Genomic DNA, 57,540 nt, shown 5'->3' with positions numbered 1-57,540 from the left:
AGAGCAGGGGCACACGTTTACTGCTCTTGGCGATGATGATCTTGAGACACTGCGCGGCATCAGCAGTAACTTAGTTGAAACGTGGTCCGAGCAAGTCAGTGAGCGCGGTGTAGACGCTGAATCAGCCCTAAAATATTTCCACCAACAGCTCGGAGAAGCTGCGACGCAGGAAAGTGTGGCATCCCAGGTACCACAATCATAATTACTCTTCGCCAAGTGGAGGGCGACGATGCAGACCCTGACGATTCGCTGGTCAAATGTCGGTAGGGTCATGCAGCTTGGGTTAGAGGGGGTGGCGGGAGCTACCCTCTTTGCCTTGATGCTGCTGACTACTGCTGATGTAGCAGGCCGTTATTTTTTTAATCTTCCTATCCTGGGAACTGTCGAGTTGACTCAGCAAATGCTGGCCGCTGTTGTGTTTCTTTCGCTGCCAGTAGCTTGCTGGCGTGAAGAACACGTTAGTGTTGATCTCCTTGATGCAATCTACCCGGCTCGCTGGATATGGCTGCGCCAGATGATCGTCAATCTAGTCATCACTATGACTTTATGGGTGATCGCTGGTCGGGTTTGGGCTTTAGGCGTTCGTGCTTTCGAGTGGGGTGATGTCACTGAGTTCCTGCGGATACCGAATGGTTACCTCATCTATTTAATCTCCATTATGCTTTTCCTATCTGCTCTACTCACATTGTGTCGTGCACTGAGTTATCTGCTGGAGGGCATGGGCGTAATCAAGTGTGGTGGTCCCGTGAGTCAGGGAGAAAAGAATGATTGAAGCACTGTATGGGTTTGCCGCCCTATTAGTATTGGTCTTCCTGCGTGTGCCGTTAGCATTTGCTATGGGGATTGTGGGTTTTGTCGGTTTTTATTACCTGACTGGCAACTGGAATGCGGCCGAAGCTATGGCGTCACGCCGGGTGGTAGACACTGCGATGGACTACGGTTTATCGGTAATCCCGCTGTTTATCTTGATGGGTAACTTAGTGTCACACGCGGGACTATCGGATGCACTATTCCGAGCGTCCAATGGTTTTCTTGGTCATCGCAAGGGTGGGCAGGCTATGGCGACCATCGTTGCTTGTGGTGGCTTTAGTGCTATCTGTGGGTCGAGTTTGGCTACTTGTGCCACGATGGGGCGTGTGGCCATGCCACAGATGCGCAAGTATGGTTATAAGGATTCACTGGCTGCGGCATCTATTGCTGCGGGCGGTACCCTGGGGATACTTATTCCTCCCAGCGTGATGCTGGTGATCTACGGTATCATTACCGAAACCAGCATCCGTGAGCTATTTGCAGCCGGCTTCATTCCCGGCATGCTGGGTATAGTGATGTATCTTGGTGCGGTTAAGTGGGTTCTATGGCGTGACCCCAGTGCTGGTCCAGCGGCCGAAAAAGTACCTTGGAGTGAGCGCTTTTCTGCCTTAAAAAATGTGGGTAGTACCCTAGCGCTGTTCATTTTGGTTATCGGCGGCATCTATTTAGGTATATTCACCCCAACTGAAGCGGCAGGTATTGGCGCAATGGGTGCCTTTGTCATTGCGCTGCTCAAGCGTGCCTTGACTCCGGCCATGCTCATGAATGTTCTTATGGACACTGTGCGTACTACAGCGATGCTGTTTGCGGTAGTGTTAACGGCATTAATCTTTGCTAATTTTATCAACCGAGCGGGGCTGCCCAATGATCTTCTAGGGTTGGTCAATGGGCTAAGCGTGGCACCCTTCGTGGTTATTCTCGTCATCCTGGCAATTTACGTCCTGCTAGGGTGTGTATTCGAAAGCATGTCGATGATGTTGCTTACCGTGCCGGTGTTCTTTCCGGTAGTGGCGGGGCTAGGTTATGACCTAGTGTGGTTTGGCATACTGGTAGTAATCGTGATTGAGATTAGTTTGATTACACCGCCAGTGGGGATGAATGTATTTGTGCTTAGGGCGGTACTGCCTGATGTTAGTACCGGCACAATTTTCCGGGGTGTAACGCCTTTCTGGGTGGCTGGCACGCTACGTGCTGTGCTCGTGCTGATATTCCCAGGCATCGTGCTGTTTTTGCCGCAACTGCTTTATTAGTCTTTAGTAATTAGGGTCTGAATTAATGCCCCTCTCAGGGGGCATTTCAGCTGCTTCATCTTTCTTGTACGATCGTTTCTTAACTCGAAGGAGCTATTATTTTTCTACTGAGTTGTGAGAACACCACGCTTAATTTGATCTTCCTCGATGGATTCAAAAAGGGCTTTAAAGTTACCCTCACCAAAGCCGTCATCACCTTTACGCTGAATAAATTCAAAGAAAATCGGCCCGATAACCGTTTTTGAAAAGATCTGTAAAAGAATCCGAGTCTCACCTCCTCCAATAACGCCTTCGCCATCAATTAGGATGCCGCGGTTTTGGAGCTTATCTAATGGCTCTTGGTGTCCTCTAACTCGCTTAGTCGATTTTTCATAATAAATATCAGGAGGGCCAGGCATAAAATTAAGCCCTTCCGCAGCAAGAGCATCGGTACTTGAATAGATGTCATCTGTTGCAATAGCAATATGTTGAATACCCTCACCTTTATATTCGCGTAGATACTCCTCAATTTGGCTGTGCTCATCCGCACTTTCATTAATAGGAATGCGGATCTTACCATCGGGTGAGGTAAGGGCACGGCTGGTTAAACCGGTCATTTTACCACTAATATCAAAATAGCGAATTTCGCGGAAGTTAAAAGTGTCATGATAAAATTTGTACCAAGTATCCATGTTGCCGCGTACAACATTGTGTGTCAGGTGATCAAGATAATAAAACCCAAAACCTTGTGGCTTCGGGTTTGCCTCTCCTAGCCACTCAAACTCTTTGGAGTAGCAACTTTCTTCTTCTCCGTAGGTATCTACGAAGTAGAGGAGGGACCCACCAATACCGATCACTGCTGGTACGGCAATTGACTTAACGCCAGTGTACTCTTCGGCACCCAGTTCTACGGCTCGTTTGAGGGCGTGTTGAGCATCGACCACCCGCCATGCCATCGCGGGCGCACAGGGCCCGTGTGCATCAATGAACGCTGATGCGTGCGAATTAGGCTCACTATTAAGGAGGTAGTTAATATCGCCCTGCCTGTAAACGGTGATCGACTTGCTGCGATGTTTGGCGACGGGGGTAAACCCCATTTGCCGAAACAGGGCGTCCAGTTTTTGTGGCTCGGGGTGGGCGAATTCGACAAACTCGAAACCATCGGTACCTGCTGGGTTTGCAGCACTGATTTGCGCTTTTGGCGCGCTATGCGGAAAGGGTCCCATCTCTGTCTCCTTTTTTGATGTTGTAAATTGACACTCATCAGTATATGTAAGAGGAGGCGAAATTGGGTTGCAAAGGTGTATGTGAAACGGCTGATAATGCACAAATCGTGCATGTTGAGGAGGGAGGATGCACGGAATAACACTTGATCGATACGATCTTGCAATTTTGGCGGTGCTGCAAAAAAACTCGGCACTTACTAACGCCGAGTTAGGAGAGCAGGTTAATTTATCCTCTTCGCAGTGTTCCCGGCGAAAGGCTCGGCTGGAAGCAGAAGGTGTTATAAAAGGCTATGCTGCTAAACTTAACGCTGAGTGTTTAGGATTTGGTTTAAGGGCTATTACTCGCGTTAACCTCAAGGCACACAGTGAAAGCATGGATGAGAGTTTCGTGGCTCTTTTGTCGAAGCACACCGTGGTGCGTGAGGCCTACTCGGTGTCAGGGGACGCTGACTATGTGCTACATATTACGACGAAGGGACTGTCAGAGTTTTCTGACTTTATTCATCACTATTTACTACCACATCCCAATGTTACCCAAGTGCGTTCAGAAATAATTCTAAGAAGTATGAAGGAAGAGCAGGGGTTGCCAATTGGTTAGCAAATAAAAGCACAATGAGCGGTCGCCTTCATTGGGTAAGCCGCTCTTTGTTCTTTTGCATAAGCTCGGTAGTGTAAATCGGTATATGCCTCAGTGATCGTAGTTTAAAGTGACACTTTTCGTTAGAGGAAAACACTGGCAGCTTAATACCATACCCGCTTCGATCTCGTAGTCCTCAAGGGCAAAATTGGCGTCCATTTCTACCTCACCTTCTTCGACCTTGGCTAGGCAAGTGGAACAAACGCCAGCCTTGCATGAGAAAGGGATATCGGCACCGTGTTCATTACCCGCGTCTAAAATGCTCTTGGTATTACGGGGCAAATCATACTCAATAGTACGGCCATCAATGATTACCTTAATATGTGAGGTTTCCGCTTCAACGTGCTCGACACCTTTTTCCTGCCGACGCTTGGCGCCTGCAGTCGGCAACCCGGTAGTGAAAAGCTCAAAATGCACCTTATCCTTTGGCAATCCATGCTTGGTAAGGACATCCCGAACTGTCTCTGTCATTTCCTGTGGGCCGCAAAGGAACGCGGCATCCAGCTTGGGTACCTCTACCCAGCGATCAAATAGAGCGTTACATTTATCAGCATCAATGCGTCCGTTATAAAGATCGATTTCTTGCTGTTCGCGGCTAAATACGTAAATGATATTGAGACGCTCTAGATAGCGATCCTTGAGGTCCTGCAAGCGTTCACGAAACAGCGTGCCGGTGGTTGAGCGGTTGCCATAGATGACTGTGAAACGGCTTTTCGGTTCGGTTTCTAACGTGGTAGAAACAATCGACATGATAGGGGTAACACCACTGCCTGCAGTCACCGCCAGATAATGTCCTTCGCGACTGGGGTCGAGAGGTACAAAGAACTTGCCCTGCGGCGGCATTACTTCCAGTGAGTCGCCAGGTTTCAATGCATGGTTGGCAAAAGTAGAAAAGCTACCGCCAGGCACTAGCTTGACGGCAACTCTTAACTCATGTTCATGGATGCCAGTGCAGATTGAGTAAGAGCGACGAGTCTCCTCGCCTTCTATTTCGCGACGAATCGTCAGGTATTGCCCTTGGGTGAAGCGAAAGGCGTCTAGCAAGTTGTCAGGTATGTTGAATGCAATGGAAACGGCATCATGGGTTTCCTGGCGAACATCTTTGACGGTCAAGGCGTGAAATCGGCTCATGGGAAATGGTCTCGTCAATCGTTATGTGCTTCACAGGCACTTGAAGTAGTCGAAGGGTTCTAGGCAGTCGCGACAGCGGTAGAGCGCCTTGCAAGCCGTGGAACCAAATTCACTGACGCGTTCGGTTGCTTCGCTGCCACATAAGGGACAAGGAACTATTGGGTCGGATTGTCCAATCAAGCTGCGTTTGCTCGCGCTTCCCACTGGTGGAGCGATGCCGTAGGCACGCAGTTTTTCGCGTCCAGCCTCGGTCAACCAATCGGTTGTCCAGGCGGGTGATAGGCGACGTTGGAGTAATGGGTCAGGATACCCAGCTGCCACCAGGGCTTCATGGATCTGCTTTTCAATGACTTCGGTGGCGGGGCAGCCAGAATAGGTTGGAGTGACGCTCACCTTTAATTGCCCATTGACCCAGGCGATATCGCGAACGATACCCAGCTCCACCACGCTAACGACCGGAACCTCGGGATCCAGCACTTCCTGTAATACGGCCAGGACTGCTTCGATATCGCCTTCGTCACCCGCTCGCGGCAGACCGCTGCGGTCGCTGCCGATCAGGTCACTAGAAGGCCAATCATCAAGCGGTTTCATTGGGGGGTTACCAGACAGTAGCATCAGGATACGTCCTTGGCAGATATTGCATCTCCGCCAATAAAAAACCCAAGTGCTCGGTGTGATGACCGACTTTACCGCCGGTATACATCCAAGCGTCGTAAGAGGGCCGCACCAAGGTGGCTTCCTCAAGGGTCTCCTCCACGGTCGCCTTCCAGCGGGTGACGAGGATGTCAGGGTCAGGCGCGATGCCGGCCCCAAACAGGGTCTGGTCAACATCGTCGAACTGCACCAGTTCGCCGGTAAAGCGCCATAGACTATCTAGGGCACGCTGCATACGAGCATGGCTTTCCTCGGTGCCGTCGCCCAGGCGAATGACCCATGCAGACGAGCGGCGCAGATGATACGTCGCTTCTTTGAGTGATTTGGCGGCCACTTCGGCGACGCGGGGGTCGCTGGACTGGGTCAGGCCATCAAGTACGTGAACGTGCCACGCATCGAACAGAAACTGACGGCCAATGATATCGGCGAAGTCGCCATTGGGCTGCTCGACGATCAAAAGGTTACGAAAATCCTGTGCATCACGTCGGAATGCCAAATGGTCGGCATCGATCTTGACCTGGCTGCCATTGCCTTCCAGTTCGGAGGCCATCAGTTCAGCAGCGTAGCCCAGCCAGTTGCGCGCTTGACCGAAGAGGTCGAGACCTACGTTCATTAACGCTAGCTCTTCTTCCAGCGCTGGGGCCTTGCCGCATAGTTGAGCGCTGCGCTGGCCGAGCACCAACGCGCTGTCACCAAGGCGAAGCAGGTAGGTGGTTAATGGTGCCTGTGTTTGTTGAGCTACGTTATGCATCACCATCTCCATTACATGTGGCCGACTTCTTTCGGCAATTTGTAGAAAGAGGCGTGGCGATAGACTTTGTCATTGGATGGATCGAACAGCGGTTCCTTCTCGTCGGGCGAAGAGGCGGTGATTTCACTGGCCGGGACGATCCAGATGCTCACCCCTTCATTACGGCGTGTGTAAAGCTCGCGGGCATTCTCAATTGCCATACGGCGGTCGGCGGCATGCACGCTGCCGACATGCTTATGATTTAAGCCGTGCTTGCTACGCACGAAAACCTCAAAGAGGGGCCAGTCAGCCATGGGAAAACCTCGGTAGTCAGAGGAGCCCCGCGCTGAGGAGCTCCATGTTTTTTTCAAAAAATCGTGTTTTCAAAAGTCGGCTTTTAAAAAGTTGGATCGTGCTTTTAACCAACCATCATTAAACTGAGTTGCCGACCGATTCAGGCGGCTCGGCGTTGACGCTTAGCTGCGTGAGCCACGGCGGCTTCACGTACCCAAGCACCGTTATCAATAGCGCTGCGACGTGCTTCGATGCGCTCGCGGTTGCAGGGGCCGTTACCCTTCACTACATCGAAGAATTCCTGCCAGTCGATTTCACCGAATTCGTAGTGGCCTGTCTCTTGGTTATATTTGAGATCGGGATCCGGCGCGGTGCATCCCAGTAGTTCAAGCTGGGGTACCGTCTGATCAAGAAAGCGCTGACGCAGCTCATCGTTACTGTGGCGCTTAATCTTCCAGGCCATCGATTGAGCGCTGTTAGGAGAGCTGTCGTCAGATGGCCCAAACATCATTAATGCTGGCCACCAGAAACGGTTAATGGAGTCCTGCACCATGGCTTTCTGCTCATCGGTACCTTCTTGCATCAAGGTCAGCAAAATTTCATAACCCTGGCGCTGATGAAAGCTCTCTTCCTTGCACACGCGAATCATTGCGCGGGAATAAGGGCCGTAAGAAGTTCTCTGGAGTGGCACTTGGTTGACGATAGCAGCGCCATCAACAAGCCAGCCAACTGTGCCCATATCAGCCCAGTTCAGTGTGGGGTAGTTAAAAATACTGGAATACTTGGCCCTTCCATCGTGGAGTTTGTCGATCTCTTCATCGCGATCGGCGCCGAGGGTTTCCATCGCGCTATAGAGATACAAGCCATGGCCTGCTTCATCCTGGATCTTGGCCATCAGTTGCAGCTTGCGCTTGAGGGTCGGCGCGCGCGTCAGCCAGTTGCCTTCCGGCAGCATACCGACAATCTCGGAGTGAGCGTGCTGGGATATCTGACGGATCAATGTTTTGCGATAGGCATCCGGCATCCAGTTCTTGGGTTCTATCTTGATTTCATCATTAATGCGCTCCTGGAACTCGCGCTCATCAGGGCTCATTTCATCAAGTGTCTTAAGTTTGCTGGTGCCAGTTTCAACGAGCTGCGCGTACATAGAGACCTCCGCGGCGTCGGTATGTCAGGAATGTGGCTTTATCTTATCCAAAGTATAACGACACAAAATATTTTATCAACATCTATTTTTTGTGTCACTTTTATACTTTGTGATAGGGATGAAGGCTTGAATAGGCCATTTATAAAGGAAGGTATTGAAATGAGAAATGATTCTGAATACTTTTGTTATCCAGGAGCTATTGGCTATTCAGGCATAAAAAAGCCCCCGAAGGGGCTTTGTCGCTGAACGCGTCTCATCAATTGTCTGAGGAATTGAATCAGCGCAGATCCTTGACACGTCTGGCCTTGCCCATCGAGCGCATGACACCTTCTACTTCACAAACTTCGATCCGAGTGCTGATGCCGATATAGGTCTTGATGGCATGCTGGAGCTGTTTCGCAGCCTGATCGCAGGCCACGGGGTCGCGGGCGATGTCATGATGACTTGCCTCGACACGCACCAACACCATATCCATGTTGCCTTGACGGCTGACTTCGATCTCGTAATGTGGAGAGAGTGACTCGATCTTAAGCAGTTGCTCTTCGATCTGGGTGGGGAATACATTGACGCCGCGGATGATCAGCATGTCGTCGCTACGACCAGTAATCTTGTCAATACGCCGCATAGGACGCGCAGTGCCTGGTAGTAAGCGAGTAAGGTCGCGGGTGCGGTAGCGAATAACCGGTAGGCCCTCTTTGGTCAGGGTTGTGAACACCAGTTCGCCGTATTCGCCGTCGGGTAGAACGTCGCCACTTATTGGGTCAACAATTTCGGGATAGAAGTGATCTTCCCAGATGGTTGGACCGTCTTTCGTTTCCAGGCATTCCATACCTACACCGGGCCCCATGACTTCCGACAAGCCATAGATATCCAATGCATCGATACCCAAGCGCTTCTCAAGGGCGGTACGCATACTGTCGGTCCAGGGTTCGGCACCGAAGATGCCGGTACGCAAGGGTAGCGTGTGCGGGTCGATGCCTTGGCGTTCCATTTCGTCAGCAATGTTGAGCATATAAGAGGGGGTGACCATGATGATGTCCGGCTCAAAATCACGGATCAACTGAACCTGCTTCTCAGTCTGACCACCAGACATGGGGATTACCGCGCAGCCCAGGCGCTCGGCACCGTAATGCGCGCCCAATCCACCGGTGAACAGGCCGTAGCCATAGGCCACATGAACTTTGTCGTTGCGGCTGCCGCCAGCGGCACGTATCGAGCGCGCCATTACATCGGACCACACATCAATATCTTTTTGGGTGTAGCCCACTACTGTCGGTTGCCCGGTGGTGCCACTGGAGGCATGGATTCGAACAATCTCGCTCATCGGTGTAGCGAACATGCCATAGGGGTAATTATCGCGAAGGTCGGCCTTTGTAGTAAAAGGCAGCTTCGCAAGGTCAGTCAGCGTCTGGATGTCGTCGGGATGCACTCCAGCCTTGTCGAAGGATTGGCGGTAGAAGGGCACGTTTTCGTAGGCGTGCTTCAGGCTCCACTTCAGGCGCTTGACCTGAGTGGTGCGCAGCTCGTCGACGCTGGCAGTTTCCATGGGATCGAGAGTCGCGGTGTCGATACGCGTTGCGGACTGATTCATCAGGGGGCTCCGGTCAAGCAAGTTATTATTGGGCTGACGTCTATATGTGACATGCTCTAAGCAATGGGCTTATAAGCGCTCAATGATCAGAGCAATGCCCTGGCCGACGCCGATGCACATGGTGCATAGCGCAAAGCGTCCTTGCCGGCGTTCAAGTTCATGTAAGGCTGTGGTGACCAGTCGAGCGCCACTCATGCCCAGTGGGTGACCCAAGGCGATGGCACCGCCATTGGGATTGACGTGTTCGGCATCATCGTCAAGGCCCAGGTCGCGCATTACCGCCAAGGCCTGGGCGGCAAAAGCTTCATTGAGCTCGATAACATCCATCTGGTCGAGCGTAAGTCCGGTTTGAGCAAGTACCTTACGGGTGGCTGGTGATGGCCCAAACCCCATAATGCGTGGTTCCACACCGGCAGTAGCCATACCCACCACACGAGCGCGGGCCTTGAGACCAAAGCGCTCGGCTTGCTCGGGAGAAGCCATCAGCAGCGCACAGGCCCCATCGTTGACCCCCGAAGCATTACCCGCCGTGACACTGCCACCCTCACGGAAGGGGGTGGGCAGCTTGGCGAGTTGTTCGGCGGTGGTGGAGGCGCGTGGATGTTCATCGGTCTCCACCACCAGCGGGTCTTGTTTGCGCCGAGGGATTTTGACCGGAACGATTTCCTCGGCCAGGCGGCCGGTTTCTGTGGCGGCGGCGGTGCGTTGCTGGCTGCGTAGCGCGAAGGCGTCTTGATCTTCACGAGAAATACCGAACTGCTCAGCCACGTTCTCGGCGGTTTCGGGCATGGAATGCACCCCGAACTGAGTTTTCATGGCGTGGTTGATGAAGCGCCAGCCGATTGTGGTGTCGAAGATATCGGCCTGGCGCGAGAAGGCTTGCTCAGCCTTGCCCATGACGAAAGGTGCGCGTGACATCGATTCCACGCCGCCAGCGATCATCAGTCCTGCTTCTCCAGTTTTGAGAGCGCGGGCGGCATTGCCTATCGCATCCATACCGGAGCCGCATAGGCGGTTGATGGTGCTACCGGGCACGTCGACGGGAAGCCCAGCGAGCAAGGCAGACATGCGGGCTACGTTACGGTTGTCTTCCCCGGCCTGGTTAGCACAGCCGTAAAAGATATCGTCGATCGCTGACCAATCGACGCTAGGGTTGCGCTCCATCAGGGTACGCATGGGAACAGCGCCCAGATCATCGGCGCGTATGCTTGAAAGTGCGCCGCCGTAGCGACCGATTGGGGTCCGAATGGCATCAATTATCAAGGCGTCTTTCATGCGTTATCTCCAGCAGCAGTCTCTTCTAGGCGGCGTACGCTGCCGCGAATTTTGTAAGAACGCCCACGGAACAAGGCGATGGTATCGCCATGCTGGTTGCGTATTGTGATGTCATAAATACCGGTGCGTCCGCGGCGGCTGCGCTCTTCGGCGGTGGCGGTGAGTTCGTCGCCCAGTTGGCCGGGGCCGAGATAGTCGATACTGCATCCGGCGGCCACCGTGGCCTCGTCATAACTGTTGCAGGCAAATGCAAAGGCGGAGTCGGCAAAGGTAAAAAGAAACCCGCCATGGCAGTTGCCATGCCCCTGGACCATGTCCTGACGCACGGTCATGGTCAGTTCGGCGAAGCCGGGGGCCATACGCGTAATGCGCATGCCCAACCCTTGGCTGGCATGGTCGCGGGAAAACATCGCCTCGGCACAGGCTTCCGCCAGTTGTTGCGGTGACAGTGGGGAATCACTCATGAAAGCTTTCCTCGCTCAGGGCTTTGCGACGCAGCAAAAAAGAAGCACGATAACGCTCCTCGCCGTAGCTCTGCTGCAGGTGCATGAGGGTACGGTGAACGAAGGGCAGGCCCAGTGAATCTGCCCAGGCCAGGGGGCCGCGGGGGTAATTAACGCCAGCCTGCATGGCCAGGTCGCCATCCTGGACGCTGCACACGCCTTGCAAGACGGCGTCGGCGGCTTCATTGGCGAGCATTGCCACTGTGCGTAACACCACCAGCCCTGGGGTATCGGTCAGCCAGACGACGTCCATTCCCAGACGCTGGAAGAAGGCGGTGGCCAGTTGGCGGGCCTCGGACGAGGTGGCGTGGCTGGCAGAGAGCGCGATGGCACTGGCGCTGCGGTAGTCCAAACACAAGTCGAACAACACCAGCGCTTCGAGCCCTTCGTTGACCGCGCGTTCGGCAGCGCAACGCCCGTCGCTGAGGGCCAGGGCCAGGTCACCCAGGCGCAGGCGGGTCGTACCATCCTTCTGCAGCGACTCCCGGCGAACGATATCAAGCCCGGTTTCCTGGGCGCGCTCCAGCAGCGGGGCGATCACCCCTGGTTCGCCCTGTACCACCAGTGGCGGTAATTCAACTTGTGCTGGCGGCGCGATGTTGGGCTGAGGCTTGGCGGCGCCTTCTCGCTGCTCTTCGTGCTGTTCTTCTCTATAGTCGAAGAAGCCTTGACCAGACTTGCGTCCCAGGCGCCCAGCTTCGACCAGAGCCTGTTGCACTAGGGAGGGCTTGAAACGGGGATCGCCGTAATAGGCATCGAACACTGAGCGAGTCACGGCGTAATTGATGTCATGGCCGATCAGGTCCATCAGCTCGAAAGGTCCCATGCGAAACCCGCCAGCCTGACGCAGCAGTGTATCTAGTGTTGCGGCATCGCTGGCGCCTTCCTGCAATAGGCGCAGCCCTTCGGCATAGAAAGGCCGCGCCACGCGGTTAACGATGAAGCCTGGGGTGGAGCTGGCATGTACCGCGACTTTGCCCCAGGCGTTGGCGGTGGCGTAAAGGGTCTCGGCGACCTCGGCGGTGGTTGCCAGGCCGGACACCACTTCGACCAGCTTCATCACCGGTGCGGGGTTGAAAAAGTGCAGCCCCGCCATACGTTCGGGGTGTTCGAGGTTTGCCGCAATTGAAGTGATCGACAGCGACGAGGTGTTGCTGACGAGCAAGGTGTCGGGCGAGCACAACGCTTCGAGCTGAGAGAACACTTGGCGCTTGATGTCGAGGTTCTCGACGATAGCCTCAATAATCAAACGGCTGTTGGCCAAGGCATCAATGGTATCGGCAGGCTGCAGACGAGCAGTGATGCTATTCACATCGTTCTGTCTCATCTTGCCCTTGGCCACACGCCTTTCCAACTGACGGCGAATATTGTCGATACCAGCACTTGCCATGCCCGGCTGATTGTCATGCAGAATTACCGAGTGACCAGCCTGGGCAGCGACCTGAGCGATACCGGCTCCCATGGCGCCAGCACCGATCACGCCAATGACGGCGCTCGTGGGAAGGGCTGACATATCACTCTCCCTTGAAGGTGGGACGACGTTTCTCCATGAAAGCGCTGACGCCTTCGCGGTAATCCTCGGAACGTCCGGCAAGTCGCTGCAGGTCGCGTTCCAGGTCGAGTTGTTCGTCGAAGCTGTTTTCGCTGCTGGCATGCAGGGCGCGCTTAATTAGTGCCAAGCCGCGTGTGGGTTGAGTGGCCAGGTGGCGAGCCATATTCATGGCTTCTTCTTGGAGCGCTTCATCGTTAACGCAGCGCCAGATCATGCCCCACTGCTCGGCAGTCTCGGCGGGCAGCTTGTCGCCCAGCATCGCCAGACCCTTGGCGCGTGCCATGCCCACCAGATGCGGAAGGGTCCAGGTACCGCCGGAATCAGGAATCAAGCCGATTTTGCAGAAGGCCTGAATGAAGCTTGCCGAGCGTGCCGCCAACACGATGTCGCAGGCCAGAGCGATGTTGGCGCCGGCACCAGCCGCCACGCCGTTCACCGCACAGATGGTGGGGAACGGCATGTCTTTAAGGGCGCGCAGCATGGGGTTATAGCGTTTCTCCAGCGACTCGCCGAGGTCGGGGGCTTGCTCGCCGGGCGCCACGCTACGGTCGGAAAGGTCCTGGCCAGCGCAGAAGCCGCGGCCACTGCCGGTCAACAACAGTGCTCGTACGCTTGGGTCCTGTCGCATAGCCTTGAGCGCTTTGCGCATTTCGGCGTGCATCTCGGTATTGAAACTGTTCAGGCTATCGGGGCGGTTCAGTGTGATACAGGCGACGCCATCTTCCACGGTGTAAAGCAGGGGCGCTTGGCTCATGGGTAATATCCTTGTCTCAGTGCCCTTGAAAAGTAGCAGGTCGTTTTTCTTGGAAGGCGCGAATGCCCTCTTCGCGGTCGGCGGTGCCCGCCAGCAAGGTGAACGCATGGCGCTCAAAGCGCAGGCCGGTGGCCAGGTCGGTGTCCATCGCTTTGTGCAGCGATTCCCTCGCCAAGCGCACCGCCAGCGGCGCCTTGGCAGCGATGCGCGTGGCAATGGCCATGGCGCGTTCAAGCGTTAGCTCGGGCTGGGTGATTTCGCTGATCAAGCCGGCTTCGAGCGCTCGGCGAGCGGAAATCGGCTCACCGGTCAGTACCATCTGGGTGGCTAGGGATTTACCCACCGCTCTAAGCAGACGCTGGGTGCCGCCAGCACCAGGCATGATGCCCAGGTTGATTTCCGGCTGGCCGAACTGGGCGCTCTCGCCGGCGATTATAATGTCGGCATGCATGGCAAGTTCGCAGCCACCGCCCAAAGCATAGCCATTGACGGCCGCAATGATCGGTTTGCGAAAACGCGTAATAGCGGCCCAGTGGTGCTGACGAGGGTCTTCCAGCATGCCGACCAGGTCGCGTTCAGCCATTTCCTTGATATCTGCACCGGCGGCGAACGCTTTCGCATTGCCGGTAATCACCACGGCACGAACCTTTTCGTCATTATCAGCGTCGCTCAATGTGTCGGCGAGTTCGGCGAGCAACTGTGTGTTGAGCGCATTCAAAGCGTCGGGACGATTCAGCTTGATGCATAAAACGCCACCCAGGGGAGGGTTGATTATTAAAGTATTCGGCATTTTTTCCTCAGTTAGCCCGTGGTGTACTGGATGGACTATCATCGGAGTATAAGTTTTTTTTGATACGTATCAATACTGTTTTTATAATTTATCGTATCGCTTTTGATTGATGGTGGTTTTTTGTCATTTAAACAATAGGTTGCGCGGTTTTTGGTTGGCTTATGAAAGCATTATACTATGGTATAACTTTTTTATTTTGTAGTGCTGCTGTCCCTGAAAAACAATTTTTTTCAGCGTAATTAATTGATTTATATAGGTAGATGAAAAATGTTGTATTATGGATGTTGCAATTCTTAGTTTGATATTTTGTTACAAGAAATATACTGTTTTTCCATATACAGTATCAAAATATATCAGCCGAGGAGTCACTCGTGAGCCAGCCAGCACAGCAAATGTTTGATCGGCACCGCGACACGCTAAATAAGGCCCTAGAGGCAGTTTCTGTCCGTGGCTTTTGGACGCCCTATCCAGAAAGTATTAAGGAGTATGATAAGCGCCTTGTTGAAGATGCTCCGGCTAAGTTCGAGACTCTCCTCAATCGGCCTTTCGCTTTAAAAGCAGTAGGGGATATACAAAAGGTAGGAGCCGAGGTGTCGCCTTACGGCTTTGAACTTGGTATTACTTATGCTCAACCCACGTCTGAAACTCTGATTGATACCATGCAAAAAGCGATGCCAGCGTGGCGGGATGCCGGTGCTGAAGCACGTGTTGGTGTCTGTTTAGAAATCCTGACACGTCTTAACGCTATGAGTCCAGATATCGCTCAGGCGGTCATGCATACTAGCGGGCAGGGTGCGATGATGGCGTTTCAAGCTGGCGGCCCACATGCCCAAGATCGAGGCCTTGAAGCCGTCACTTACGCATGGCAAGCGATGTCACAGATTCCTACTACTACTAGGTGGGTAAAGCCGCAGGGTAAGCGCGATCCATTAGTGCTAAATAAGCATTATCATATTGTGCCGCGAGGTATTTCCCTGGTGATAGCTTGTTCCACTTTTCCTACATGGAATACCTATCCTGGTCTATTCGCTAGCCTGGCCACAGGCAATCCCGTGATTCTCAAACCGCACCCAGGCGCCATTCTGCCGGTGGCGATGACCGCACGCGTTGCCCAGGAAGTCCTTGAGGAAGCAGGGTTTGACCCTTGCCTAGTCAGTTTGATGCCTGACAGCACTGAGGCGCCAGTAACTAAGTCGCTAGCGCTCGACCCGGCGGTCAAATTGATCGATTTCACCGGCTCCAACGCTTTTGGTGATTGGCTGATACAAAACGCTACCCAGGCCCAGGTATTCGCCGAGAAAGCCGGTATCAACACGGTTATTATTGACAGCGTGGATAACCTCAAGGCGGTCGCGATGAACCTTGCCTTCTCGCTGAGCCTATACTCTGGTCAGATGTGCACAACCAGCCAGGCCATCTATGTTCCCAAAAGCGGTATTGAAACATCAGAAGGTCATTTGAGTTTTGACGATGTTACTGCAGCGCTTTCCAAGGCCATCCAGGAATTTCTGAGTGACAACGACCGCGCCTGTACGGTGCTAGGTGCCATCCAGTCTGCAGCCACCGAAGCTCGGATTGATGAATGTCGCGGGCTGGGCGAAATTCTGCTGGATAGCGAACCACGTGAACATGCCCAGTTTCCCAATGCCCGCATCCATACACCTTTGTTGCTCCAGGTGGATGCAGAGCAGAAGGCTGCCTATAGTGAAGAGCGCTTCGGCCCGATAAGCTTTGTTATCGCTACCGAAGATACCGCGCACAGCATTGACCTGGCGCGTGACGTGATCCGGGAAAAAGGCGCGATAACCTTGGGCGCCTACACTACTGATGAGTCAGTGGCTGAGCAGTTCGAAAAATTGGCTATCGACGTGGCTACGCCACTCTCGCTGAATATGGACGGGGGAGTACTTGTTAATCAGTCGGCCGCTTTCAGTGATTTCCACGCCACTGGCGGTAACCCCGCGGCCAATGCCTCCTTATGCGATCAGGCCTTTGTCTCCAGTCGCTTCTTGGTGGTGCAAAGCCGTCGTCATGTTCAACCCGACTGAGAATAGTCGGTCTTAATAGGAAGTGTTCAATGCCCTGTGTCACTTATCTTTCCAAGAGGGGGATGAAGAAGTGACACAGCATTCTGCACATTACAGAAGAAAATGGGCTGCCATGCGCTTTTTATGCTAACCCACCGAAGCGTTGGTAAAACCGAATATTGGGTGCTGGAAGTGGGCCCTCCGCGGTTTCCAGGTGCTTATCAAGCCAGCGCTCGGCGCGCTGATGAATTGCGCGATAGATGTTTCGTGATAATTGATAGGCATTTCGTCCTTCCCACGTAGCAGGTAAAAGCTCGTCTGGAAGTTGAGGGTCTCGAAGTTGCACTTTTCGATACTCATGGATTAAAAGTACTCGCGCTATAAAGCACTCTTCTTCACTTAGTAAATCGCCATCGTTTGCCAGAGCTTGCCATAAGGGTCGAAATTTTTCTAAAAAGAATTTGTAGCTTTTCGCCAGCTCAGCAAGATTCCAACTCTCTTTTACTTGTAGCCTTAGTGGTTTTATCACCGTAGGGTTTGAAGATGCTGTTTGCATAATAATGGTATCTTCAGCAGCTCCCATGTCTTGTAATACTGCCGTAGTGTCATTGCAGTTAAGCGTTGGGTGCGCAAGAATTCCTGTAGCAAAACTGCCAAAGCCAAGCCATTCTAACTCGTCACGTACTTTTTGACGTAGTTCAGGTTCCAACTGCGTCAGCATGACTAACGTCCATTTACCTGTCCACTGAGCTTGTTGACCATGATAAACACGCTTGAATGCTTGCTCAAATCGGCGCTGACCTGCATTACTAAGGCTATAGTAACTCCGTCGTCCCACCTTCTCGCCTTGCAGCCACGTATCTTGCGTTAGACGATAAACTGACGTTCTCACCAAGCGTTCATTAATACCAATGGGGGCTAGCAATTGATACAGACTACCTAGCCAGACTGCACCTCCACGCGGAACAATTGCGTCCCCGTATACGGTAATAATAAGTGAGCCTGCGCGTATAGGACGGCGTGCCTGGAAGTCATTAACAAGTTTCGTAACGCAATCAGAAGAAAACGACATGTGGTATTGAGTTCCCGTGCGGAAATTCTTTATCATTAAAGTATTTAATGACTTATGTAGATATGCTACCAAAAGTAGATGTATCAGGCTGACAATAGTACCCACTGCTCCTCTGTGAGAGAAAGCAGCACAATGCGAGTATAAACTTAGCGGCTCAACACAGTCGACGGGAGCTTTTAAATCAAGTGGCCATATCGCCTGTCAGCGAGTCTCTCTCAACCTTATCGGTGCACTTCAGGGTTATGAATTTTCCTCGCTGCTTTTTGCCGTTCCCTTAGGGGCTGTGTTGCCAGCATCAAGGTGTGGGCGGTTAGCGTCCAGTTTACTAAGTGGCTCGCAAGGTTCCATTCGTTCACGGCAGCGGTTTGTCAGGCGCTGATACTCCCGGGTGGCTTGCTGCTTCCAAGCTGCTTCTTCATCTGTGAGCGCTCGCTTGACCTTGGCCGGTGATCCTAATACCAAAGATTGAGGCGGGCATTCGAAGCCAGCCTTGACAAAGGCTGCAGCGGCGACGATAGAGCGTTCGCTGATAACGGCACCATCCATTACCACAGCATTCATGCCTACCATGGCATCACGCTCCACCACGCAGCCGTGCAGTACAGCACCGTGTCCGATATGACCGTCGCGTGCGACCCGGGTAACGAAGCCAGGAAAGCCATGCATCACACAGGTATCCTGGAGATTGGCACCATCTTCCAAAACGAGTTGGCCAAAGTCGCCACGCATTACCGCTCCAGGACCTACGTAACAGTTAGGCCCGACGATGACATCGCCAATCAGCACTGCGGTGGGGTGCACATAGGCGCTAGGGTGAACGACTGGGGTTACCCCCTCAAGACGATAACAGGGCACGGTAAATCTCCTTTTGTAGGGCTCAGGGCGTCATAGTTTAAAGGTTAAAGGTTAGCTATCGGCGAAATGGCCCTAGCCATGCTGATTTGGTTCAAATGTCCGTTAGGAATCTCGATACCCCCTGTTCACGGTGATGCTGTAGGGGGGGGCGTCAAGTCAGAAAATCCGATACGGTTTTTTCTATAATCTTATATTTTGAGTAGCAAGGTGTTAAGTAATATCAAGCGGTTCTCTATGTCAATGCCTTTTTCGCACGGCTAGACTAGAAGATGTTCTCGATAAAATATTTTCCCCCACCGCAAGATTCGGGTTATTCCAAAGAGAAGAGCAGGGTGTAGGGTGGGGCTGGGTTTAGCCCACACATCTCGGCGCGATCAGAACAATAGAGGGCCGGGTTAGAAATCATTCTAAAGTATAAATAGATACAGTTTTTATTTGTTGATTTATTTTTTTGTATCACTAAGCTAAGGCTTTAGTTTAGATGAGCCTATTCTACCTTCAGGGTCGCCACTGGAGGCTACAGATGAGCGAATGGAGTTTCCTATGTCAGTCTTGAAAAGTTTCATTGCCGACCAGTGGGTTGGGGAAAAGGCCGCCAAGGCTTTATCCAGCGCCGTAAATGGCGAAATCGTGGCACATACCCACGGCGACATTCTTGACTTCAAAAACGCCGTTGAGTATGGCCGAAAGGTCGGCGGCAAAAACTTAATGGCCATGGATTTCCAGGAGCGCGCTCTGGCCCTGAAGGCTATGGCCATGTACCTGCAGGAGCATAAGAAGGAGCTGTACGCTCTGTCGATGCATACCGGTTCAAGCAAAGCCGATAACGGCATTGATATTGATGGCGGTTTCGGCACCCTGTTCTCTTACGCTAGTATGGGACGGCGCGAACTGCCTTCCGGTAACGTTGTACACGAAGGTCCGGTAACGCCTCTAGGTAAGAACAACCACTTTGCTGGCACCCATATCCTCGTTCCCCGCGGTGGCGTGGCCGTTCACATCGATGCCTATAACTTTCCAGTGTGGGGAATGCTGGAGAAATTCGCTCCTACCTTCTTGGCGGGCATGCCCTCCATTGTGAAGCCGGCTACCTCAACCTGTTACGTTACCGAACTTGCCGTCCGTTTGATGCAGGAATCCGGCGCCTTGCCCGAAGGCAGCCTGCAACTGATTATCGGCAGCACAGGCGACCTGTTTGATCACCTCGAAGAGCAGGACATGGTGACCTTCACTGGTTCCGCTGCGACGGCGCGCAAGTTGCGCAACCATCCGAATATTATTAATCGCTCTATTCCGTTTAACGCCGAAGCCGACTCGCTGAACAGTGCCATTTTGGCGCCCGACGTGACCCCCGAGCATGAAGAGTTCGATATCTTCGTGAAGGAAGTGGGTCGTGAGATGACAGCTAAGGCCGGCCAGAAATGTACCGCGATCCGCCGTGTGCTGGTACCAAAAAGCCAGGTGGAAGCTGTCTGCGACAAGCTTAAAGAACGACTCTCGAAAGTCACCGTGGGCGATCCTTCCGTTGAAGGCGTTCGTATGGGCGCCCTGGCTTCCACCGACCAGCTTGAGGACGTCAAAGCCAATATTCAGAAGCTGCTAAAAACCAGCGAACTGGTCATGGGTGGCGACAGCAGCTTCAAGCCGACCGGCGCAGGCACCGAGAAAGGCGCCTTTATTGAGCCGCACCTGCTGCTGTGTCGGAATCCGGAAAATGGTTGTGGCGCCCACGAGATCGAAGCCTTCGGCCCAGTGGCAACGGTTATTCCCTACGACACTATTGAAGACGCGGTATTATTGTGTGCTCAGGGCCGGGGCTCACTAGTTACCACTCTGACGACCCGAGATCCAGCCACCGCTGGTAAGTTGGTGCCCCTGCTGGCGGCCTTCCACGGACGCCTGCACCTGCTTAACGCAGAAGCTGCAAAAGAATCCACAGGACACGGTTCGCCCTTGCCCATGCTCAAGCATGGTGGCCCCGGTCGCGCTGGTGGCGGTGAAGAGCTAGGCGGTATCCGTGCGGTCCACCATTACCTGCAGCGAACCGCTATCCAAGGGTCCCCGACAATGCTGGCAGCGGTTACTCGGGAGTATGTACGTGGTGCCGACTTGATCGAAACCGAAGTGCATCCGTTCCGTCGTCACTTTGAGGATCTACAGATCAACGAATCCTTGCTGACTCACCGTCGCACAGTCACAGAGGCGGACATCGTCAACTTCGGCTGCCTATCTGGCGATCATTTCTACATGCACTTTGATGAAATAGCAGCGCGGGAATCCCAGTTCGGTAAGCGCATTGCCCATGGCTACTTTGTGCTTTCTGCTGCAGCTGGCCTATTCGTTTATCCGGGTGAAGGACCGGTGCTGGCGAACTACGGCCTGGATACTCTGCGCTTTATTGAGCCAGTTGCACCAGGTGACACCATTCGGGCCCGCTTGACCTGCAAGCGCAAAATCGATCAAGGGCGCACATCACCGGACGGGCATCCTCAGGGTGTAGTGGTTTGGGATGTCCAGGTTCAAAATCAGCACGACGAACTAGTGGCGAGCTACGACATTCTGACACTGGTGGCTAAAAAGCCCGATTAAGATGAAGAGATTATGCTTTCTCCCCGTGTTGGAAATGCAGAGTGAAAGCATTACATGAATAAAAACGCCGCGAACAAGATAAATGAGCGAAGCTTTAAGTACCTATATAGAAATAACCGGGCAATTCGCTACCTTAGCTTAATATTAGTTGGTTGGGTCAGCGTTTAAGTTTGACGTGCCGCGAAGCTTTGAAGGTCTAAGTCTGTTTTATAGCCGGGAGTGGAGCCACTGCGGCCCGTTACCCTGTGGGCTATCAGAAAAGCAGAGCGGCATTTTCTTTGGCCCTTATTACCAAATCAATTTGGTTTGGGGAGTTGCCATTTGAATTGGCTGAGTTACCGCTAAAATTCTAAGGCTTATATAGCTACAACGGAGCGAAAGGGGGGCTACTTTGGCGATTCGATCAAGCTTGCGATGTCACCCCCTGATTGAGTAGCGCTACACTTTAGGGTCCGACTCTGCTAGCAAGGAGAGCGGAGGTGAAGAAGCGTTTCAGCGAAGAGTCAAACGTAAGTTTTTTGGGTGAAGCAGAGGCAGGGTAGCCTTTTGTCAGGCTGACTTCATCATGATAAACAACTTTGTCTTTGTTATTTTAGGAATGGAAAGCATCGACACGGCTTTGCCCCCCATTGGTTGGTGGCATTGCAAGGCGACGCCGGATGGACTGAGCATTTTTTATATTTTATTTAAAAAGAATACATTCGGGACAACGCAATAATTAAAGCGTCATGTAGCATAATAATTAATTAATACACAGATAAGTACGTCTTCCTGCCGTTAATGGTGGGCCGCTTTGAGGCATGTTATCCGCCATGCAAAAACTAGCTTGTGGAGGCTAGTAACCGTACGGTGACGTCAAGCCGTTTAATGGCATGGTGTTGTGCTGACCGTAATGTTCACCGATGCCTGCCTTACGACGGTGGCGAGGGCGCGCAGATCATTTTTCATGAAGATTGTTTCGACATCTCCGTTTGCTAATCGAGTATCTGAAGGCGCTATCGTCCACACCAGTGAATACCCCTGGCTATGAAAAGGACCCTCCATTGACCATCGGTAGTAAAATTTTTCTGTCGAGGTGTCATAGAAGCGCTGAAACCACCGTGCAAAGTCTTCCGAGGCGCTGAATGTGGCATAGGGGCGATAGGGCACCTTGGCATTGCCGGGAAAGATCTTTCCTAGCCACCCTCGAAATTTCGGGTGGGTTTGCCCATTGGCGCTTGCCAATGTCTGGGCTCCCACTTCAACTAACGCCTGGGTAAGCGGTTTAACGCCCGTCTCACTCAGTTCAGAGGCGTCAGCCAGTGCTGGGTGGTATAAGTTTGTATTGTCGCTACATTTTAACAATGAAGATTACTCCACCTAAGCGTTGCTTCAACGAGGGGTCTTCAGGAAAGTCATTCGCTATTTACTCACGCATGCTGCGCATGCAAATGAAGTTTCTCGTTCTCTTGTTGTGCTTCGTTATCACGAAGATTGATATCCCTATCTCGTTGATATCGGCCCGGATCGATAAAACCTTTAATCCCTCTCCGAAGATATGTGTCTCAATAAAACCCTGGCTCCAACATCATGCCTTGAATCACATCACAATTCGGTTCCTGCCATCGCGCTTGCCAACATAAAGCATTTTGTCTACTCGCGAGATCAGGGAATCGAGGACGAGCTCTTCAACGTGCGCTACAGCAATACCGATGGTGACGCTTGGGCACAACGTACACATGTCTTTTCGGTGGACTACCTCTTTGATCAACGGGTAATTTTGGTCACGCTCTTCGTGAAGCAGCGCAAATTGCTGACGCTGCAGGCTCTCCAGGCGCAGTAAGGTAAAGAAATCAACGGCATAGGAGTCTTCAGCCGAGCGGCTAGTGATGGACGGTAAGGGTGGGAATACGCATCAGCCTTGAGAGCTGTGAGGTGCGATCTGCTAATAAGTCGGCAAGCGTATATTGATCCAATACGCTAAGAAAGGCCGCGAGTGCTTCCGACAAAATTGGCTGCAAGCGGCATGAGGGCGTGATGACGCAGTTATTCTCATCGCGAAAACACTCAACCAGGGCCATCTCATGCTCGGTATCCCGAACCAGCGTCCCCAGTGAAATCGTTTCTGGTTGGCGACCAAGCAGTAACCCGCCATTTTTACCGCGGATGGCGGTGAGATACCCCTTCTGACTGAGTTCTTGGACGATCTTCATTAAGTGATTGCGTGAGATGGAGAACGTCTCTGCTATCTCACTGATCGTAGTGCGCTCTTCGCCTTTAACCGCAAGGTAGAGAAGTACGCGAATGGCGTAATCAGAATAGCGAGTTAAGTGCATAGAGGACCACCGGCTCAGAGAAATCACTATTGTACGGTGTGAGCAGGCGTGCGGAAATAATATTCGCTTTCAGTTTACGCTTTTTGGAAAGCTTGATATTTTAAAGATGTATTGTATATATTTCTTAAAAGGGCGCGTATGTTGACTCCAGTTCAGGAAGAGATTATTCAAGCTACAGCACCTGTCGTGGCTGAGCATCTAGACGAAATCACTCAGCGCTTTTACCCGCTTATGTTTGTGCGTTATCCGCAAGTAAAGCCCCTATTTAACCAGGCGCATCAACAAAATGGTGGGCAGCCCCGCGCACTGGCAGGGATGATTCTTGCCTACGTGCAGCTACGCCATTCACCACAAAAGGCGTTAGAAACATTGCAAATCGTGGTGAATAAGCACGTCGCTCTGGATATTCAGCCGGACCAATATCCCATTGTGGGCGAATGCTTGATGGTGGCGATTGGTGACGTGCTGGGGGATGCGGTCACGCCCGAAGTCGCCGATGCATGGAGCGCGCTCTATCAGGAGTTGGCCGACCTATTAATAAGCCTGGAAAGGCAGCGTTACCAAGCGTTTGAGCAGGAGCCTGGCGGCTGGCGCGGGACTCGGCGTTTTCGTGTTGCGAAAACCCAACAGGAGAGCTGCGTGATTCGCTCGTTTATTCTCGAACCTGAAGATGGTGGCCAAGTGGCTGCGCACCTTCCAGGACAATATATCGGTGTCAAACTCACTATCAATGGCCAGCCGGTTTATCGCCATTATAGCCTTTCGGATGTACCCAACGGACGCTCTTATCGGCTTTCGATTAAGCGGGAAGCTCAAGGCGTAGCGAGCCGCTTTTTTCATGACCAGCTTAGCGTCGGCGATACCATCGAACTGCTGCCGCCTGCGGGTGAGCTAACCTTGGCGGGTGATAAAGAGCCGCTAATGCTGATTAGCGGGGGCGTCGGTCAAACACCCTTGCTGCCAATTGCCAAGCAGGCGCTTGAGCAGGGACGCTATGTTACTTACCTGCATGCTGCGCTAGATGCCGAGCATCATGCCTTTGTCGACGCAGTAGAGGAGCTACGCAGCGCCTATCCTAACCTGCTGGAAACCGTCACCCTCTATGAAAATGAAGCGGGCGGCGATCATCAAGGGCGTATCAACGAGAGTCTGCTTGCGAGCTATCTGCCGCCTCAGGCCCGCTGCTATTTTGTGGGGCCACATGGCTTTATGGCGCTTGTTAATCAAGAGCTGGAACGTTTGGGTGTCCCTGCTTCGAAGCGACATTTTGAGCATTTTGGGCCTGCCGAGGCATTGAGCGTGGCGTAACTCATGTTGATACCTTTGCTAAATCAAGAGCGACTTAGCTAAACCAAGAGAGTGGGAACGCTCTCGGCGATACAGAGCTGTTAGTAGGGGGCGCTACTTACCTTTGGTAGATAGCGCGCTTTCTGTAAAGCTAGCTCTCTGTGGCGTCCGCTTCCGCTACCTGTGGTATTGCTTTTCGCGTTCGGGTTGCCAATAAATGGCATCGATACGCAGGCGTGCTTCGGTATTGTTAGGAAGCGGCCATTCGATGGTGTCGCCGACTCTGAGACCGATGAGTGCGGCGCCAATGGGCGCCATGACCGAAATGCCATCCGCTACGCTATCCATGGAATGAGGATAGACCAGGGTGCGAATCATCTTAAGCCCGCGCGTGAGGTCGGTGAAGCGGACCTGGCTATTCATGCTGACCACGTCATCCGGAATATCCTCTGGATCACAGACTTCTCCTCGCAACAATTCTTCCTCAAGTAGCTGAGCTACAGGCATGTCTTTATCAGAGGCATTATCAATCAAGCGTTGGAGACGCTCGGCATCAAGACGGTTAATAATAATAGGAGGACGTTGTTTCATATCTACTCTCCTTAGCCTATTTGCTTTCCTTGGAAAGCAATCCATTTAGCCAATAAAAAACAGCCCTTCCTTAATAAAGGAAGGACTGCATACTCTTTAGAGTATAAGTGATTTAAACAATAAAGACGATCAGGTGACGCCCTGCTCAATCATGGCATCAGCGACCTTTCTGAAACCTGCAATATTGGCCCCTAGTACCAGGTTCGTCGAATCACCGAACTCGGCGGCTGTGTCAGCACATTGCCTGTGAATATTAGCCATAATCTGCTTCAGCTTCTGATCAACCTTTTCCAGCGGCCATTGCTCCATGCTGCTGTTTTGCGCCATTTCTAGCTGGCTGGTAGCGACGCCGCCCGCATTGGCGGCCTTACCCGGCCCATAGGCAACCTTTGCCTTTAAGAAAAGATCGACGGCTTCTTTTGTGGAGGGCATGTTGGCCCCTTCACTAATACACGTTACGCCGTTAGCAAGCAGGATTTCTGCATCGCTCTCGGTCAGCTCATTCTGTGTTGCGCAAGGGAAGGCTGCATCGGCTTGAATACGCCATACGGCATGCCCGCCCTGAGGGTAATCACGCGCTGAAATATAGTGCGCATCAGGATGTTCGCTTAAGTAGGCTTCAAGAGAGGTGCGTTGCACTTCTTTGAGCTGCTTAAGTAAGCCTAAATCAATACCATTTTTATCATGGATGGTGCCTTGTGAGTCGCTGCAGGTGACCGGTTTGGCGCCCAGTTCGTAGAGTTTCTCAATGGTGTAGATCGCAACATTACCAGCGCCAGAAACGAGGCAGGTCTTGTCACGAATGTCTTCTCCACGGTCAGCCAACATATTTTGTGCGAAGTAGACCGCACCGTAGCCGGTGGCTTCTTTACGGCCAAGCGAGCCTCCCCAGGTAAGCCCTTTGCCTGTTAGCACGCCTTCATAGTGGCCAGTGAGCCGCTTGTACTGGCCAAAAAGATAGCCAATTTCACGCGTACCGACGCCAATATCACCTGCAGGCACATCGCAGTTCGGGCCAATATGGCGGTACAGTTCGCTCATGAAGGCTTGGCAAAAACGCATGATCTCGTTATCGGATTTGCCCTTTGGGTCAAAATCGGAGCCGCCTTTACCACCGCCGATAGGCAAACCAGTTAGCGCATTTTTGAAAATCTGCTCGAAGCCGAGAAATTTTATCGTGCCTGACGTAACGCTGGGATGAAACCGTAAGCCGCCCTTGTAAGGGCCAAGAGCTGAGTTGAACTGTACGCGATAGCCTTTATTGACTCGTACGCGTCCGGCATCATCTACCCAGCTTATCCGGAACATGATTTGTCGTTCAGGCTCAACGATTCGCTCGATGATGCTGTGTTGATGGTAATGAGAAGTCTGTTCGAACAGTGGGCGTAGGCATTCGAGCACTTCTTCGATGGCTTGATAAAACTCTGACTGTGCAGGACTGCTTTTCTTAAGTCGTGTAAGCGTATCGTGGACATAGGGCATAAGAGCATACCGTGACAGTTATTAATAAAGATTGGCTGGCCAGAGCGTGAGAATATTTAACTGTCAGCATGCTTCTTTGCATAGCCTATGCAGGTTCGGTATGGGTAAATATATTGTAAAAGCAAGACTAAAGTATGTGTCAGAAAAATTCGATTCAGTCGTTTTTCATAATTCAGTAAACGATGAGTAAACGATTTTTGCTTCAGATAAGGTTTTTACAGCTTTTAGATGCGCGCGATGAAGCACATAAGACCCACGAACGTAGGCGTATGGGCCTATCTTGGACACAGCCTTCCGACTGCCCCTGTATTCCTGGGAATTGCCGTGTGCCTTCAAGGCATGCCCTTCAACAAAGTTATGGAAATCTCGCTAGCTGGTATGAAGGGGTAATGCCCATCATCATCTTGGTGTTGGCCTACTCGTTGAATCAGCTGTCCAAAAACAGAGGTACGGCGAATTATAATGTCGAAGCCACCGCTGGCTGGCTAACACCTACTTTGCTATCCGCCATGACGTTTCTTAACTCCGTTGGTCTACGCCACCGTCGCGAGTGATGAGGTTTGTGGGGATACTGCTTACCTTTGTCGCCTATTTGTTACTTGGTCACACGTTGTAATCTATCAGCCCTGCGATAAGCGGCAGAGTTTTTCACAGGGTTGAAGCACCAAGCCGATATTACCCTGCCGGGCGGCGCATCACGGTCATCAATACCCCTGCGCCAATCAAACTGCCAGCACCGCAGCGGTGTAACAGACGCCGAAACTTGGCGGTCATCAGTTTTCGACTAGTTGTCGATAGCAGTGTATAGCCGAGATCCGACATCACACCCAACAAAAGAAAGGTGGTAAATAGAATCGCCAACTGGGGAACCAGAGATTGAGTTTGGTTAATAAACTGCGGCATAAAGGCCATGAAAAAGAGAATGCTTTTGGGATTCAAGAGTGTCACCCAAAATGCCTTTGCAGTGCCTTGCTTGACGTTCGCCCCAGAAGCCTCCAAGTCGTTCAATTGGCCGGATTCGCGCCACATTTTTATGCCTAGGTAAAACAGGTAGAGAACTCCTAGCCACTTGACGAGGAAGAACAGCTCCGCCGATGCCATCAGCAGGGCACCTACGCCTGCAAATGAAAGCGACATAGCCACCAAGTCACCTAAGAAAAAGCCGGGCAGCATCGCCAGTGCGGCCTTGCGACCTTGGTTGATGCCGGTCGTTACCAGCAGCGCAACGGCGGGACCGGGTGATGCGATAACCAAAAACGAAGCCAACACAAATGATAGCCAAAGCTCAAGCGACATAGCGTTAATCTTCCTGTTGTTGAATTATTAACTATACCTCACCATATAGTTATAAGCCCTGGTTCGCCCCGTGGCAACCAAGCTAAGCGGCTCATCAAGGGCACTAAGCTACACTTGATCGATACCTGGCTTGCGGCTGCTCTGGAAAGGCTATCTCCAGAGCAACAGTTGACGGAAGCAGAGTGTTTTGGCGCCCTACGAAAAATCTAGGGATTGAGCAACTCATGGTGCAAGCCTCTTGGGTCGAACCAGAGCTGCGCTTTTCTCCTTACCGGACAAAGATCAGGTTGAGGTCAAAAGCTCTGCTACTGTGCGGGCCAAGAATGTCGCAGGGCTCACCCGGCTCGCCGATCAAGCGGGCGGGCAGTTTCGAGATGGCATGTTGATTTATACCGGGCGGCATTGCGTAAAGCTGAATGTGCCCGACTGCTTTAACGTTCCTATCAGCATGCTGTAGGGGGAGTAGCCTCATGAACATACTGGATAAACGCGCTTCCTATTTGCTGGAGGTAAGCAGCTGTGGCGGTATCCGTGCAGCGGCGGAACATCTTCATGTCAATCCTTCTGTGGTAAGCCGTCAGGTACGCGGCCTTGAGCGAGAGCTGGGTATGGCACTGCTTGAGCGGCAGGGGCGTCATGTGATGCTCACAGAAGCTGGGCAACTGGTGGTGGATAGTTTCCTGGCCCAGCGTCGGTTGAATTCAGAATTAGGCGATACACTTTCGCGGCTGCGTAATCTACAGGCAGGAAAGGTGGTGGTTTCGGTAGGTGATGGCTTTGTGGATAGTTTTATTAACCATGTCATGCGCCGGGTTTCTGAGCAGTACCCAGATGTGCTTATCGAGATCAAAACAGGCATTTACTACCCACGTGAACCCCATGAAATGGTGGCTAACGACGAGGTCGATATTGCCATTACTTATGGCCCAATCTCAGACCCCAGGCTTATCGTGCACTCTTTTGAAAGGGGATCTCTCTGTGCGCTGGTCGCGCCTTCTCACCCATTGGCTCGCCAAGATTGGGTCACTGTGGCCGAGTTGCTGCAGCATAAGTTGATATTTCTTCCCGATGTATCGGGTTCCCAGCAGTTTGTTAATGCACTGTTTAGTGCTGCTGGGCAACCGGCAACGCCTGGCTATCGCTGCAATCTACATTCCGTATCACGGCGCATGGCGAGTGCGGGCATTGGGGTATCGTTTATGACGGCTGCAGCTGCGCGTAATGAGATAGAGGCTGGTTTGCTGAAAGCGGTTCCCATTCAGCATCCTATGGCCGCCAGCAGTCAGGGCAACCTTGTACGTCGAGTCGGCAGAAGGCTATCGCCCGCTGCCGATTACCTGTGGAAGCTTATGATGACGATGCAGTGATGCTTATCGACATCAGTTCGCCATCATATAAACACCGGGGCCAATCGGCCATCCCATGGCGAGCCAGAACATCAGAAATGCAGACCACGCGAACAAGAAGCTCAATGCCAATGGCAACATGGTGGCAATGAGCGTTCCCAGCCCCATATCAGGTTTGTAACGCTGCATGTACACCAGAGCGACTGAAAAGTAAGGGCTCATGGGAGAGATAATATTGGTACTGGAGTCACCAATGCGGAACATCGCTAATACAAAGGCGGGGTCAAAGTCGATCATCATTAGCATGGGTACGAAAACCGGCGCCATTAAGGCCCACTGGGCCGAGCCGCTAGTCATAAAGACATTGAGCGCCGCGCTCATTGCAATAAACGCACCCACTAGCGGTAGCCCGGTAAAACCGGTGCTTTGCAGAATGTTCGAACCCTCAATAGCAATGTACTGGCCAAGCTCTGACCAACGAAAGTAGGCAATAAACTGCGAAATGGCGAAGAAGAGCACTAGGGTGGGGGCGAGGTCGCTAGCCGACTCGGCCATGCGTTGGGGTACGTCACGACTGCTGGTGATCTTGCCGGTAGTGATGCCGTAAACCAACCCAATGGTGACAAAGTAAATAAACATAAGCGGCACCAGCGAGCGTAGGAACGGCGATGGAATTAGCCCGCCCTCTTCATTGCGCAGTGGCGATGCCTCCGGCACTACGGCTATTAGCACTAGCGCTAGATAAAACAGAGTGGCAATGCCTACTCGCTTGAGGCCACGCTTTTCTGCGTCAGTCAGTTCCGGTTTGACGACATCAGTTTTAAAGTCTTTGCCCATTGGCAGGGTACGCTGAAGCCTGGGTTCCACGATTTTATCAACGATCAAGGTGCCGACAGCCGCGAGCACAAATACCGAGCAAGCGACGAAATAATAGTTATCGATTGGGGAGACATAGGCTTCCGGATCAACTAAGCGCGCTGCGTCGGTAGTGATACCCGCAAACAGTGCATCACCCACGGTAATAAAAAGGCTAGCATCAAACCCGGCACCAGCGGCGGCATAAGCCGCTGCAGCACCAGCAATCGGATGCCGACCCACGGAGTAATACACCATAGCCGCTAGAGGTATAAGGATCAGATAGTTGGCATCTGATGCGATACTGCCGCAAATGCCAGCCATAAAGACGCAGAAGGTTAGTAGTGAGGGCGGCGCTTTCGCCACGCTGACCTGCATCAACGTCGACATCAGGCCTACTTTGTCGGCCAAGCCAATGCCAAACATTACCACCAAAATCAGCCCCAACGGCGGGAAGTTGACAAAGTTACTGACCACACTAGTCAGCATAAACTCGATGCCATCGGCAGAGAGCAGACTGCGAACGTAAACCTCTGCATCGGTTTGGGGGTTGATTGCAGAAACACCCAAGGTAGCGAGTATGGCGGAAATCACCACGACAACAGCCGCTAGAATGGCAAACAAAATGAAAGGATGGGGCAGTTTATTGCCCACACGCTCTATAGAAGTGAGTACGCCTTGCATGGTATCGATCCTTATTTTTAAGTGTTATTTTTAAAACAATGCACGAGTAAAGAATTATTGGTGCTTTGATAGCAGCTCTTTGGCTAGAGCTACGAACATGCTGCCTGCCACTGGTAGGATTTCGTCATTGAAGTCGTAACGCTCGTTATGCAGGTAAGCACTGTCGCCATTACCGACAAAGAAGAAGCAGCCCGGCACCTCCTGTAGATAGAAAGCAAAGTCCTCAGCGCCCATGGTGGGCATATAGTCCAGTTGCTGTATATCGTCGCTAACGGCGTATTCGTTGGCTATGGCTAGCATCCGCTCAGACCACCTCTGATCGTTTACTAGTGGGGGAATTTGGTGCAAATGCTCTATCCGGAATTGAGCCCCATGTGCCGCACAAACCCCTTGAGTTACTTGCTCAAGTTTTCCAGTCAGCGCCTCGCGAGAAGAAGGGCGATCACTGCGTATATTGACCAGTAGTTCAGCTTGGCCGGGGATGACATTGGCAGCGTCGCCCGCATGGAAGGAAGCCACTGTAATTACGCCTGCTTCCAGCGGCGATTTATAACGGCCTACTAGCCCCTGCAACTGCTGTACCAGCGATGAACCTATATATATAGGATCAACCGCCAAATGCGGCATGGCAGCGTGGCCGGATACACCTTCAATAGTTACTTTGTAAGTGTCGTTACCCCCCATCGCAGAGCCGGGTTTAACAAACAGCTGACCGGTGGGGAAGCCTGGGCGATTATGGTAGCCAAATACGGCGTCCACTTTCGGGTTTTGTAGCACTCCCGCTTTGACCATTAAATCGGCACCGTTGCCGCCTTCTTCGCCCGGCTGAAACAGCAATTTGATATGGCCACATAGCTCTTCGCGCATCGCCATAATGGCTTCTGCGGCGAGCAACAGTGTGGCGGTATGCCCATCGTGGCCGCAGGCGTGCATTAGGCCCTCTCGGTGGGAGCGATGGGCAAAGGCGTTGGTTTCGTTGATGGGTAATGCGTCCATATCGGCGCGAAAAGCAATCACTGGTCCTTCCCGACCTGTATCGAGCTCTGCAATCACACCTGTGGTGGCAATGCCTTCCGTTACTTGATAGCCAAGTTCGCGAAGCTTGTCAGCAACGAGTCCTGCGGTATCATTTTCTTGAAATTTAAGTTCTGGATTTTGGTGAAGCTTATGCCGCAACGCTGTGGCTTCGTGTATCTGCTGTTTTGAAAACACTTGCTCTGAAAACATGTCCTGTCCTTGCCGTTATCGATGTTTTGGCGCTTTAACGTTAATCGACTTGATAGGTAGAAAGGAGTATTGCAAGTGTCGAATTTGTTGCTTTTTAAGCAACAGTAATGCTCGTTAGTTCGTTGTTCTTATTAAATGTAATTTCAGGAAAAATTTATATTTATCGATACATACTACTTTTCACAAGCTCCCTCACTAACGATTTGTCGAATAGTTTCAGCCATAAATCGGCTGGCGGCGGAGCGCTCAGATTGAGTTGGCCATAGCAGGCCAGGTGTGCGTACAGGCGTCGGACTCTCGAGCGGAATGGCCTCTACGCCGGGCTCGTTGGCCAGGGCGTTTTCCGACACGATGCTACATAGATCGGTTCGCCTGACCAGCTCGATCATCGGCGAGATGGCGTTGAGCTCGGCGATGATCTGCGGACGAGCGCCCGCGGCTTCGAAGCATTCATTGAGCATCTGCCGCGTGGAAAAATGCGGCGACAATAACGTCATGCGTTGCCCATTAAGCTCAACCATACGTAGCCGCTTGCGCTTGGCCAACGGATGGCCACTCGCCACAATCAGCTTGAGCTCTTCGTTATAGAGCGGTTCAAAGCGTAAGCCGCGAGGAATCGCCGGGCGGTAGGAAATACCCATATCTAGGTCGCCACTGAGCAGCCGTTCGCTGATCTGATCACCGGCCAGTTCTTCCACGGCAACTTTTAAATTGGGTAGCCGTTGCAAAAATATCGACAGACAGAGTGGGATCAACTGGACGTTGAAGCTGTGCGTAGCTGCAATTCGCAGTTCTCCGCGAATATCCTCCGGTGTTGCTTTCATGGCGCCAATGGCTTGGTCCACCTGACTAAGAATTGGCACCACGTGCTCAAGCAGGCTGCGGCCTGCTTCGGTAAGGATGATTTTTTTGCCGATACGGGTAAATAACGGCTGACCTAACTCGTCTTCAAGCTGGCGTATCTGGTGCGACAGTGTTGATTGGGTGACATGGACGCGCTGGGCGGCGCGGGTGAAGTTAAGCGTTTCAACAATGGCGACAAAGTAGCGCATGTGGCGAAGTTCCACGACATGACCTCTCTTTTAAAGTGACTTTATTGATCGATGTTATCGATTGTTTTTATGTAAATTAATCATTTTCATTCATTGTTTATCGCTCTTATATTCGTTCATATCAAGCGTTTTCCCTGATGAGGGTGGCCGTCATTCAGACGTTGTCCTCTCTCCTGACTAGCGGAGCGGCATATGAAAATAGGGCGCGAAACAATACCAAAAACAGCCATCAGCACGTCGGATGCCGACACTATCGTGGTGAGAGGCATGGATCTCTGCCAGGACCTGATTGGGCAGACCTCTTTCTCCGATTACTTTTTACTGCTGCTGACCGGGCAACCTGCCAATGAGACTCGCCGACGGGTACTGGATGCCACCCTGGTGGCCATTGCCGAGCACGGCTTAGTACCCAGCGTGCAAGCATCACGAATGACCTATGCCGCTGCCCCGGAAGCCCTGCAAGGGGCGGTGGCAGCAGGCATTTTAGGCTGCGGTTCGGTCATTTTGGGGGCCTCTCAAGATGCTGGGGTTTTGTTTGATGAGATAGCTCGCCAGGTAGATGAAGGCAAGTCGGTCAAACAGGCCGCTTTTGATGTGGTGTCAGCCAGGCGGCAAGAGCGCAAACCGATCCCAGGTTACGGCCATCCGCTGCACAAAGCGCGTGACCCGCGCGTCGAAGCGCTGTTCAGGGTCGCACGTGAGGCCGGTGCCGACCTGCGCTTTGTGGAAATTGCCGATGCCGTTGAAGCCGTCATTCCTGAGATTATCGGCAAAGACCTGAAGCTCAATGTGTCTGCGGCAATTCCGGCGGTATTGCTTGGCGCCGGGTTCCCATTAAAGGCGCTGAGGGGCGTACCAATTCTGGCGCGTACGGCCAGCCTGATCGCACACATGCTTGAAGAGTCTGAACAGCCTTGCGGCTTTGCTCTCTCTTACCAAGCCACGCAGCACCTGGAATATACCGGCGACTTTCCACCTGGTTATAAACGCTAAGCCAGCAACAGCGAGCAGAGGCAAAGACAATGATAAAGGTACTGGAAGGTATTACGGTGATCGAGCAGGGCACCTTCATCACCGGTCCGGCGGCTGGCATGATGCTGGCTGACTTGGGGGCGAACGTGATCAAGGTGGAGTTGCCGGGCAAGGGCGACCCGTTCCGCGCCTTTAAAGGAGGGCTCTATAGCCCTCATTATCAAACGTATAACCGCAACAAACGCAGTATCGCCCTGAATACCAAAGAAGATAATGATCGAGCGATTTTCCACGACTTGATCCGCGACGCTGATGTGTATATCCAAAATTTTCGCCCGGGTACGGCGGATCGCCTGGGGGCGGGTGAGGAAGAGCTGCGCGCCATTAATCCCAAGCTTATTTACTGTGCCATCAGCGGCTTCGGCAATGACGGGCCTTATGCCAACCGCCCGAGCTACGACACGGTGGCGCAGGCGGCCAGTGGTTTTCTGAAGCTATTGATCAATCCTGAAAATCCGCGCGTCGTCGGCCCGGCGATGGCCGATGCGCTGTCAGGCTTTTACGCTGCCTACGGTATTTTGGGAGCGCTTTACGAGCGTAGCCATACCGGTAAAGGGCGCCGTGTGGATGTGTCGATGATGGAGGCCATGTGCCACTTCAATTTAGACGCTTTCACTCATTATCTCTCGGAAGGTGAGGTCATGGGGCCCTACAGCCGGCCGCAGGTGTCGCAGTCGTATGTGATGGAGTGCGCCGACGGGCACTGGGTAGCGTTGCATATGTCGTCTCCAGAGAAATTTTGGCAGGGCCTGGCAAACGCCATCGACTACCCGGAATTGCTACAGGATGGGCGTTTCTCGACCCGTGAAGGCCGCATCGATAATCAAGACGACATGATTGTCGTGCTACGTGAGATTTTCATCCGACAGCCACGGGCGCACTGGCTAGCGCGCCTTGAGGCGGAAGATGTCCCGCATGCGCCTATGTACGACGCCAGCGAAGTACTGGAGGATCCACAAGCCAAGCATTTGCAGCTGCGAATCAGCACAGAGCATCCGCAGATCGGTAAGTGGGAGACGGTGCGCTCACCGGTATCATACGACGGCGTTAAGCCATTGGAGGTTAGCGCTCCTCCGGTGTTGAACGAACATTACGATGAAATCATTCAGGAGTTGAAGCAGCGCCAGCGCTGAATGACCTCAAACGCACGATGCAAGGCATCATTAATAACAAGTAATAAAGGGTGGCGTGCCCAATGGGCGCAATACTCCCTAGGAGCGTGAATCATGTTTGAGTTGCCCAACAAAGAAGATATCGTCAATCACGGCATTCCCTCAACGCCGGACGACATTACCGATATTGTGATCAAGGCGTTCAGCCACACCCAGGATGACCGCTTGAGAGAAATACTCACCAGCCTGGTCAAGCACCTGCATGCCTTCGGTCGTGAAGTGAAACTGAGCGAAGAAGAGTTCACCGCGGCAATTAATGCCGTGACGCAACTGGGCCATCTGACCAAGGATCGTCATAACGAGACCATGGTGATGTCGGATGCTCTGGGCTTCTCCACGCTGGTCATGATCATGAATCAGGACCGTACCGATGAGCAGATCTCGCCTGCCTTGCTGGGCCCTTTTTACACACGTAAAGATCCGGAATATCCGCCGGGGACCAATATTGCCCGCGATAAACCTCATGACGGTGATATTCCGCTGTTTGTTTCTGGCCAGGTCAAGAGCCGTGATGGTCAGCCGCTGGCCAATGCGCTGGTGGAAGTGTGGCAGGCCTCGCCGGAAGGGCTGTACGAAAATCAGGATGAACGTCAGCCGCACATGAACCTGCGCGGTAAGTTTCGTACTGATGAAAATGGCCTCTATCGTTTCCGCACGCTGCGGCCGGCCAGCTACCCGATTCCTACCCATGGCTTAGTCGGCGACATGCTTCGTGCACAGGGGCGCCATCCGTTCCGCGCCGCGCACATCCACTTTTGTGTTTCCGCGCCGGGTCATCAAACGCTGGTCACGCAGATTTTTCCGCAAGATGACTTATTTATCGAATCCGACTGCGTGTTTGGAGTGACCAGTGCTGACCTGGCCATGGATTTTCCTCTGCATAACGATGGCAACGCGCCTGACCCTGACGTCACGGGGGAATACAGCACCGTCACCATCGACTTTGATCTCTCGCCAGGCGAATCACGCTTGCCGCAATCACCTATTGGTTCCTGAGCCAGCGTCGTGATCAACCAATAGTTTGTATTACCCGCTACTTGAATTGACAACAATAACGCCAACGTAAGAGCCATCACATGAAAATAATCAATAGTATTAAACCCCGCCCTGCAATGGCATTAACCGCGCTCGCCTTATCGACGGCTGTTGCACACTCGCCCGCAAATGCCCAGGAAGTGATCGATCTGACGGTCGGCTCAAGCCACCCCACGACGATTCCCTGGGTGGGCATGATCCCTGACGTCTTCATCGCCACCGTGGACGAGATCCTTGCTGAGAAAGGTGAATACGAAATCAACTGGACTGAAGCTTATGCGGGCCAGCTTTACGGGGCCAATGCGACACTGACATCTGTTCGCGATGGCATTGCCGATATTGGCTGGGTGTTTAGTTATCTTGAGCCGTCGCGCATGCCTCTGGCACAAATGAGCGCCTATACGCCATTTACGACGAGTGACCCTGAGCTGATGCTGGATGTCTGGAATGACATGATCCGTAATGTTCCCGAGTTCAAGGCCGAATGGGAGGACCACGATGTGGTCTTCTTGGGCGCGACCGCCTCTGATAGCTACGACATCTATACCGATTTCCCCGTCGAGTCTCTTGAGGATTTAAATGGCGCGCGCATCTCAGCACCGGGCGTACTGGGGGTATGGCTTGACCCGGTGGGTGCCGTACCGGTCGACGGCACGCTCGCAAGCTATTACACCGATATCCAAACCGGGGTTTCCCAGGGCGTCGTTGGCTTGGCAACAGGCAACCTGCCGGCGCGTATCTACGAAGTAGCGCCCTATATCACCCAGGTCAACATGGGGGTCGTCTTCTCTGGCGGGCTAGCCATCAACCAGTGGAGCTGGGATGCCCTGCCTGAGCCCGTACAGGAAGCCCTAAAGACGGCCGGAGAAACCTACTCCGACGCTCATGGTAAGGACCTTGCCGAGCGCTATGAAACATCGATTGAGCGCATGGTGGCGCTAGGAGCGAGCCAAGACCCCTCAGTTCAAGTCAACCAACTGTCTGAAGAAGACCGTCAGGCCTGGATCGATGGTATGCCAGACCTCGCCCGTCAGTGGGTGGAGCGCAACGAAGAACGCGGTTACCCAGCGCAGGAACTGCTGAATAACTATATGAACGCCATGCGCGAGCGCGGCCACGAGCCGGAGCGTGCCTGGGATCAGGAGTGAGCTGATCGCCTGATTGGCTGCTATACAGCTTTTGATCCCACTCAACGTAACGATTCTGCCCACCAGCAGGTGGGCAGAATTCCAGGAGTAGCGGGCAATGTCTTTTTCCTTAAAAACCCTGATTCTGGGGCGCAGGCTGGGCAACGCACAGCACAACAGCTTGTTTGGTTATCTGGTTGATGGCCTGAATGCGGTCGGTTCTCTACTTATTTTTAGCATCATGGCGATGATCGTCATCGATGTGCTGTCACGCAATCTGCTCAATCAGCCGATTGCCGGGGTGGCGGAGTTAGTGGCGGCATCGATTGTCATGATTGTCTTTTTACAGTTGCCGGGCACGCTGCGCCATAACCGGATGGCCCAGGCCGATATTTTTATCGTTGGTTTCACTGAAAAACACCCACGTCTGGGAAACCTTCTAATGTGTATCTTCTTTCTGGCGGGGGCTTATATGCTCTATATCGTTTATACCGGCACGCTGCCGAACTTTATGCGCGCCTGGGAGCGTCATCAATTTATGGGCGTAGAAGGGGTATTTACCTTCCCCGTCTGGCCTATCCGGTTTGTCGTTATTAGCTGTGCGGTGATTACGGTGGTGCAGTATCTGTTGCTGGCAATACAGGCCTTGTGGCTGGCCTGGCACGGACAGGTTGCTCTGGCTGAGGAGACCGAACAATGACAGGTCTCGAAATCGGCATTATCGCTGTCGTGCTGATGTTGGTACTTATCTATCTGGGGATGCACATCAGCATCGCCTTAATGCTGGTTTCGCTGATATCTATCGCGGCGCTACGCAATTCGGAGCTGGCCACCCGCATGGTCGCCGCCGCTGCCAATGATTCGCTAAGCAGTTATCTCTATGGGGTGGTACCGCTATTTGTTCTGATGGGGTTGTTGGTGGTGGTCTCCGGCGTAGGGCGTGACACCTTCGATGTATTTCAGTGGTTACTACGTAGAATTCGCGGTGGTCTGGGGATTGCGACGGTGGGTGCCAACGGTATTTTTGCCTCTATCACGGGCATTAGCGTGGCGTCGGCGGCGGTATTCACCAAAGTCGCCGTGCCTGAGATGCGCCGTCATGGTTATACAGCCAAATTCTCGGTAGGCGTCGTGGCGAGCAGCTCGGTACTGGGCATGTTGATTCCTCCGTCATTGCTGATGATCGTCTATGGTGTGCTGGCAGAGCAGTCGGTCGGGCGGATGTTCATCGCTGGGATCATCCCAGGGATTATTCTGGCCGTGTCTTTCTGTGTGGTCATCCTGCTGCTTTCCTGGTTGTGGCCGGGCTTCATGATGCAAAGCAAGGCCGACTCAGGTGCCGTGCTGGAAGAGCCAGTCGACGAGACACCGCTCACACTGGTGTCTAAGCTCGTTCCTATTCTGTTACTGATGATGCTGGTGCTGGGTGGGCTATACAGTGGTTTTTTCACGCCGACCGAGGCAGGTGGAGTTGGTGCCTTCGGGGCGCTGCTGTTGGCGCTTGCTAAGCGACGGCTGACGCCCGGCAAGTTTTATGAAGTGTTGGGCGAAACCGGCTATGTGGCGGTGTCCATCCTTTTCTTGATATTGGCCGCCTCGCTATATAGTCGCATGTTGGCATTGACGGGCTTGCCAATGTCCATTGCTCAATCGGTGACGGCGATGGACCTGTCTATCTATCACTTCCTGGCGTTGTACCTGCTCATCATCATTCTGATGGGCTGCATCATCGACTCGGTGTCCATCATGCTGATTGTGCTGCCTATTGTGCTACCCATCGCCCAGCATTTTGGTATGGACTTGATTTGGTTCGGCGTTATTACTGTTGTTGCGGTTGAAATAGGGCTGATCACGCCGCCTTTTGGCATATCGGTCTACACGGTTAAAGCAGCTTTAAATGATAAAACGGTGCCCGTTAAAGAGATTTTTAAAGGCGTTGTGCCGTTTTTCATAACGATGATGGTCGTACTGATTATTTTAAGTGCCTTTCCGATCTTATCTACCTACCTGGCCTATCGCTATTAATCTTAAAGAGGGTAATTTATGAGCGCTATATTTTCACAGGGGACGTTACCCAACGATGCGTTGGACCAGCTGTTTAATGAGGCACGCACCTATGCCTATTGGCAGGATAAATCGGTTGAAGATGGAACACTGCGTAAGCTGTACGAGCTGATGAAATTTGCACCTACCAGCGTTAACTGTAGTCCGCTTCGCATTAAGTTTCTGCGTACCGAGCAAGCCAAGGCAAAGCTTGATCCTGCATTAAGCGAGGGCAATCGACATAAAGTTCAAGCTGCCCCTGTCACCGCAATCCTTGCCTATGATCGGGCGTTTCATCGCCATTTGCCAACGCTGTTCCCTCATACGGATGCTAGATCATGGTTTGTGGGAAACGAGCCGTACCGAGAAGAGACGGCGTTCCGTAATAGCAGCCTGCAGGGTGGCTATTTCATCCTGGCCGCGCGTGCTCTCGGTTTAGATGTCGGGCCGCTTTCGGGATTCGATAACGACGCGGTGGATGGGCTCTTTTTTGCCGATAGCGATCCTGACTATCGCAGCAATTTCCTGTGTAATCTGGGCTATGGAGACAGCAGCAAACTGCACCCGCGTAGCCCCAGACTAACGTTTGAACAAGCGTGTGAGCTTTTATAAAACATTAAGCCCATGTTGTTAACCGATCTCGGTGATGGTTGAGCGACGCCATTGAGGTGGCGCAAGGTCTTACCGGCCAAGCGCCCTTCAATAGCGCTATACTTGGAACTGGAGACTGCCTTGTTTTTTCTTTTTAATAGTATTCTCTAATGCTTTACTTATTTTCAAAACAGAAGTTTTTCAAAAAAGAAGGTTTTCAAAACAGAAGGTTTTCACAGCAGAAAGTTTTCATCAATCGCTACAAAATCACTGGCTTCATTCATTAGTGACGCGGCTGTAAATTGAGGAACGCCATAAACTTCAACTTCTTTGCCATACTTAACACGAATTTTATTAACGAGAAGATCGAAGTCTCCGTCGCCCGATACCAGCACTATCACATCTGCCTGATCAGCGTACTCTATGGCATCAAGAGCAATGCCAACATCCCAATCGCCTTTTGCGGAACCATCAGATCGTTGAATAAAAGGTTTTAGCTTCACATTAAAGCCAATCGCTCTGAGGATATTTTGAAACTCTCGCTGCTTTTGGTCACCTCTATCAATGGCATAGCAAAACGCTTTCACCACTTCTCTATTTGCGGTTGCTTGAGCCCAAAACTTATTGTAATCAAAATTTCTGCCGTAGGCTCCGCGTACGGTGTAATACACGTTTTGAACATCAACCAATATGGCAACTTTTAGCATAAAACATAACCTACTCTTTTAGTTACAGGGGCGCTGATAATGCTCTACCAGGAACAGGCAGCCGGTGTGACGGTACGGTAGGTCGACATGGCCTCTTCCATCGCCTGCTGCAATGCCTCGATGCGCGACCCGTGGGCGGGGTGAGTAGAGAGAAACTCAGGGGGCTGGCCACCACCGGCGGCTGCCATATTGCGCCACAATGCCACGCTTTGTTGCGGGTCGAAACCTGCCCGCGCCATGATCGCCAAACCCATTAGGTCGGCCTCCTCTTCATGGGTGCGGCTGAACGGTAGGCTGATGCCGAGCTGGGCGCCGAGGCCCAAGGCCTGCATCAACTGTTGGTGCCCTAAATCACCTTCCCCCAAAAAACCGACCAACAACAGCACCGCCTTAATGCCGAGTTGCTGGGTAAGTCGCTCATTGCCATGCTCGGCCAATACATGACCGACCTCGTGGCCGATCACTGCCGCCAGCTGGGCCGGTGTCTCAGCTACCCGCAGCAGGCCGGTATGCACACCGATGCGACCCCCAGGCAGGGCGAAGGCATTGGGTGAAGGATCGTCAAAGACGACTACTTCCCATACGCTGGGCGGGTTGACGGCCGGGTAGCTTGCCTCGGCGGCGGTCACTATCGCCTGGGCCACACACTGTACTCGGTGATTGATGGCCGCATCATGCGATACTGGCTGGTGACGACGCATCTGGTCGAAAGCGTCCTCGCCCATCTGGCCCATCAGGTTCTCGGGTACCAGCGCCAGCTGAGAGCGCCCAGTTGGCGTCTCCTCGCAGCCAGCCAACAGTATAAGGGGGAGCATGAACAATAGGTGCCGAAGAAAAGATAGACGCATCGCATTTCTCAACAGTCAATTAAGGCAACGTCACTTGGCTGACAGAGCGATGGTTGTCAAATAAAAAGGGCGCCTCTGTCAGCATCTTGAGGTTAAGTATCTCAGATGATGACAGGGCGCCCCTAATGAAACGTACTGTGTTACAAGATTTTTGGTTTCACATAAGCTTAGACGTAGAAATCCAAATCCTCTTGCGCTTTCAGCAGATCCCGCATCTTGATGGGGTCATCACCGAAGAAGAAGACCAGCCCCCAATGAGTCCCGAAGGCCGACCGGTCAGGAACCGTTTCTTCTGCCGGCGCGACCAATTCATGTGATTCAAAATAGGGGTGATCAACGCATTCTGGAGGCATTTCCAATTTGCTGACAACACGACGGCGCGGGTATACACCAAAGCAACCCGCATAGCCTTTCGCATCGACCACTTCTTTGGGGAAGAATGCTGCTACTTCCTCTTTGGTGCTTTTCGGATCGAACACCAACATTGACGCTTGGTAGGCATTGAACCCATAAGCCCGTTCAATCAGCTCAAACGCTTTGAAACCGGGTGGGCGGTAGGCCACTTCGCCAAAGTACATTTCGCCATCCGCCGTGACAAAGTACTCGGGGTGAATTAAGCCGAACTGGATGTCGAACGTCTTGATCAATAACTCGATTTGCTTAGTGATCGCGTTACGCCAGCTCTCGAGCTCAGCCGTTGCGGGCACGAATACCGAATAACCCAACGTGACGTATTCTGAAATATTCAGAAACTGGATTTTGCCATCATGGATCCAGGCTTCAACCGCGAATTCCCAGCCGCTCAAGTGACTTTCCATTAGCAATGGGTATTCTTCGTCCGGGATATTATCGATTTCTTCTATGGTGCGAATCATGCGGTGGCCGAGACAACCGGCCTTGTCGAATGCCTTGACGTGAATCGGGTCGTCTGGATCGCCATCGAGCTTGAGCAGCGTTTGGTTGACGCGTTTCATAAAGCGAACGATGTCTTCTTTTTCGTGCGCTTCTTCGAAGATCCCGACGCGAATACCGCCAAGCTGAGCGCGGCGCTTCATTAGAGCTTTGTCACGAAACAGTATGGACTGCCCATACATGCGGGGGCTATCCATGAGAACCGAGTTGATAGCGCCGGACCATTCCACGGTTTCTTCGAACAATGGTATCGCTACATCAACGCCTTCCGCCTTCAACCTTTGCGCAATCTCAATGGACCGATCGTTTAACCGGATAAAATCCCACGAGATATAAGGTATATTGTTGGCAGTGCAAAAATCTTCTGCCCATTCTGGAGCAACGACGACATAGCGACGGTCAAACTTTTGCGCAGCCTTGATCGCATTAACGCTCCAGCCAAGCAGGGCGATATAACCCTTGTTTGGATCCTTGGGGGTCTCGGTTCCTTTAACCGAGTCCATTTCTGGATCACGCCAGGCAGCTACAGCTTCGGGTAATTGCTTTTCTGATGTTATCGACATTCGATGTTCTCCTTGGCTGGTTAACCCAGGTTGACTGCGCCGAGAATGAGGCGTGTCAGATGAGCTGAGCCGTAGCCAGTATTATTCAGAGGCAATTGAGTAAGCCAGCGTTGAGGTTCTTACCGACCCTATGTTTATACCAACCTAGTCGAGTTCGTTACAGTTAGCAATTAAACTGTAAACCATCTGTAAACGGCTGCGAGGCTCTACCAGTATTGCCATCAGGTTATGTTCGGTGTGATCGGAGCCATTACTATGGCAACCTACCGTTCAGTTAGGCATTGAATTTGGGACCAGGCACTACTAGTTCATGGGGCGGGATGCAGATGGGTAAAAGCAACTCACAGTAGGTTAATAACAATAAGCGTGAACGTTGCACCGAAGATCACAAGCGCCAGCAGGACCAGCACTCCGTCATGCACAACGAGTGAAAGGCCTAGCGCCAGTAATGCCAGCCCAGCAGCCGAGGATGAAAACGGCACCAGTTCCATGAATGGCATAAATAGACCGACGACGACACAGATTGCGGCAATCGCATAGCTACCACCATTTCGCACCAGAAAGGTTAGCCGCGGCTTGAGAACCCGGTCTATACCACGTGCCGGTTTGTTGAGCCAATCCAGCACTTTTTGCAGCTTGCCGTGCTCAACCGAGCGGTTGAGAATGTAATGTGGCAGCCAGAATTGCTTCCGGCCAAACAGCATCTGAACCGCTACTAGCAATACGAACGACGCCATAAATATTGACATGCCTGGCACGCCACTCAATGGTGAAAAAAGAGTGATGCCGATAAGCATTAATAGTGGCCCGAAAGAACGACTGCCAATTGACTCAACGACCATCCCGATCGAGACCTGATCGTTGTGTCGTGTCAATTCACCCACTCGTTCGAGCAGTTGTTCAAGGTTTCGTAACGGCTGGTTCATCCATGATCTCCACGTACTAAGCGTTAAATTAGCCACTACTATTTGGCGGTGATGTTTATTTAACGGTGATGTTGTTTTCCACCGTTTTCACCTGATCATGGTCTTGGGCGATCGCTTCAGCCCGGTCGCGCTGCTGCGAGGTTTCAACAAAACCATTCAGAATGGCTCGATCGCCATTCAAATCCACGTCAATGGCCGAGCCGGCCAAATCTGGGGCCTCGAGAAGTTGGGCTTTGATCTGAACCGCTTCGAGTGAATCTTGTTGCTCGAGCCTTGCGGATTCATTAACCGGCGAGCCGGCACAGCCGACCAGCAATGTGATTAAGAGCAGGCCGCCTACTATCCAACGATTGTACCCGTGGCGTTGACACATCATTCGGCATCTCCCTCTTGTATGGCCTCGCGAGATCGACTGATCAAGCCTTGGCAGTGTTCCATGTCGGGGCCTGCGCCCACATCTACTAGCGGCAAAAGAGCCGTGAGCGGACCGGCAAGGGCGCCAAGTGCCGCGCTTGCACCTGCGCGCATTATAAGCTCTTCACGATGTACGCCCGTTTCGATATTAGCGAAGGTGCCGCCCAGATGAAGCGGCGAGCGACCGACAAAGAGGCTGGGGTCGTGGGGGTGGGCGATGATACTGACGTCTAGGCGTTCCGTGTTCAAGTCTACTTGGCCACCCACGGTGAATGTGGTGTCGCCAGTGTCCACCAAGAACGTGTCCAGTTGGGTAATACCGTCTCTTACCTGTAGATCAGCGTAAGCGCAATCAATGGGGATTGGGTCGCGCCCTCGCGCCCAACTCAGAAACGTCTGGCCGGCATCGAGCCCCGCCATCTCCACGAGCAAGGCGTCGAGTCTTCCGCCGGTCATCAGCAGGACCACGCCGCCATCTGCGGAGGCCAAAAGCGCTGCAATCGAAGAACCTTCTACCCAAAGTTTGCCGCGCCCCCCGATGATGCCCACGCTGTCATCGGCCAGATCCCAGTTGCGTAAAGCATCGTCGAGATCGACTCTCTGTACTTCCACCTGCATCGTGCCACTGGGAGGGTTGGTGGTGGCATCCAAATCGAGTGTGAGATCAACACTTCCTTCGCCGAAGCCGAAACTGACGGGGTCGAACTGTCCGCGCCCATCTTCAAGAACAAAATCGATCTCCACATTGCTCAACGGCACGTCACCCGCCCGCACAGAATCGCCCTGATAGCTTACATTAGCGGATACGCCTTGCCACGCATCGGTGATTATCTCGGTGTCGGGCAATACGAAACGGTCGTTATTGTCGATCTCCTCTGGCGTGGCCCCGGCAAGGAAACCCAGGTCTGCAATATCGAGATGTGTGGAGCTAAGCTCGCCACTCACGTGAAGAGGGCTGACATTGGTATTGAGTGTTAAGCGGCCATTGAGATCACTATCACCGATGCGTCCTTGCATCTCGGTAAAGACCCAGCGCTGGCCTTCTAGATCCAGCTCTCCCGATACCGAGTAGGCGGGAAGCTCCGGTAGCGCAATGCCTAGCAGGCGGCTCAGGCGTTGCGGGTTCGGCCCCTCAATAGCGAGTGAAAGGTTTAACCCTTCCAGCGCCAGGGGGCGCTGAAGCGTGCCCCTTAAACTAATATTTGTATCGACGATATCCGCTTCGAGATCCACGGCATAAGAGAGGTTCGGGTCGCGGGCATTAAGTAGGGGATCTCCTTGCAAGTTGAAGGAAGCAGGCGCACCGTCGTAGCGGCCTTCCCCTCGCATGTGAAACGTTTGCGACGCTGCGTCGGTACCTTGGGTCTCAATATTCAGTGTCAGGTCGGTACCGGCTTGAGGATCGCTGAAACGCAGCTCCGAAGGATCGAACGCAAGTTGGCTGATGAACGGTAACAGCAGATCATCGCGTCTATCGCTTGGGAGCGTTCCGCGCATTTCCAGGTGGAGTTCGCCTGATACTCTGCCCAGCCGGTCTTCGATAGGGCTAAAGGTATCGCCCAGCCTGGCCAGTGAAAGGTCGTTCACATTGATGTCCAGGCGACCGGAGGCGGTTGGTTGTGTCGCATCCAGTGCAAGGTTAGCGGTAAGTGAGCCTTCACCCAGGCGAAACTGGATTGGATCCGCTTGTAGCCTGCCGTCCTCAAGTTCTGCTGTTAGCGCGAGCTCGCCTAACGCCAGGCCGTTAGGCAGCACCAGCGCATCCGCCTGTAGGTTAAGCTGCCCATCGAAGCTGCGTAACGGCGCCAAAAAGGAGTCATCCTGGGCATCGCCAGGTTGAGTCTCATCACGCTGGGCTTCATCGTCGGCTTCCTGGGTAGTCTCGGAAATCAGCTGAGCAAGGTCGATATGTCCGGCATCAAGGTCGACGTTTACCACAGGACGTTCGTTGCTGAGTACCTCTACACTGCCAGCAACATCAGTCGAACCGATTTGCCCTTCAACCCCGCTGGCTATCCATTCCTGGTGATCGCGCCGCAAGCGACCGGCGAGTCGAAAGTCAGGCAAAGAGGGCAATACCGGGCCAATCCAGTTTTCCAGGGCTTGAGCGTTATCCGCCTCGAGTACTACCTCTGCGTCAAACGTCTGCAGGTCTAATAGTGAAGCCAGTGTCGTGTCCGCCTGAGCGAATACGCTGTTTGAAGTGGCTTCGGCCTCAAACGGATAGTCCCGCTGTAAGGTGCCTTGCTCTAGGTCGATCAACCGGGTTAATGGCGCCCCCCTGGCCTGCAACGTCAGTGGCTTGTCACGAAAGGTACCATCCACATTTAGCACTAGTTCCGGTGGCTCTGTCTCACCAGAAGTCTCAAGTGTCGCCTCAAGGTTGCTACCCGCCTCGGCGTTACGGTAAGCCAGACGAGCATCGACGATACGCAGATGGGCTAGCAGGGTGTCGGGCTCGAATGTTTGGCGCTGCTCTAGCGGTTGAAGCTCAAGAGCGAAATCGGCGTCCAAAACGTCGCCAGCCGGCAAGGCACTGCTTAGTTTTGTTAGCTCCAGGTTCTGCAGGGTAATCTGAGCGTCTGCGAAAAACCTTTCAGGGCTGCTGGTTAGGTTGATCCCTGCTTCGACATGACCGTCTGCCACGTCGAAGGTAAGGGGCTCAAGTGCCACCGAGTGTTCTGCCAGCTGTACCTGGGTGTGAATATTCTGAAGCTGGGCTTCCTCCATCAAAAGACGCTCTACAGACAGAGTAACGTCGCCGCGTAAATTAGGTAACACGGGCACCGAAAGGCCTAACTGCTCCTCCGATTCGGGCAGGGCTGAACGTAAAGCCGCAACGTCGAGTTGTGACGAGTTCAACTGGCCGCCAAGGCTCGGCGTTTCACCAGCGGTATCCATTGTCAGTTCACCGGTTACCTGGCTGTTGGCGACGGCGGTATCGATTTCGTGCAAACGCCATTCACTGCCTTGGCGTTCTAGTTGGGCTGCGATCTCAAGGCTTTCCAGCTCGACCTGAGGTAATTCCAGCCATTGTGACCATTCGGCAAGATTATTCAGGCTTACCTCGATGCTCGCTTTAAAATGATCGAATGCTGGCGCTTGGGGAAGCTCGAAAGTGCTTGTGAGTAGGCTATCTCCCGAGCTGAGAGACGCATCACCCTCGAATGCCTGGGCATCATCGAGGAAGGCGGCGATGGGATCCGTTTGCGCTTCCAGCTCGAACTCTTTCTTTTGAAATGTGAGTGTCGCCTGGGTATGCAGTGCTTCGTCATCCGCTTGCAACTGGAGAGATGAAATGGTGATGTCGAGTGAGGTTTGAGTTTCAGCGGGCCAGTAACGCACTTCTGATTCAGACACTGAGAGGTTACGGATATCGACAGGAGAGGCGTTACTTTCCTCGGCTTGTGTTTGTTGGTTGGTTTGTTGGTTGGCTTGCTCGTCGTCACCAAGCGTCCAGTTACTTGATCCCTCGGCGCGCTGTTCCAAATTCAGGGTCGAACCGGTAACCGCAATGTCCTCTAGTACCATGTCCCCTTGCAGCAAATCGCCAAGTGATGGCGTAACGCTGATCTGCTGTGCTTCAAGCATGTGTGGTGACGCGGCCCATTCGGGGTTATCGAGTTCAAACTCATGAAGTGACAGCTGCGGTTGAGGAAACAAGCTAATCTCTACATCACCGTGGATAGCCACCGTACGCCCGGTGGCTTCCTCAATTCGTTCGGTGATAGTAGGTTTTAAAAAATTCCACGACATCAGTTCTACAGCCGCAATGATAAGCGCCACTATGATGATCGGAACAAGCAACCACCACCTTAGAAATCGAAAAGCTCTATGTTGCATAATGTTGACTACCTTACGCCGTGATGCGTACGTGTATTGCTATCTTGGCATGCGCTAGGCCCATTGTCGTATATTTCAAATATAGCCCTTCAAAAATGGCCCTTTAATAAAATAATATAGCCATTCAACCTAAGATGTACATGTCGTCCGAGGAGCTAAATTGATATAGATTAACAGTGTCTATTTATTTCTATTTATGCTTTGTTATAGCTTGTAAATTAGTTATAAAATAGATTGTTAATATTTTTTAAATAGTCGTTATTTGAATGAGGGGAATGATGTTAAGTGGAGTTTCGTAGATTCCTCCTTTATCTCGGAAAGCCATTTATTTCATGTGTTTACGCTGTAAATCAGTTGTTAAAGACGAGTCGAGTTGCTTTCATAAGCTAAAATACCTCCCTTTACAGGAGAAACTATCTTTTCTAACTTGCAGTTACACCAACAGACGGGAGATACGAAATGTCAATCAAACGGAATGTTTGTGTTACTACATTTGCGCTTACTGCTACTGCTGCCGCGCTGCAAGCTCAGGCCCAAGAAGAGATACGTCCTTTAAGCGATTGGGATTATGAGGAAGTCTATGAACAGGGCGGTATAAGAGCTGACAATTTAATGGATGCCGAGGTCTTTGGTGAGAACGAAGAAGAAATTGGTAGCGTCGAAAATGTGTTAGTTACCCAGGACAATAAGATTGCCGCTATTATCGCCCAGGTAGGTGGTTTATGGGATATTGGCGATACGCATGTCTTGGTTCCTTGGGATGAAGTTGAGCTACATGAAGATGGCGTTAGGGTACCTGTAACAGAAGAGAACGCCGAGGATTATGGGCTTTTCGCATCTGGCGAATATATTACCCAAGACGACCTCAGCCGGACCCAACAAGTAGATGATGACCTTGAAACCGGTTCGGGGGTTTGGAAGCTCACTGACTTGCTTAATGACTATGCAACGGTCGGGGAAGGTGTTGGCTATGGTTACATCGATAATATCCTCTTCTCCCGTGAAGGCGAGGTTCAGGCCGTCATTGTAGAGTCTGATAATAGTTATGGCACTGGGCCTTATGGTTACCCCTTTTATGGGTATGGATATGGCTGGAATCCAGGTCAATCTTCTTACTACTTACAATACGGTGAAGATGAAATAGGCGAAATGGAGGACTTCGACTACGACAGATATGATGGATTATTAGACGACTAATAGTTAAGTGCTTTAGCGATTATCGCTAACCTTTGAGGCCGGTTTCTTAACGCATGTACTGCTACTACGCAGAATGCTATAAAGAAACCGGCCTTAAGTATGGAGAGTTAAAAAGAGGGAAATAAAATGAGACTGAACCATAATATATTGCCACTCACAACAATATTCATGATCACTTCTTTAATACCTATGCAAAGCCATGCGTCAGACGAGCATGCATCAGATAACATAGCACAGGCCAATACACAGGTTGATCAAACTAATTTAAGCGAAGCTCAAGAGCTTCGGTCCCTTGATGAATGGGATTATAGTGCGCTGTACGAACAGGGTGGATTTCGCGCAGAGCTACTATTAGAAGCAAAAGTGTTTTCTCCTCAAGAAAATGAAATAGGAGAAATGGAAAATATCGTTCTTGATCAGAAGAATCAGATTGTCACGCTTATTGCTGAAGTGGGTGGTATGTGGGACAGCGGTGATCGGCATGTCGCCATTCCTTGGGATGAAGTCGAGTTTTTTGAAGCTGGCATCAAGGCCCCAGTCCGACAGGATAATGTGGAAGAGTACGATCTTTTTACTAATGTAGCGATTGGTGAAGCCTATATCCATAAACAGGAATTGGAGCGCGTTAGCCGGGTAGAAGAGGATGTTTCGACAGGCCCGCAAATCTGGAAGATATCTGACGTTATCGATGATTATGCCAGCCTGAAAGGAGGCAAAGGGTTTGGGTATATTACCGATGCGCTGTTTTCAAGCGAGGGTATTATGCAGGCTATTATTATTAACCCCTCGAATGTCGAAAATGGAAAAGGCGGTCCTCGTGCGTATCCCTTTTATGGTTATAGCGAAGGCTGGCGCCCTGGCGACTCTCACTATCTACTTCCTTACTCCAGAGAGGATGCCAAAGAGCTACCGGTTTTTGACTATGAAAAATACGATGGTGTTTTGAATCAATAAATCGGATTTTGCCTTACGGCAGGGGAGACGTTGCGGGGTGGATAAGGAGATCTCATGGCTGAGCAAAACATACTCATTTTGTCCGGGGGAAGCGCTCTCGGCGCCTACCAAGGCGGCGTTTATGAAACGCTATTCGAGCGAGGTTTTCATCTTGATCAAGTTTTCGCTGTCTCTGCCGGTGCGGTCAATGCGGCTCTGATTGCTGGTAACCCACCTGAGAAACGTATCAGTGTTCTTCGCAGTTTTTGGGATACTGCTGCCCAAGATGGCGCCTGGGCGTTTAGGCCTGCTTGGTCAACAACCTGGAACGGTAAGCGCAGGCGTGCGCTGCAAAGCCTGCTACTTGGGAGCCCTGCTTTCTATCACGCACGGTTTCCAGGCTTCCTATCGATGTTTCCGGGTATGCCCAAGGATACAGGCCTCTACGATCTTGCTCCCTTGCGTGAACGCTTAAAACGGCTGGTCGATTTTAAGCGATTGAACAGTGCCGAGATTAGGTTGGTGATCATCGCCGTGGATGCGAATAGCGGTGAGGAGATACGTTTTGACAGTGCCAAGTCGCCCATCACGATTGACCATTTGCTGGCGAGCTGTGGATTTATTCCCTTTTTTCCGCCGACCCGGGTCGATGGTCGGTTAGTGGTGGACGGGGGCATGACCTCGAATCTTCCACTCGAAGCTGCCTTGGATGAGCCGACGTCGGACGAACGGCTATGCATTGCAATAGACCTATTCCGGCGCCTTGGCCCCGAGTTTAGGACCGTTGGGCAGTCGATGGACCGGCAATTGGAACTGCTCCTTTCGAGCCAGAGTTGGAGAGCATTGCAGAACTTTCGTCAACGCCATGAATTGCGCAGCCAACTGCGGCTACTAGGTAGCCAAGTGCCGGAACAGCAACGCGGAGACCCCGGCTTGGCATCCGCCCTGGCGGAGGGAGCAAAAGCCGAGAAAGCGATCACGCTGCTCATGCTTAGCCACGCTGGTGTGCCGCACGATACCGAGATGCGAGCCTTCGATTTCTCGCGCCCCTCCCTAGCTGAGCGGTGGGAAGCTGGCCGGTCAGATATGAGCCATGCCCTGGAGACGCTGGGTTCTCAGCGCGCTGCTCCCGGTGAGTTTAACGTCCACGCTTTCAGTGGTAGCGACGCTGTGGCATCAGCATAAAAGCATCATAAATTAACCCTCTGCTGGACAATGCTTACAAGTCTGGTCGCTCTAAGCTGCTGAATACCCTGCCTAGTGGTGCCTCGTTCCAAAAGAATGCTTATTGTCTGCTACCTTGGTTAGTCCCTACTGGCTTAAATAAGGAGGTAACGTGGCAAGGACGAACCATGAGCTAGAGATGCATTTTCGTGACAAGGTGCCTTCACCCCCTCAAGGTCGCGGTCGTTTTAAATGGTATGGTCCCGGCCTGCTTTGGATGCTTTCTGCCGTAGGTACGGGGTCGATACTCTTTACCCCACGCGTAGCGTCTGCCTACGAATACCAGCTGCTCTGGATCCTGCTCGTCGTCGTGCTGTTTATGTGGGTCATGATTCGTGAAATGGCGCGCTATTCAATCGTCAGCGGGCACACCATGCTGGAGGGCATGCACAGCCTGGGAGGGCCACGGGACTGGGCGGTTTGGGTGATTTTTGTACCTCAGCTGCTTGCCGCGGGGATAGGCATCGCCGGGCTAGCCGCCGTAGTGGGTAGTGCGTTGGGCGAATTTCTTCCTGGATCTAATACGCTCTACGCCATTGGGATGGTGGTGTTTTCTACGCTTTTCACCGCCACAGGTCGCTATTCTCTGATCGAGTCCTTTAGCCGATTAATGGCGTTGGCTCTGATGGTCATGGCCATTGTCACGGCGGCCATTGTCTTTCCGGCTCCGCAGAAGGTCGCCCAAGGTTTGATGCCTGGGATGCCGGATAACCTGGACCTCTATGTGGTCCTGCCATGGGTGGGTACGATTCTTGCTGGCTCCATGGGCATTGTTTGGTTCGGATATTGGACCGCCACCCGTGGTTTTGGCGGTGGTTTGCAGGGGCGTGAACCCGACGATGAAGTGCCGGAAGCATCGCGCAAAGAGCTTCAGGGTACGGAGAGCGAAGCGATGGACACCCGCCTTGCTAACGCGCGAGGTTGGATACGGGTGATGACGAAAACTGCCGCACTGGGGGTAGTGGGTGGTCTTGTAGTGATTTTCTCGTTTTTGGTACTGGGCGCCGAGCTACTTGCCCCCGAGGGGATCATGCCCGAGGGGCCGGAAGTGGCGGTAGATTTGACTAGCATTTTTTCTGACGTATGGGGCGAGTTCGGCAGGTATCTGTTGTTGACGGCCATTGTGATTGCTCTGGGTGGCAGTATCCTGGCAAATCAAGACGGTTGGGGCCGTAGTTTCGCTGATATGACCCTGATACTCGCTCGAAGTCAGCGCAACGACCAGGGCGCCGGTGCTCTGCTTAAAAGCCTGGATGCCCTAGATCGAAAGTTGCCTTGGCCGCTGTTCGAGCGTCGCTGGCTTAAGCGTATCTACATTATTACGGTGACCGGGCTGGTGCCGGTGATCATTCTGATGCTGTTCAGTGACCCGGTACAGGTAATGTCGGTTTCGGGCATCATTGCTGCCGCCCACACGCCGTTTATCGCGCTGACAGCGCTCTATGTGAATAGGTCACGGCTTCCCTCCAGCCTGCGTCCAGGGATTGCCGCGACGGTGATCATGGGGCTTGCCGGGCTCTTCTATTTCGGCTTCGCCATTCTCTACTTGTTGAACATGTTTGGGATGTTTGGTGGCTAGTCTTGCCAACTCGTTCCATGGTACCTGTAACTCCAGGCCGCAAGGCTGGAGTTACTTGTGGCCTTCTCAGGTAAGCATCGACGAGGTAAATAATGCCGCCCGGTCTATGGCCCTACTCGATAGCATGAACTCCCCCATGCCTCGATTTTGTTAATAGAGGACGTTTTGTACTCATTGCTCCGGTGTGACCCTAAGGTTTACAGCGTTTCGCAACCTGCCAACGGCTTTGGGAGCGACCTCTAGTGTTGCATTTGCGACTGACCGCCAAATTCGTGCAATAGTTTTGTCGCTATCCGCCCTGTTCATGCCAATATACGACCAAAGAGCAATGCCCCCCTGCACGAGTGAGTATTCACGCCAGTAAGGGGAAACTAAAATACGCCAGCGACGCCTATATACTAATAAGAAAAAAAATGATGATTAAAAGGTGACGGAGGGTAAGACCATGACATCAAATCAAGCAAAAGACCCGACAGCAAATACCACCCGTGCGGGCGAACCGCAAACCCTTGGCTTTCTACTGTTAGATAATTTCACACTGATTTCTCTGGCGTCGGCAATAGACCCTTTGCGGATGGCTAATCAGTTGGCCGGCCGTGAGCTATATCGCTGGTATACCCTGACACAGGATGGCCTCCCTGTACGCGCCAGTGATGGACTGCAGGTAACACCTGATGCCTCTATGCAAACCCCACTATCGCTTGAGTGGGTGGTGGTTTGTGGCGGAGTAGGCCCGCAACACAGTGTTACTCGTGAACACATACGTTGGCTTCAGTCGCAGTCACGCCAGCTAAAACGATTAGGTTCGGTGTGTACGGGCAGTTGGGCACTAGGGCAGGCGGGTCTGCTCGATCACTATCAAACCAGTGTTCACTGGGAGTGTCTGGCCTCCATGCAGGAAGCTTTCCCCAACGTTATTCTGACGCCGCACCTTTTCTCTATTGATCGTGATCGATTCACCGCCTCTGGCGGTACTGCGCCACTCGATATGATGCTCAATCTGATTGCTCACGACCATGGGCGTGAGCTTTCGGCAGGCATCTCTGAGATGTTTATCTATGAGCGCGTACGTAACGAGCAGGATCAGCAGCGGGTTCCTCTTAAACACGTGCTGGGCACCACTCAGCCTAAGTTGTTAGAGATTGTGGCGTTGATGGAGTCCAACCTTGAGGAGCCAATCGAACTCGATGAGCTGGCAAGCTATGTGGATGTTTCACGGCGCCAGTTAGAGCGGTTGTTCCAGCGTTATTTGCTTTGTTCACCGTCTCGCTATTACCTCAAACTGCGTTTAGTGCGCGCCCGTCAGTTGCTCAAGCAAACGCCTCTGTCGATTATCGAAATTGCTTCTGTTTGCGGTTTTGTGTCTACGCCCCATTTTTCTAAGTGTTATCGTGAATATTTTGGTGTGCCGCCGAGAAATGAACGCTTGGGTGTGCATGACCGCCAAGGAAATAACCAAACGAAGTCGCCATCGTTAATCAAACGATGGGGAGGCGAGCCTTACAAAAGCGAACCTCTTTCGAGTGCCCAGCAGGCGCTTGCCTATGCCCAGGGCGAGCCTACTTTTGCCAGCGTACCGCTATTGTACTGACACCCTCTGAATAACCAATATTTGAAACGTGCTACCCGCCTTCGGGGAGCACGTTTTTTTATGAACACTACTCACTATTTTAATATTACTCCGCTGCCATGTTTGCAGGTACATGTTTGCAGGAGCATGAGTAGTTGTCGTGTTCACGACACCATGACGCTTTTGGAATTTCCGCCGTCGTTTCCAATAGCAGCTAAACCCAACGTCAGCGCTATGCTCGCTACATTAATCAATGTTGGAGCTTAGCTATGACCCCCTCTGAACTGCACAATGACGCCATCGTCATTGATGGTTTGATCATCGCCAAATGGAATCGTGAGCTGCTTGAGGACATGCGTCGTGGCGGTCTTACCGCTGCCAACTGCACAGTCTCAGTGTGGGAAGGGTTTCAGGCTACGGTCGATAACATTGTCTCTTCTAACCAGCTAATGGCGGAGTGTAGCGATCTGGTGCGCCCTGTCCGCACTACCGCAGATATCACGCGCGCTAAAGAGGAAGGTAAGACCGGCATCATCTACGGCTTCCAGAACGCCCACGCATTTGAGGACCAGATCGGCTATGTCGAGATCTTCAAACAGCTGGGCGTGGGCATCGTGCAGATGTGCTACAACACTCAGAATCTGGTAGGTACCGGCTGCTACGAGCGCGACGGCGGCCTCTCTGGCTTTGGCCGCGAAATCGTGGCCGAGATGAACCGCGTCGGCATGATGTGCGACCTCTCTCACGTCGGTGCCAAGACTTCCGAAGAAGTCATTCTCGAGTCCCAGAAGCCGGTCTGCTACTCACACTGCCTCCCCTCCGGTCTCAAAGAGCACCCGCGTAATAAATCCGATCAAGAGCTGAAGTTCATTGCCGACCACGGCGGTTTCGTGGGTGTCACCATGTTTGCGCCGTTCCTCAAAAAGGGTATCGACTCGACCATCGAAGACTACTGCGAGGCGATTGAGTACGTCATGAATATCGTCGGTGAGGATGCTATCGGCATCGGTACCGATTTCACCCAGGGGCACGATCAGGAGTTCTTCGAGTGGCTGACCCATGACAAGGGCTACGCCCGTCGTTTGACCGATTTTGGCAAGATCATCAATCCCAAAGGAATCCGCACTATTGGTGAGTTCCCCAATCTTACCGAAGCGCTTCTAAAGCGGGGGATGAGTGAGCCTCAGGTGCGCAAGATCATGGGTGAGAACTGGGTGCGCGTGCTCAAGGACGTCTGGGGCGCCTGACTAAGCGCAGGCGGCTGCCTCCGAAGTGAGGGGCGCCGGGAGCATGCCGTAGAGGAGGTCCGACGCCAGGGATGGCGTCGGTAGCGTCCAAGGATGGATTCATAGCGCCTCCTCGTAGGCATGCTCCCGGGGTAGCCCCGTCGATAACCTGACATAACAACGATTCGAGGAATACAACCGTGACCAAACTGGCCCCCGCACTGCCCATCGAAGTGGATAGCGAAACCGGCATCTGGACATCAGACGCTCTGCCTATGCTTTACGTGCCACGGCACTTCTTTATCAACAACCATGTGGCCGTAGAAGAGGCGCTGGGTGCCGAGAAGTACGCCGAGATCCTCTACCACGCTGGTTACAATAGCGCCTGGCACTGGTGCGAAAAAGAGGCCGAACTACATGACATTAGCGGGGAAGCCGTCTTTGAGCACTATATGCTGCGTCTCTCCCAGCGTGGGTGGGGTCTCTTTATCACTGAGCAGATTGACCTCGAGTCGGGAACCGCCCAGGTACGGCTTGAGCACAGCGCCTTCGTTTACCAGATGGGCAAGGTGGGGCGTAAGGTGGAGTACATGTTCACCGGCTGGTTCGCCGGCGCCATGGACCAGATCCTCGCGGCACGTGGCAGTTCACTGCGTACCGCCGCCGAGCAGACGCAGAGTGCTGCAGAGTCCGGCTGCGATGTGGGTATCTTCGTCGTGAAACCGCTGACCGACGCCGCCCGTTAACCCGGGTACGAGGAGAGAACAACATGGCATTCGACGCAATCTTCGAGCCGATCGAGATCGGCAAGTTGACTATCCGCAACCGTGTGGTCAGTACTGCCCACGCCGAGGTGCATGCCACCGACGGCGGTATGACCACTGAGCGTTACGTCAGGTACTACGAGGAAAAGGCCAAAGGTGGTTGTGGCCTATGTATTTGCGGCGGCTCATCGGTGGTGTCCATTGATAGCCCACAGGGCTGGTGGAGCTCGGTAAACCTTTCTACTGATCGCATTATTCCGCATTTTCAAAATTTGGCAGACGCTGTGCATAAGCATGGCGGCAAGATCATGATCCAGATTACCCATATGGGGCGCCGCTCCCGCTGGGACGGTTTTGACTGGTCTACTCTGGTTTCACCCTCCGGTATCCGTGAGCCGGTGCACCGCTCTACCTGTAAGACCATTGAGGAAGAGGAGATCTGGCGCATCATTGGTGACTTCGCCCAGGCCGCGCGCCGAGCGAAAGAGGGCGGGCTAGACGGCGTTGAGCTTTCTGCCGTGCACCAGCACCTGATCGACCAGTTCTGGAGCCCAAGGGTTAACAAGCGTACCGACGAGTGGGGCGGCAGCTTCGAAAATCGCATGCGCTTCGGTATGGAAGTGCTCAAGGCGGTGCGCGCCGAAGTGGGTGACGACTTCTGCGTCGGCATGCGGATCTGCGGCGACGAGTTCCATCCGGATGGCCTCTCCCACGATGACATGAAGCAGATCGCCGCCTACTACGATGCCACCGGCCAAGTCGACTTCTTCGGCGTCATCGGCTCCGGTTGCGACACCCATAACACCTTGGCCAACGTCATTCCTAATATGTCC

At 52.6% G+C, this 57,540-nt stretch carries 53 protein-coding genes (2 of these 53 cut by a window edge); 25 read left to right on the top strand and 28 right to left on the bottom strand.

The genetic code is table 11. From position 1 onward, the window contains the following. The 3 genes in view from ACUVOF_RS13060 to ACUVOF_RS13050 are tightly spaced (at most 27 nt apart) and all read left to right on the top strand, a layout consistent with a single transcriptional unit that may run on beyond the window. A protein-coding gene (locus tag ACUVOF_RS13060) for a TRAP transporter substrate-binding protein (protein ID WP_447044812.1) crosses the window boundary here: on the top strand, positions 1-202 show its end. It extends 851 nt beyond the left edge of the window; only the last 202 of its 1,053 coding nucleotides appear in the window; its start codon lies off the left edge, out of view; its stop codon occupies positions 200-202. 27 nt (positions 203-229) lie between these two features. Then, positions 230-772 (top strand): TRAP transporter small permease, encoded by a 543-nt coding sequence (locus ACUVOF_RS13055; protein WP_447044773.1) that lies wholly within the window; start codon positions 230-232, stop codon positions 770-772. Beyond that, positions 765-2,060, top strand: a complete 1,296-nt coding sequence (locus ACUVOF_RS13050) for a TRAP transporter large permease (RefSeq protein WP_447044772.1) — start codon at positions 765-767, stop codon at positions 2,058-2,060. The genes ACUVOF_RS13055 and ACUVOF_RS13050 overlap by 8 nt, the downstream gene beginning before the upstream one ends. 104 nt (positions 2,061-2,164) lie before the next feature. Here ACUVOF_RS13050 and hppD read toward each other — a convergent pair whose 3' ends face one another. Then, positions 2,165-3,265, bottom strand: coding sequence for a 4-hydroxyphenylpyruvate dioxygenase (gene hppD / locus ACUVOF_RS13045; RefSeq protein WP_447044771.1), 1,101 nt, complete (start codon positions 3,263-3,265; stop codon positions 2,165-2,167). 127 nt (positions 3,266-3,392) lie between these two features. Here hppD and ACUVOF_RS13040 point away from each other — a divergent pair, with 127 nt between their 5' ends. Then, positions 3,393-3,863, top strand: coding sequence for an Lrp/AsnC family transcriptional regulator (locus tag ACUVOF_RS13040; RefSeq protein ID WP_447044770.1), 471 nt, complete (start codon positions 3,393-3,395; stop codon positions 3,861-3,863). A gap of 90 nt (positions 3,864-3,953) precedes the next feature. On the opposite strand, the gene paaE is transcribed toward ACUVOF_RS13040, so the two are convergent. The 11 genes from paaE to paaF form a co-directional block, all read right to left on the bottom strand. Next, entirely contained in the window at positions 3,954-5,033 is a 1,080-nt protein-coding gene (gene paaE, locus ACUVOF_RS13035) for a 1,2-phenylacetyl-CoA epoxidase subunit PaaE (protein WP_447044769.1), read from the bottom strand. Positions 5,034-5,063: 30 nt separating this feature from the next. Beyond that, positions 5,064-5,624: a 1,2-phenylacetyl-CoA epoxidase subunit PaaD gene (gene paaD, locus ACUVOF_RS13030; protein WP_447044768.1), complete on the bottom strand. Its 561-nt coding sequence runs from the start codon at positions 5,622-5,624 to the stop codon at positions 5,064-5,066. 7 nt (positions 5,625-5,631) lie between these two features. Then, positions 5,632-6,438, bottom strand: coding sequence for a 1,2-phenylacetyl-CoA epoxidase subunit PaaC (gene paaC, locus ACUVOF_RS13025; protein WP_447044767.1), 807 nt, complete (start codon positions 6,436-6,438; stop codon positions 5,632-5,634). 11 nt (positions 6,439-6,449) lie between these two features. Then, positions 6,450-6,731: a 1,2-phenylacetyl-CoA epoxidase subunit PaaB gene (gene paaB / locus ACUVOF_RS13020; RefSeq protein ID WP_008957204.1), complete on the bottom strand. Its 282-nt coding sequence runs from the start codon at positions 6,729-6,731 to the stop codon at positions 6,450-6,452. Between the two features lie 140 nt (positions 6,732-6,871). Then, positions 6,872-7,858, bottom strand: a complete 987-nt coding sequence (gene paaA, locus ACUVOF_RS13015) for a 1,2-phenylacetyl-CoA epoxidase subunit PaaA (protein ID WP_447044766.1) — start codon at positions 7,856-7,858, stop codon at positions 6,872-6,874. Positions 7,859-8,135: 277 nt separating this feature from the next. Next, positions 8,136-9,449 (bottom strand): phenylacetate--CoA ligase PaaK, encoded by a 1,314-nt coding sequence (gene paaK / locus ACUVOF_RS13010; RefSeq protein ID WP_447044765.1) that lies wholly within the window; start codon positions 9,447-9,449, stop codon positions 8,136-8,138. Between the two features lie 69 nt (positions 9,450-9,518). Beyond that, entirely contained in the window at positions 9,519-10,724 is a 1,206-nt protein-coding gene (gene pcaF, locus ACUVOF_RS13005) for a 3-oxoadipyl-CoA thiolase (protein WP_447044764.1), read from the bottom strand. Then, positions 10,721-11,188 carry a hydroxyphenylacetyl-CoA thioesterase PaaI gene (paaI, locus tag ACUVOF_RS13000; protein WP_447044763.1) on the bottom strand — a complete coding sequence of 156 codons (468 nt, stop codon included), beginning with the start codon at positions 11,186-11,188 and terminating at the stop codon, positions 10,721-10,723. The genes pcaF and paaI overlap by 4 nt, the downstream gene beginning before the upstream one ends. Beyond that, positions 11,181-12,740 (bottom strand): 3-hydroxyacyl-CoA dehydrogenase PaaH, encoded by a 1,560-nt coding sequence (gene paaH, locus ACUVOF_RS12995; RefSeq protein ID WP_447044762.1) that lies wholly within the window; start codon positions 12,738-12,740, stop codon positions 11,181-11,183. The genes paaI and paaH overlap by 8 nt, the downstream gene beginning before the upstream one ends. A gap of 1 nt (position 12,741) precedes the next feature. Continuing rightward, the gene (gene paaG / locus ACUVOF_RS12990; protein WP_447044761.1) at positions 12,742-13,533 is read right to left on the bottom strand and encodes a 2-(1,2-epoxy-1,2-dihydrophenyl)acetyl-CoA isomerase PaaG; all 792 of its coding nucleotides are present in this window, start codon (positions 13,531-13,533) and stop codon (positions 12,742-12,744) included. A gap of 16 nt (positions 13,534-13,549) precedes the next feature. Further along, on the bottom strand, positions 13,550-14,323 hold the full coding sequence (paaF, locus tag ACUVOF_RS12985; RefSeq protein WP_447044760.1) for a 2,3-dehydroadipyl-CoA hydratase PaaF: 774 nt from the start codon (positions 14,321-14,323) through the stop codon (positions 13,550-13,552). A 371-nt stretch (positions 14,324-14,694) separates the two neighbouring features. On the opposite strand from paaF, the gene paaN reads away from it, so the two are divergent. Further along, the gene (gene paaN / locus ACUVOF_RS12980) at positions 14,695-16,371 is read left to right on the top strand and encodes a phenylacetic acid degradation protein PaaN (RefSeq protein ID WP_447044759.1); all 1,677 of its coding nucleotides are present in this window, start codon (positions 14,695-14,697) and stop codon (positions 16,369-16,371) included. A gap of 121 nt (positions 16,372-16,492) precedes the next feature. On the opposite strand, the gene paaX is transcribed toward paaN, so the two are convergent. Both paaX and ACUVOF_RS12970 read right to left on the bottom strand, forming a co-directional pair. Continuing rightward, entirely contained in the window at positions 16,493-17,422 is a 930-nt protein-coding gene (gene paaX, locus ACUVOF_RS12975; protein ID WP_447044758.1) for a phenylacetic acid degradation operon negative regulatory protein PaaX, read from the bottom strand. Between the two features lie 240 nt (positions 17,423-17,662). After that, the gene (locus ACUVOF_RS12970) at positions 17,663-18,277 is read right to left on the bottom strand and encodes a phenylacetic acid degradation protein PaaY (protein ID WP_447044757.1); all 615 of its coding nucleotides are present in this window, start codon (positions 18,275-18,277) and stop codon (positions 17,663-17,665) included. A gap of 543 nt (positions 18,278-18,820) precedes the next feature. Here ACUVOF_RS12970 and paaZ point away from each other — a divergent pair. Further along, positions 18,821-20,866, top strand: a complete 2,046-nt coding sequence (paaZ, locus tag ACUVOF_RS12965; protein WP_447044756.1) for a phenylacetic acid degradation bifunctional protein PaaZ — start codon at positions 18,821-18,823, stop codon at positions 20,864-20,866. An 864-nt stretch (positions 20,867-21,730) separates the two neighbouring features. Here paaZ and ACUVOF_RS12960 read toward each other — a convergent pair. Continuing rightward, positions 21,731-22,210, bottom strand: a complete 480-nt coding sequence (locus tag ACUVOF_RS12960) for a hypothetical protein (protein ID WP_447044755.1) — start codon at positions 22,208-22,210, stop codon at positions 21,731-21,733. 518 nt (positions 22,211-22,728) lie between these two features. Then, positions 22,729-23,181 (bottom strand): RrF2 family transcriptional regulator, encoded by a 453-nt coding sequence (locus ACUVOF_RS12955; RefSeq protein ID WP_447044754.1) that lies wholly within the window; start codon positions 23,179-23,181, stop codon positions 22,729-22,731. A gap of 138 nt (positions 23,182-23,319) precedes the next feature. Between ACUVOF_RS12955 and hmpA the strand changes: the two genes are divergently transcribed. Next, the gene (gene hmpA / locus ACUVOF_RS12950) at positions 23,320-24,489 is read left to right on the top strand and encodes an NO-inducible flavohemoprotein (RefSeq protein ID WP_447044753.1); all 1,170 of its coding nucleotides are present in this window, start codon (positions 23,320-23,322) and stop codon (positions 24,487-24,489) included. Positions 24,490-24,645: 156 nt separating this feature from the next. On the opposite strand, the gene rnk is transcribed toward hmpA, so the two are convergent. Next, complete coding sequence (rnk, locus tag ACUVOF_RS12945; protein WP_447044752.1) at positions 24,646-25,059, bottom strand: nucleoside diphosphate kinase regulator; 414 nt, start codon at positions 25,057-25,059, stop codon at positions 24,646-24,648. Between the two features lie 129 nt (positions 25,060-25,188). Beyond that, positions 25,189-26,541, bottom strand: coding sequence for an NADP-specific glutamate dehydrogenase (gene gdhA, locus ACUVOF_RS12940; RefSeq protein ID WP_447044751.1), 1,353 nt, complete (start codon positions 26,539-26,541; stop codon positions 25,189-25,191). 389 nt (positions 26,542-26,930) lie between these two features. Here gdhA and ACUVOF_RS12935 point away from each other — a divergent pair, with 389 nt between their 5' ends. Continuing rightward, positions 26,931-27,095: a hypothetical protein gene (locus tag ACUVOF_RS12935; RefSeq protein WP_447044750.1), complete on the top strand. Its 165-nt coding sequence runs from the start codon at positions 26,931-26,933 to the stop codon at positions 27,093-27,095. Between the two features lie 121 nt (positions 27,096-27,216). On the opposite strand, the gene ACUVOF_RS12930 is transcribed toward ACUVOF_RS12935, so the two are convergent. Then, entirely contained in the window at positions 27,217-27,837 is a 621-nt protein-coding gene (locus ACUVOF_RS12930) for a LysE family translocator (protein ID WP_447044749.1), read from the bottom strand. Between the two features lie 238 nt (positions 27,838-28,075). Here ACUVOF_RS12930 and ACUVOF_RS12925 point away from each other — a divergent pair, with 238 nt between their 5' ends. Together ACUVOF_RS12925 and ACUVOF_RS12920 are read left to right on the top strand one after the other, a co-directional pair. Further along, entirely contained in the window at positions 28,076-28,294 is a 219-nt protein-coding gene (locus ACUVOF_RS12925; RefSeq protein ID WP_447044748.1) for a hypothetical protein, read from the top strand. A gap of 13 nt (positions 28,295-28,307) precedes the next feature. Continuing rightward, positions 28,308-29,204, top strand: coding sequence for a LysR family transcriptional regulator (locus ACUVOF_RS12920; protein ID WP_447044747.1), 897 nt, complete (start codon positions 28,308-28,310; stop codon positions 29,202-29,204). Positions 29,205-29,216: 12 nt separating this feature from the next. Here ACUVOF_RS12920 and ACUVOF_RS12915 read toward each other — a convergent pair whose 3' ends face one another. From ACUVOF_RS12915 to ACUVOF_RS12905, 3 genes are all read right to left on the bottom strand, one after another. After that, a complete protein-coding gene (locus tag ACUVOF_RS12915; RefSeq protein ID WP_447044746.1) occupies positions 29,217-30,722 on the bottom strand; it encodes an AbgT family transporter in 1,506 nt (501 codons plus the stop codon). A 54-nt stretch (positions 30,723-30,776) separates the two neighbouring features. Next, the gene (locus ACUVOF_RS12910; protein ID WP_447044745.1) at positions 30,777-31,949 is read right to left on the bottom strand and encodes a M20 metallopeptidase family protein; all 1,173 of its coding nucleotides are present in this window, start codon (positions 31,947-31,949) and stop codon (positions 30,777-30,779) included. Between the two features lie 173 nt (positions 31,950-32,122). Continuing rightward, a complete protein-coding gene (locus ACUVOF_RS12905) occupies positions 32,123-33,016 on the bottom strand; it encodes a LysR substrate-binding domain-containing protein (RefSeq protein ID WP_447044744.1) in 894 nt (297 codons plus the stop codon). Positions 33,017-33,193: 177 nt separating this feature from the next. On the opposite strand from ACUVOF_RS12905, the gene ACUVOF_RS12900 reads away from it, so the two are divergent. The 7 genes from ACUVOF_RS12900 (at position 33,194) to ACUVOF_RS12870 (ending at position 40,022) form a co-directional block, all read left to right on the top strand. Next, on the top strand, positions 33,194-33,994 hold the full coding sequence (locus tag ACUVOF_RS12900) for a citryl-CoA lyase (RefSeq protein WP_447044743.1): 801 nt from the start codon (positions 33,194-33,196) through the stop codon (positions 33,992-33,994). Positions 33,995-34,023: 29 nt separating this feature from the next. Beyond that, positions 34,024-35,166 carry a CaiB/BaiF CoA transferase family protein gene (locus tag ACUVOF_RS12895; protein WP_447044742.1) on the top strand — a complete coding sequence of 381 codons (1,143 nt, stop codon included), beginning with the start codon at positions 34,024-34,026 and terminating at the stop codon, positions 35,164-35,166. Between the two features lie 93 nt (positions 35,167-35,259). Further along, on the top strand, positions 35,260-36,201 hold the full coding sequence (locus tag ACUVOF_RS12890) for a dioxygenase family protein (RefSeq protein ID WP_447044741.1): 942 nt from the start codon (positions 35,260-35,262) through the stop codon (positions 36,199-36,201). An 80-nt stretch (positions 36,202-36,281) separates the two neighbouring features. Beyond that, positions 36,282-37,388, top strand: a complete 1,107-nt coding sequence (locus ACUVOF_RS12885) for a C4-dicarboxylate TRAP transporter substrate-binding protein (RefSeq protein WP_447044740.1) — start codon at positions 36,282-36,284, stop codon at positions 37,386-37,388. A gap of 97 nt (positions 37,389-37,485) precedes the next feature. Further along, positions 37,486-38,067, top strand: a complete 582-nt coding sequence (locus ACUVOF_RS12880; RefSeq protein WP_447044739.1) for a TRAP transporter small permease subunit — start codon at positions 37,486-37,488, stop codon at positions 38,065-38,067. After that, positions 38,064-39,392: a TRAP transporter large permease gene (locus tag ACUVOF_RS12875; RefSeq protein WP_447044738.1), complete on the top strand. Its 1,329-nt coding sequence runs from the start codon at positions 38,064-38,066 to the stop codon at positions 39,390-39,392. The genes ACUVOF_RS12880 and ACUVOF_RS12875 overlap by 4 nt, the downstream gene beginning before the upstream one ends. 18 nt (positions 39,393-39,410) lie before the next feature. Continuing rightward, a complete protein-coding gene (locus ACUVOF_RS12870; RefSeq protein WP_447044737.1) occupies positions 39,411-40,022 on the top strand; it encodes a malonic semialdehyde reductase in 612 nt (203 codons plus the stop codon). Between the two features lie 212 nt (positions 40,023-40,234). Here the strand turns inward: ACUVOF_RS12870 and ACUVOF_RS12865 are convergent, their stop codons facing one another. The 6 genes from ACUVOF_RS12865 to ACUVOF_RS12840 all read right to left on the bottom strand — a co-directional run bounded on the left by ACUVOF_RS12865 (position 40,235) and on the right by ACUVOF_RS12840 (position 48,214). After that, positions 40,235-40,708 (bottom strand): LabA-like NYN domain-containing protein, encoded by a 474-nt coding sequence (locus tag ACUVOF_RS12865; protein ID WP_447044736.1) that lies wholly within the window; start codon positions 40,706-40,708, stop codon positions 40,235-40,237. Between the two features lie 44 nt (positions 40,709-40,752). Then, entirely contained in the window at positions 40,753-41,523 is a 771-nt protein-coding gene (locus tag ACUVOF_RS12860) for a M48 family metallopeptidase (RefSeq protein ID WP_447044735.1), read from the bottom strand. 200 nt (positions 41,524-41,723) lie between these two features. Next, positions 41,724-43,031, bottom strand: a complete 1,308-nt coding sequence (locus ACUVOF_RS12855; protein WP_447044734.1) for an ATP-grasp domain-containing protein — start codon at positions 43,029-43,031, stop codon at positions 41,724-41,726. Positions 43,032-43,372: 341 nt separating this feature from the next. Beyond that, entirely contained in the window at positions 43,373-43,957 is a 585-nt protein-coding gene (locus ACUVOF_RS12850) for an exopolysaccharide biosynthesis protein (RefSeq protein ID WP_447044733.1), read from the bottom strand. Positions 43,958-44,012: 55 nt separating this feature from the next. Further along, positions 44,013-44,333 (bottom strand): BON domain-containing protein, encoded by a 321-nt coding sequence (locus tag ACUVOF_RS12845; protein ID WP_447044732.1) that lies wholly within the window; start codon positions 44,331-44,333, stop codon positions 44,013-44,015. Continuing rightward, a complete protein-coding gene (locus tag ACUVOF_RS12840; protein ID WP_447044731.1) occupies positions 44,330-48,214 on the bottom strand; it encodes an AsmA family protein in 3,885 nt (1,294 codons plus the stop codon). The genes ACUVOF_RS12845 and ACUVOF_RS12840 overlap by 4 nt, the downstream gene beginning before the upstream one ends. 459 nt (positions 48,215-48,673) lie before the next feature. On the opposite strand from ACUVOF_RS12840, the gene ACUVOF_RS12835 reads away from it, so the two are divergent. From ACUVOF_RS12835 to dgcA, 8 genes are all read left to right on the top strand, one after another. Next, a complete protein-coding gene (locus tag ACUVOF_RS12835) occupies positions 48,674-49,411 on the top strand; it encodes a PRC-barrel domain-containing protein (RefSeq protein WP_447044730.1) in 738 nt (245 codons plus the stop codon). Positions 49,412-49,537: 126 nt separating this feature from the next. After that, on the top strand, positions 49,538-50,365 hold the full coding sequence (locus ACUVOF_RS12830) for a PRC-barrel domain-containing protein (protein WP_447044729.1): 828 nt from the start codon (positions 49,538-49,540) through the stop codon (positions 50,363-50,365). Positions 50,366-50,419: 54 nt separating this feature from the next. Beyond that, positions 50,420-51,529: a patatin-like phospholipase family protein gene (locus tag ACUVOF_RS12825; RefSeq protein ID WP_447044728.1), complete on the top strand. Its 1,110-nt coding sequence runs from the start codon at positions 50,420-50,422 to the stop codon at positions 51,527-51,529. Positions 51,530-51,680: 151 nt separating this feature from the next. Beyond that, positions 51,681-53,147 (top strand): Nramp family divalent metal transporter, encoded by a 1,467-nt coding sequence (locus ACUVOF_RS12820; RefSeq protein WP_447044727.1) that lies wholly within the window; start codon positions 51,681-51,683, stop codon positions 53,145-53,147. 445 nt (positions 53,148-53,592) lie between these two features. Continuing rightward, the gene (gene gbdR / locus ACUVOF_RS12815) at positions 53,593-54,738 is read left to right on the top strand and encodes a choline metabolism transcriptional regulator GbdR (protein ID WP_447044726.1); all 1,146 of its coding nucleotides are present in this window, start codon (positions 53,593-53,595) and stop codon (positions 54,736-54,738) included. A 248-nt stretch (positions 54,739-54,986) separates the two neighbouring features. Further along, positions 54,987-55,964, top strand: coding sequence for a dipeptidase (locus ACUVOF_RS12810; protein ID WP_447044725.1), 978 nt, complete (start codon positions 54,987-54,989; stop codon positions 55,962-55,964). A 179-nt stretch (positions 55,965-56,143) separates the two neighbouring features. Then, positions 56,144-56,689: a DUF5943 domain-containing protein gene (locus tag ACUVOF_RS12805; RefSeq protein WP_447044724.1), complete on the top strand. Its 546-nt coding sequence runs from the start codon at positions 56,144-56,146 to the stop codon at positions 56,687-56,689. A 23-nt stretch (positions 56,690-56,712) separates the two neighbouring features. Further along, positions 56,713-57,540 carry the start of a dimethylglycine demethylation protein DgcA gene (dgcA, locus tag ACUVOF_RS12800; protein ID WP_447044723.1) on the top strand. The gene runs 1,245 nt beyond the window's last position, so the window shows 828 of its 2,073 coding nt (coding positions 1-828); its start codon is at positions 56,713-56,715; the stop codon falls past the right edge of the window.

This window comes from Vreelandella sp. H-I2 (assembly GCF_052959335.1).
This window is presented reverse-complemented; position numbering and strand designations above follow the sequence as displayed.

Coding starts and splice junctions, on each gene's coding strand:
- ACUVOF_RS13055 (WP_447044773.1), top strand. CDS start 230: ATGCAGACCCTGACGATTCGCTGGTCAAATGTCGGTAGGGTCATGCAG.
- ACUVOF_RS13050 (WP_447044772.1), top strand. CDS start 765: ATGATTGAAGCACTGTATGGGTTTGCCGCCCTATTAGTATTGGTCTTC.
- hppD (WP_447044771.1), bottom strand. CDS start 3,265: ATGGGACCCTTTCCGCATAGCGCGCCAAAAGCGCAAATCAGTGCTGCA.
- ACUVOF_RS13040 (WP_447044770.1), top strand. CDS start 3,393: ATGCACGGAATAACACTTGATCGATACGATCTTGCAATTTTGGCGGTG.
- paaE (WP_447044769.1), bottom strand. CDS start 5,033: ATGAGCCGATTTCACGCCTTGACCGTCAAAGATGTTCGCCAGGAAACC.
- paaD (WP_447044768.1), bottom strand. CDS start 5,624: ATGAAACCGCTTGATGATTGGCCTTCTAGTGACCTGATCGGCAGCGAC.
- paaC (WP_447044767.1), bottom strand. CDS start 6,438: ATGCATAACGTAGCTCAACAAACACAGGCACCATTAACCACCTACCTG.
- paaB (WP_008957204.1), bottom strand. CDS start 6,731: ATGGCTGACTGGCCCCTCTTTGAGGTTTTCGTGCGTAGCAAGCACGGC.
- paaA (WP_447044766.1), bottom strand. CDS start 7,858: ATGTACGCGCAGCTCGTTGAAACTGGCACCAGCAAACTTAAGACACTT.
- paaK (WP_447044765.1), bottom strand. CDS start 9,449: ATGAATCAGTCCGCAACGCGTATCGACACCGCGACTCTCGATCCCATG.
- pcaF (WP_447044764.1), bottom strand. CDS start 10,724: ATGAAAGACGCCTTGATAATTGATGCCATTCGGACCCCAATCGGTCGC.
- paaI (WP_447044763.1), bottom strand. CDS start 11,188: ATGAGTGATTCCCCACTGTCACCGCAACAACTGGCGGAAGCCTGTGCC.
- paaH (WP_447044762.1), bottom strand. CDS start 12,740: ATGTCAGCCCTTCCCACGAGCGCCGTCATTGGCGTGATCGGTGCTGGC.
- paaG (WP_447044761.1), bottom strand. CDS start 13,533: ATGAGCCAAGCGCCCCTGCTTTACACCGTGGAAGATGGCGTCGCCTGT.
- paaF (WP_447044760.1), bottom strand. CDS start 14,323: ATGCCGAATACTTTAATAATCAACCCTCCCCTGGGTGGCGTTTTATGC.
- paaX (WP_447044758.1), bottom strand. CDS start 17,422: ATGTCGTTTTCTTCTGATTGCGTTACGAAACTTGTTAATGACTTCCAG.
- paaZ (WP_447044756.1), top strand. CDS start 18,821: ATGTCAGTCTTGAAAAGTTTCATTGCCGACCAGTGGGTTGGGGAAAAG.
- ACUVOF_RS12955 (WP_447044754.1), bottom strand. CDS start 23,181: ATGCACTTAACTCGCTATTCTGATTACGCCATTCGCGTACTTCTCTAC.
- hmpA (WP_447044753.1), top strand. CDS start 23,320: ATGTTGACTCCAGTTCAGGAAGAGATTATTCAAGCTACAGCACCTGTC.
- rnk (WP_447044752.1), bottom strand. CDS start 25,059: ATGAAACAACGTCCTCCTATTATTATTAACCGTCTTGATGCCGAGCGT.
- gdhA (WP_447044751.1), bottom strand. CDS start 26,541: ATGCCCTATGTCCACGATACGCTTACACGACTTAAGAAAAGCAGTCCT.
- ACUVOF_RS12935 (WP_447044750.1), top strand. CDS start 26,931: ATGCCCATCATCATCTTGGTGTTGGCCTACTCGTTGAATCAGCTGTCC.
- ACUVOF_RS12930 (WP_447044749.1), bottom strand. CDS start 27,837: ATGTCGCTTGAGCTTTGGCTATCATTTGTGTTGGCTTCGTTTTTGGTT.
- ACUVOF_RS12920 (WP_447044747.1), top strand. CDS start 28,308: ATGAACATACTGGATAAACGCGCTTCCTATTTGCTGGAGGTAAGCAGC.
- ACUVOF_RS12915 (WP_447044746.1), bottom strand. CDS start 30,722: ATGCAAGGCGTACTCACTTCTATAGAGCGTGTGGGCAATAAACTGCCC.
- ACUVOF_RS12910 (WP_447044745.1), bottom strand. CDS start 31,949: ATGTTTTCAGAGCAAGTGTTTTCAAAACAGCAGATACACGAAGCCACA.
- ACUVOF_RS12900 (WP_447044743.1), top strand. CDS start 33,194: ATGAAAATAGGGCGCGAAACAATACCAAAAACAGCCATCAGCACGTCG.
- ACUVOF_RS12895 (WP_447044742.1), top strand. CDS start 34,024: ATGATAAAGGTACTGGAAGGTATTACGGTGATCGAGCAGGGCACCTTC.
- ACUVOF_RS12890 (WP_447044741.1), top strand. CDS start 35,260: ATGTTTGAGTTGCCCAACAAAGAAGATATCGTCAATCACGGCATTCCC.
- ACUVOF_RS12885 (WP_447044740.1), top strand. CDS start 36,282: ATGAAAATAATCAATAGTATTAAACCCCGCCCTGCAATGGCATTAACC.
- ACUVOF_RS12880 (WP_447044739.1), top strand. CDS start 37,486: ATGTCTTTTTCCTTAAAAACCCTGATTCTGGGGCGCAGGCTGGGCAAC.
- ACUVOF_RS12875 (WP_447044738.1), top strand. CDS start 38,064: ATGACAGGTCTCGAAATCGGCATTATCGCTGTCGTGCTGATGTTGGTA.
- ACUVOF_RS12870 (WP_447044737.1), top strand. CDS start 39,411: ATGAGCGCTATATTTTCACAGGGGACGTTACCCAACGATGCGTTGGAC.
- ACUVOF_RS12865 (WP_447044736.1), bottom strand. CDS start 40,708: ATGCTAAAAGTTGCCATATTGGTTGATGTTCAAAACGTGTATTACACC.
- ACUVOF_RS12860 (WP_447044735.1), bottom strand. CDS start 41,523: ATGCTCCCCCTTATACTGTTGGCTGGCTGCGAGGAGACGCCAACTGGG.
- ACUVOF_RS12855 (WP_447044734.1), bottom strand. CDS start 43,031: ATGTCGATAACATCAGAAAAGCAATTACCCGAAGCTGTAGCTGCCTGG.
- ACUVOF_RS12850 (WP_447044733.1), bottom strand. CDS start 43,957: ATGAACCAGCCGTTACGAAACCTTGAACAACTGCTCGAACGAGTGGGT.
- ACUVOF_RS12845 (WP_447044732.1), bottom strand. CDS start 44,333: ATGATGTGTCAACGCCACGGGTACAATCGTTGGATAGTAGGCGGCCTG.
- ACUVOF_RS12840 (WP_447044731.1), bottom strand. CDS start 48,214: ATGCAACATAGAGCTTTTCGATTTCTAAGGTGGTGGTTGCTTGTTCCG.
- ACUVOF_RS12835 (WP_447044730.1), top strand. CDS start 48,674: ATGTCAATCAAACGGAATGTTTGTGTTACTACATTTGCGCTTACTGCT.
- ACUVOF_RS12830 (WP_447044729.1), top strand. CDS start 49,538: ATGAGACTGAACCATAATATATTGCCACTCACAACAATATTCATGATC.
- ACUVOF_RS12825 (WP_447044728.1), top strand. CDS start 50,420: ATGGCTGAGCAAAACATACTCATTTTGTCCGGGGGAAGCGCTCTCGGC.
- gbdR (WP_447044726.1), top strand. CDS start 53,593: ATGACATCAAATCAAGCAAAAGACCCGACAGCAAATACCACCCGTGCG.
- ACUVOF_RS12810 (WP_447044725.1), top strand. CDS start 54,987: ATGACCCCCTCTGAACTGCACAATGACGCCATCGTCATTGATGGTTTG.